Source organism: Paraburkholderia sp. 32 (assembly GCF_050435345.1).
Classification (GTDB): domain Bacteria; phylum Pseudomonadota; class Gammaproteobacteria; order Burkholderiales; family Burkholderiaceae; genus Paraburkholderia; species Paraburkholderia tuberum.
The window spans coordinates 918,776-976,446 of sequence record NZ_JBNDKD010000002.1 but is presented as its reverse complement, the minus strand read 5'-3'; the positions used below and the strand labels follow the sequence as shown (position 1 = coordinate 976,446).

Sequence of the window (57,671 nt, the reverse complement as noted above, 5' to 3'; positions counted from 1 at the left end):
CGTGACGATCACGAACTGGACCTTGTTCGGGTCACCTAACACGGCGGCAGCGGTCGCCCTGCAAAGGTCGACATCCATGCCTTCCATCTTGCCGGTCTTCGTGTTCAGATAGCCGAAGCCCGGCGTTGCATTGTCCGTGCCGCACAACAGCGTGCCGCGTTTGACCACCGTGCTCAGGTGATCTTCATCGGCGTGTGCTGCGGTCATTCCCAAAGTCAACGCACCGCAGCTCAACGCCATGCACGCAAGGAGACGTGCCGCATTAAAGCGAATCTTCATGTTATTTCTCCAGCCCGGAAAGATGACGTCGGCCCGCCTATTCCGAGCAATATCGGCGCGACGCAAGATTGCAACCAACCATTCGAATTCACTTCCCAGTCCTTCCATTCTCGAAGCTCGATCGCATGACAACCTGGGCTGACATGCAATGCTTCGCGCTACTCGACAACCTTACCTAAAGCAGGCGTGTAGTTGTCTCAGCAGCGGGGAGGGACTTGCCGCTAACTATCACCACCCCTGAAAGCGTTGCCATTGGGCTGCGATTTCGCGAGAGCCGGTTCGAATCAACTCGTAGTGGGCGTGCTGGGCGGCCGTCGCGCAAGCGTGATTCGGGAGAATGCGCACAAGCGAGCCGATGGGTAAATGAGGCAGCGACGCCCCACTACCGCTGCGCACGGCGATGATCCCCTGCTCCTGGTTCGCCTGAACCATGATCAGGTCGGGGTAGGGCACGCCGTCGACACTGCACACCACGCCATAACTCTGATCGATTCTCTGCGACGCCGTACCGCGATCGCGCGACATCGCCATCCAGCCTGCATCGACGAGAATCCATCCCTTGGCGGCCTGGTGACCGATGACGGTGGCCAGCACGCTAACAGCGATGTCGTCGACCGTGCACACATCAAGACCTGCCATCACGAGATCGAAAAACACGAACACACCCGCACGCACCTCCGTGACGCCCGTCAGGTCGCCCGCGAAATGGGCCGTCGGCGTCGAGCCCACACTGACGACGGGGGCTGGCAATCCCGCAGCGCGCAACACTGTTGCGCAACCGACTGCCGCTGCGCGTTCGCGTTCGGCAATCGCTACGATCTCTTCGATGCTCCTGCATGCGTACGATTCGCCCGCATGAGTCATGACGCCACGCAATTCCGCACCGCCGTCATGCAGCGTGTTGCCGATTGCCAGAAGATTGACCGTGTCATCGGGCCGCACACCGGCGCGATGACCGTCCGAGTCGATCTCGATCAGCGTTGGAATGCGGTCATTTGTGCGGCGCGACTGCTCGGCAACCGCTCGCGCAGCGTCGACGTTGTCCACCACGACCGACAGGTCGATGCCCTGCCGGCGTAGTGCACTCACGCGGTCGAGTTTGCTGGGCACAACGCCGACACCGTAGAGAATGTCGCGCACGCCGCCGGCGGCGAACTGCTCCGCTTCCTGAAGAGTCGATACCGTCGCCGGTCCGGCCGGACCATCCATCACGCGACGCGCCACTTCGATCGACTTCGGTGTCTTCAGGTGCGGGCGCAACTTGACGCTGCGTTCCGCGAGCCGTCCCCGCAGACGCGCGATGTTGCGCATCATGCGGCTCTCGTCGAGCAACAGCGCAGGGGTGCACAGGGACTCGATTGGCCCAGGCGTTGCGGCGCGCGACTCACCGTGGAACTCAGGCTCACTCGGATCTGTTGTTGTACGTCTCATGCTCGACATAATTCCTCTACCTTGGGACGAGTTGGACTTGCTTACAGCGCGACCACGCCGGTCTTGATCTGCGCAAAACTGCGCAGCCCCTCCGCGCCTTTCTCGCGTCCGTACCCGGAGCGCTTGAAGCCGCCGAACGGCAGTTCAACCCCACCTGAGGCGCCATACGTGTTGACGAAGACCTGCCCGGCCAACACCTCCCGGATCATTCGATGCGCGGTGGTCAGATCGCGCGTCCACACGCCAGCAACCAGTCCATAGTCGGTGCCATTGGCCAGTTGGACCGCTTCCTCGAGGTTGCGGAACCGCGTCACGGCCAGCACCGGCCCGAAGACTTCGTCCTGGCCCATCGGGCTCGCGGGGTCGACATCGTCAATCAATGTTGGTTGCAGGAAGAAGCCCTTACCGAACACGCCGCCGTTCAGCGCGTTGCCGCCGGCAACGATCTTCGCGCCGTTGCCGCGCGCCTGCTCGAGGAACGACATGACGCGACTGCGCTGCGTCTGCGAAATGAGCGGCCCAAGAACGGGGTCAGTCAGAGCAGGACCGATCGTCACGTTGGCAAAGGCCTGCTGGATGCGCTCCACCAGCACGTCGTGCACGCTTTCGTGAACCAGCAGCCGCGAACCGGCTGAGCAGGTTTGCCCTGCATTTTGCAGAATGGCGTTGACGACGCCCGGTACGGCACGTTCGAGGTCCGCATCGGCGAACACGATATTGGGCGACTTGCCGCCCAATTCCATCGTTGCCGGAATTACACGGTTGGCCGCGGCGTGGGCGATGATGCGTCCTACTTCGACTGAGCCGGTGAACGAGATATGGTCGATGTCGCCATGGCTCGTCAACGCTGCACCGGCCGTCTCGCCATAGCCAGTCACTACGTTCAGCGCGCCGGCAGGCAAGCCCGCTTCAAGCGCGAGCAATGCCAGTCTCAACGCGGTCAACGGCGCTTCTTCAGCAGGCTTCAACACGCAGCAATTGCCCATCGCCAGTGCGGGCGCGATGGTGCGCGCGAAGATCTGCATCGGATAATTCCATGGAATCACGTGCGCGGTGACACCATGCGGTTCCCATTGCGTAAAGATCATCGTATCCGCGTTCAACGGAATGGACGACCCATAGTGTGTCTCGAGCGCGCTGGCGTAAAAGTCAAAGTAGCGGCTGGTAATTTCAGCATCGCGCTTCGCTTGCCGCAAAGGCTTCCCCGTTTGCAGCGCTTCGAGCTCCGCCAGTGCATCGCGGTCACGTTCGACCAGTTGAGCGATGCGGCGCAGAATGCGTGCGCGCTCGGCAACCGCCACCTTGCGCCACGGATGCGACGCGCGCCGGGCCGCGCTAACCGCAAGATCGATTTCCGCAGGACCGCAGTCCGGGGTCTGGGCGATCACTTCGCCGCTGGACGGATCCAGCACCGCTACCGTGTCGCGTGTCTCAATCGACTCACCGTTGATGACGGCCGCTTCCTGCTTCATTGCTTGACTCCTCGATCATTCGTGGACGGATCGCCGCCGACAGGTCAGGACCGATCCTTGGAAATTCGCCGGTGCTTGCTGCGCCTTCTGGCGCGCAACCGCATAGGGCGGGACGAAGTATTGCCAGCCAAAATGCCAATAGGGTTAACGCCAACACGACTTCATCATTAATGCGGCAGTTAATAGAGGGGACGCGAAAGATCCACGGTCGTGCGCCACAGGCATGTTCTTTTGGGCATGTGCACGAGTGCGATCGCAGCGCTCCTCGCACTATGCTTCCCTAGAGCCGGGCTTCACGCCGTGATGGCATATCTCGCCTTGGAAACTGCCCAAGACGAGTTATGACGTCATCCGTCTCGTCATACGGGCACAGCGAATTGTCGAGCAACACTGAATGTCGAAGGTTGGCATGGTCCGCCATTTGCGCTTTTTTGGCGCATGGTCGGACGGCGGGGACTGTCAGATTGCTGGCATGTGGACGAAAATGCGGCGGCTATTCCTGGCCTCCGGCTCTCCCTATGCCGGAGCCAGGGCGATCGCCCAGCGCACGCGAGTCGCCCAGCCTCCAGTTACGGCGTGGGGAGAACGGCCGCTTTTGAGCGCGGTGGTGACATTCGGAGAAACTTACTGAGGGGCAGGAACGGGTCGGGTTCGGCCGGTCGCGACAGACAGCAAGCGGCCACAAGCCGCCGGTCGAGCTCGCCATCCAATTTGAATAACCAAGGGCTCATTCGCCCTTCCTCAATGGCCGGTCTCCGGCGAGCGAATTACCCGGTGGCACTGCCTCAACCCGGCCAGCAAGCGTCATTCGCCTCATCCGTCAGACGAAAGTTCAGACGACCTCTCCGCACTGCAAACGGTCACTGGCCTTCGGTTGGTTGGGGGAATTAGTAAGCGTGTGACAACTCCTGCCGCACGACGAACGGGCACAAAAGTTCCACAGGAAGGCGCAAAACGCTGAGATATTGACATGCCCCCGCGATGCTAGCGGCTATTCTTCAGACGCAGCGACTCACGCGTTCTCGGCCGGCTCTGCGGGTCGTCGGCAGCCATTCCGCACACACGCGGAAAGGGGGCTGTATGTCACATCCAGGACTACTTCGGCCCGCGCGACGCGCACTGCGTCGGCAGCAGTCGCGCGGATACATCTGGCTCGCCGTCGGCGTTTCGCTGACTGGACTGTCCCTGACACCCCCGGTGTTCGCGGCGGGTGTCCTTCCACAAGGCGGCACATACGTCGCCGGCGCGGGCACGATAGCCAGCCAGGGGAATGGTCTCTTGATCACGCAACCGGGTTCGACGCGCGGCGTGATTGACTGGAACAGTTTCTCGATCGGCAGGCACAACAGCGTGACGTTCGACAACGGTTCGGGCGCGACCCTGAATCGGGTGACGGGTGGCACACCTTCGGCCATTCTCGGCAGCCTCAGTGCGACGGGAAGCCTCTATGTGATTAATCCGCAGGGCATCGTCGTGGGGTCTTCGGGCGTAATCACAACGGGCGGACGTTTCGTCGCGTCGACCCTCGATGTCTGCAACTGCGCGTTCATGAACAGCAGTAACACGCTCACACTGTCGGGCGACTCGAACGCAAGCGTGATCAATCTGGGCAGGATCAGTTCGAGCGGCGGCGACGTGTTGCTGATTGCGCGACACGCGGTCATCAACGCCGGCACCGTGTCAGCGCCCAACGGCACGGCGGAACTGGCCGTTAGTGGCGACGTGCTGTTGCAGGACTCGACGAGCAGCCGGCAGGTGTTCGTGCAGACGGGCAGTCAGGGCACGGTCGTCAACAAGGGGCGGATAATGGCCGCACAGGTCAGCCTGCAGGCCGCCGACGGCAACGTATATGCGCTTGCAGGCGGCGGCACGCGTATCCGTGCGACGGGCACGGCCAGCCGCGACGGTCATGTGTGGCTGGTCGCCGACAGAGGCCGCGTCGAGCAGATCGGCAAGATCTCCGCGAGCAACGCGGATGGCAGCGGCGGAACGGTCGACACGCAAGCGGCGCAACTCGCATTCGGCAGACATGCAGCGGTTCATGCGGGCCAATGGAATCTGACGACGCCCGGCTTAACGATCGACGACTCCGCCGCCCATGCGTTGCAGCGCAGCCTGAACGCGGGCACCTCGGTCGCGGTTACGACAACGGGCGCCAATGGCGTAACGGGCGATCTGAGCGTTGCGTCGAGCCTCATCTGGCAGGGTGCCGCTTCGCTGACGCTTGCCGCGTATCACAACGTCTCAGTGACGACGGGCACGACGATCGCGAACCACGGGGCGGGCAATCTGGCCGTGCGCGCTGATGCAACGGGCAGCGACAACGGCGGCAGCATCGCGAATAACGGCATCATCGACTGGTCGGCAAGCACCGGCATCGTCAGCGCGCTCTATGACATGAACGGTACCTACAGCCCCGGCACCTTAGTCGGCAATGCATCGTGGTCCGCTCCGGCTTACAGCGGGCTGGTTACGCAGATCACCGGCTATCGACTCGTCAATTCGGTAGCGGACTTTCAGGCGGTCGGCAACGACATGACCGGCAACTACGCACTCGGAAAAGATATCGAAGCGAACAACGCCGCGTTCACCACGCTGGGCACTACCCCGTACACAATTAGCACGTTGTTCACCGGTCAATTCGACGGCATGTGGCATATCGTTTCGAATCTTTCGCCGAGCCTCGACGCCATCTTCGGCGATATCGGGCAACACGGCGTCGTGCGCGATTTGAAAGTCGACGCCCACCCGCTCGCCAACGACACTGGGTTTTACTATGGAATTGGCCTCCTGGCTATTAACAATCACGGCATTGTAGTCAATACGTTCACCTCTGGCGCGAACAGCTGCGATTGCTTCTATGCACCACTGTCAGGGCTCGTTGGGACGAACTTCGGGCTGATCGAGCGCTCGGGAAGCAGCGCTACGGTTCGGACCGGTGGCGTAGCGGCCGGACTGGTTAGCACCAACTATGGAAGCATCGACGAGTCGTATGCGACCGGCTCCGTCACAGGCTTTTTGACGCACGGCGGTGGTGGCGGACTGATCGCGAACAACTACAACTACGCCACCTCCAGCTACGGCGTCATAACGCAATCTTTCGCGACAGGTCGCGTTATCAGCGGCAACGGATTGGGGATGGGCGGCATCTGCGCAGGCTGCTCGGGTGGCCTTGGCGCCGACGTTTACTGGGACGTTCAGACCACCGGGCAACCGTCGGGCGGCGGCAATCTACCTGCATCCAACGGGCTCACCACAGCCCAGATGAGCAACCCCGCCAGCTTCGTCGGCTGGGACTTCGGGCCGAACGGCGCGTGGGTCATGCCGACCGGCGCCACGCATCCAGTGCTGCGGTGGCAAGTGGAACATTAGCGTGGCGCGATGTTGGTGGAACTGTCCGTCACGCAGACGATCGGAGACCGAAGCGAGTCGATCTGGGCTATCGACGCCTTGATGCCCGCGTGCTGGGGAGCGCATCGCTATGTCTGTGCTGGAGTTCAGGCAATGACGTTGAACGTCTGAGAATGGTCTGGTGTGAGACGTATGCAGAATCCCGCCCCCGATGTCTCTGATGGGTCGTCTGCTGTCCTCACGCTGGTGACATTCAAAAAAAAACGCGCAGACGGGCCATGAAACGCGAGCTTCTCCGCGAGATTGCGGCGCGGGTCTTATGCGAACACTGCGCGGTGCCGCGCCGAAGCCGGCGCGAGCTGCGCACCGCCGTTAGCGTCAGCGTCGCCCACCTGAAACGCCGCGGCCGCGCGCTGAAGACTCATCGCCTGCTCCTTCAGCGACTGTGCTGCGGCCGCCGCCTGCTCGACGAGCGCCGCGTTCTGCTGCGTCATGCTGTCCATCTGCGTGACCGCGAGATTCATCTGGTCGATGCCGGCGCTCTGTTCCGCCGCGGCCGCGGCGATTTCCTGCACGACACCGGTCACACGCATGATCGCGTCGCGCGCTTCGTCAATCGTCGAGCCGGTGTTTTCGACCAGCGCTGCACCACTGCCGACGCTGCCCACCGCATGACTGATCAGCTCGCGAATTTCCTTCGCCGCGGCCGCGCTACGCTGCGCGAGGCTGCGCACCTCGCTCGCGACGACTGCGAAGCCGCGGCCTTGCTCGCCCGCGCGTGCTGCCTCAACCGCAGCATTCAGCGCGAGAATGTTGGTCTGAAATGCGATGCCCTCGATCGTCGCGATGATCTCGACCATGCGACCCGATTCGTTCGAGATCCCCTTCATCGCCGCGACGGCCTGCGTGACCATGTCGCCGCCGCGGTTCGCGATTTTCGCGGCGCAGGCCGCAAGCTCGCTGGCAGTGCGCGCGTTGTCTGCAGTCTGGCGGACCATCGCCGTCATCTGCTCCATGCTCGACGCAGTTTCCTGCAACGACGCAGCCTGGCTCTCGGTGCGCGACGACAGGTCCGCGTTGCCGTTCGCGATCTCGTTCGCGCCGCACGCGACGTTGTCGGACGCATCCTTGATCTGGCAGATGGTACCCGTCAGCGCGTCGCGCATCCGCTGCATTACGTGTAGGAGGCTTGACGTGTCGCCGTTGCGCGTGCGGATCGCCACCGTCAGGTCGCCCGATGCGATCGCGTCCGCCACGTTCGCCGCATAGGCCGGATCGCCGCCGACCGTGCGCGCGATGCTGCGGTTCGTCACCGCGACGAGCGTCACGAGGACCGCGGACACGGCCACGAAGATCGCGCCGATCAGCCACAACGACGCCATGAACGCAGCGTCGATGTCGTCAACATAGGCGCCGGTTGCGATGATCCAATCCCACGGCGCATACCGCACCACGTAGCCGATCTTGCCGACCGCCTGTGTCGAAGCTGCGCCCGGATGCGGGAACACGTAGTCGACGAAGCCGCCGTCCGGCGCCTGTGCGGTCGACGCGAACGTCACGTAATGGTGACGGCCGTCGGCATCGGCGCTGTCCGCGAGATCCCTGCCTTCGAGTGCCGGCTTGATCGGATGCATCACCATCTGCGGCTTCGAATTGATCACGAGGAAGTAGCCGTCTTCGCCGTAGCGGACGCCGCGCAGGCGTTCGAGTGCCTGCTTGCGGGCATCCGCCTCCAGCAACGCGCCGCTTTGCGCCAGCGCCGCATACTCCGTCACGATGCTGAGTCCAACGTGCGCGATGTTCGTGAGGTCGTGCTTACGTTCTTCGATGCGCGTCTCGCGCGACTGCCACGCCGCCGATACGGAGACGGCGAGCAACGCGACGAGGCTGATGATCAACGGCAGCCAAAGCTTCTGCGTAAAACTGAGCTTGTGCATCCTGAGTCCTCGTGCAGACGAAAGGAAACCGCCTAGCCCTGCCGCGGAAGTGGCATGTGTATGGGCTGCTCCGGGCGGCGCGGGCGGAATGTCCGGCGGCCATCCAAGAGGTTCCTGCTCGAGTTATCGGCGGATACGAGCGAAAGTTTCATCCTGTGAAACCCTCGGTTACACCGTGCCAAGGCGCATCGGAGTGCCCTGCGCGCCGACTCCCTCGGAGCGTCATCAGGCACCAGCCGGCCAAGTGCAGCCGTTCGCCCTCGTTCTTACTCGGCCGTTCAGAGGGCCGCTCCAGTTATATGAACGGCCCCTCGCGCTGGGACACGGTCGAGCGCCCACGCAAACGCGAACCTGCGATCCATCCCGGACGTCCTGCGCCCAAGCCGCCGCTTGAAGGTCTGATACGCAGCCGTGGGCACGGTCCACGGACAAGCAACGATCTTACAGCTGGTTCTGGATTCGTCAGAAGCCGAATAAATCGTACGTCAATCGCACCGGACGACAACTTGAATCAAACTGTTTGGTTGCATCCGGCCGGGCCCCTGATTGTCGACAAGCGCGGAACAAATATTTTTCCTACCCTTGCATGAGGCAGCCGTCTTCAGGAGACAAACGGTGGGAAGCATTGAAGAGTGGCTGGCATCACTCGGCTTGTCCGAGTATGTCCATAGCTTTGCCGAGAATGGTATCGATCCCTCGGTCCTCCGCGATCTGACGGACCAGGATCTCAAGGATCTTGGCGTCTTGCTTGGCCATCGCCGCAAAATGCTGCGCGCGATTGCCCAACTTGACGACAGCGCCGTTGCAATATCTCCAATCGTGGCCGCGCCCGTGCCACGTGATGACGCGGACCGACGCCAGCTCACCATCATGTTCTGTGATCTCGTCGACTCGACTGCCCTCTCGAAGCGGCTCGATCCGGAAGACATGCGGAAGATCCTCGGCGCCTATTACCGGGGTTGCGCGGATGTAATTACCAAGGCCGGTGGCTTCATTGCCCAGTACATGGGTGATGGTGTGCTGGCGCATTTTGGTTATCCTCAGGCGCATGAGGACGATGCCGAGCGGGCCGTACGTGCGGGGCTGACGCTAGTGGGGGCCATCGGCAAGCTCGATTCCGGGACCGACGAAAGTTTGCGGGTGCGGATCGGGATTGCTACCGGCGTAGTGGTAGTCGGCGATGTGACGGGTGAAGGCGAAGCCCAGGAGCGTGGCGTCGTCGGCGAGACGCCCAATCTCGCTGCCCGGCTGCAGACCTTGGCCGAGGCCGGAACAGTGGTGATTTCTGCGAGCACGCAGCGGCTGACGGCCGGGTTGTTTGACTACCGCGACATGGGCCTCGTGACTGTGAAGGGTTTTGACGAATCGGTGCGGGTTTGGCAAGTACTCGGCCCCAGCGGGGTCGAAAGCCGCTTCGAGGCGCTGCACACGTCCACGTTGACGCCAATCGTCGGGCGCGACGAAGAAATCGGGCTGTTGCTCGGCCGATGGCAGCGGGCGAAGAACGGTAATGGGCAGGTTGTGCTGCTTTCAGGCGAGCCCGGTATCGGAAAATCGCGGCTGACCACCGCCCTTGAAGAGCGGCTTCAATTCGAGCCGCACGCCCGCTTGCGGTATTTCTGCTCGCGCCGTCATCAGGACAGCGCCTTCTATCCGTTCATTTCCCAGCTCGAGCGTGCGGCCGGTTTGCGGCGCGACGATACGGTTGAACAACGCCTCGACAAACTTGAGGCGGTGCTCGCGTTCGCCGCCGACAATCTGGGCGAAGCTGCTCCGCTGGTGGCGGCGTTACTATCGATTTCGACGGAAGGTCGATACCCAGCACTTAACCTCACGCCGCAACAGTACAAGGATAAGACGCTTAGCACGATAATTGCGCAGGTCATGGACCGGGCAAGACGCCAGCCGCTGCTGATATTGTTCGAAGATGTGCATTGGGTCGACCCCAGCTCGCTTGAAGCGCTGGACCATCTTGTCGATCGTATTGCAACCCTGCCTGTCCTGCTGATCGTCACCTTCCGGCCTGAGTTCATATCTCCGTGGATCGGCCGCGCAGAGGTGATGCTCCTTACGCTCAATCGTCTGCAGCCTCGGCAACGAGCCGAAATGATCGGGCGGATAACCGTTGGCAAGGCACTGCCGAAAGAGGTCACAGACCGGATCATCGAGCATACGGATGGAATACCGCTATTTGTCGAAGAACTGACCAAGACAGTGCTGGAGAGCAGCGTACTGCGCGAGCAGAACGGGCGCTACGTCCTCGACGGTCCGCTGCCACCACTGGCGATCCCGATGACGCTGCACGCTTCGCTGATGGCGCGTCTCGATCGCCTGGCGCCGGCGCGGGATGTAGCACAAATCGCCGCTGTAGTCGGCCGGCGATTTTCTTATGAGCTCATCAGCGCGGTCGCGTCGATGCCCAGGGAGCGGCTGGACGACGCATTGGATCATCTCGTCAGTGCGGAGCTGGTTTTCCAGCACGGGGCACCACCGGATGCGGAATACACCTTCAAGCATGCCCTGGTGCAAGACGCCGCATACAGCTCCCTGCTGCGGGAGAGGCGGCAGCAGTTGCATGCCCGCATCGCAATGGAGCTCGAAAATCATTTTTTTGACGTAGCGGAGCAACAACCGGAAATCCTGGCCGAACACTGCGCCCAGGCCGGATTGACGGAGAAGGCGGCCCGGCTGTGGCGGCGTGCCGGTCACAATACGGCAAAACGCGCCGCGCATCGTGAGGCGTCGGCCTTGTTCGAGAAAGCCCTGACTGCCTATGCGGTCCTGCCGTCCTCAACCGAGATACTTGGTGAAATCGTCGACATCCGATGGGATCTTAGCCACTCCCTTCATGCGCTCGGAGAAGTGACACGGAACCGCGCGAATCTGGAGAACGCGAAACATCTTGCCGAAGGGCTTGGTGACGAGGTACGCCTATCGCGTGTTCTATCAAGGCTGGCTTTCACGCTCGGTTCACTAGGCGATTCGGTCGGCGCCGTCGAGGCAGGGGAACGCGCCCTGGCGTTGACGGAGCGGCGAAGCGACCCCGATGCGAAGGCTTGGGCGACCATGATGCTGGCACGATCACGGTATGGCTGCGGAAACTATGAGCGCGCGATGGTGCATGCTCGGCAGGCGCTGGCTCTCCTCCATGAAGGCCATGGCCACGGCCTCGGACCCGATGAGACTTACGTGAAATACACGCGCGTCAACGCTCGTATCTGGCTGGTGCTGTGTCTTGCCGAACTTGGCCGGTTCGACGAGGCTGCTGTCCTTGGACAGGAGGCGATGGACATGGCCCGAGTGATAAATGAGCCAGAGCAACTGATCTTTGCTGGCCACGGTGTCGGACGGATGCACCTTGTTCAAGGCAATTTCGACGTTGCTGTCGAGACACTTGAGCCCGCACTTGCCATGTGCAAGGCTGAGTTTCCATACTACGTTCCCCGAATAGCCTCCTGTCTGGGGGCGGCGTATGCCTCGCTGGGCCGGACCAAGGAGGCCTTGGTTCTTCTGGAAGAGGCAGTTCGCCAGGCGGCGGCGAGTAATTTAACGTTCGGACAGTCGCTAGTGCTCTCAATTTTCGGTCGAGTGTGCCAGCTCGCTGGTCGACAGGATGAAGCCCTCGCTCATGCACATCATGCCATTGACCTGGCTCGAGCCTCCGGCGAACGAGGCAACGAGGCCTGGGCCGGGTGCTTGTTGGGAGATCTTGTCTCGGATGGCAACGCTACCGAACCTCGGATTGACGAAGCTCACAATTACCACCGCATGGCCTTGATGATCGCGCACGACCTCGGAATGCGGCCTTTGCAAGCACAGTGCCTATATGGCCTGTCTCGGCTGCAAAAGATGGGCGGAGATAAAGCATTGGGCGAGAGAAGTGCAGCAGACGCCACATCGCTTTGCCGGGAAATGGGCATCAAACCATTGACTGGCTGAACATCGTCTCGCCTCGCCCCCAGTTTGCCGAGAGCCGCTTGCGCGCCGGTCTGTATCAGATCTCGATAACCCCAGTCGCGTTACTTACCCAGCGACCGGTTTGCCTTTTCGGCTGCCGCATTCAATGCCGCGGCGGGTTGAGCCTGTCCCAGGTAGACGGACTGCATGGCATCCGACACGACTTTCGCGGTGTCTTCCCACCCAGTGACAGTCGGTGCGAACCGTGCGTTCGGCAACAATGCGATGAACGCCTTGGTGTCTGGGCCATTGAGCGCCGGATCGCTTGCTTCGGCCTTCGTCGTGGGCAGGAAGCCTTCCGTCTTCGAGAATTCGACGCGCGGGCTCTTTGTGAAGAGGAAGTCGAGAAACTTCCAGGCGCTCTTCTTGACCCTGGAGTTCTTGAACATCATGATTGAATCTGTTACCGCATAAGTGGCCTGCGTCGTTCCCATCGGAATGGGATCAATGCCGTACTTGAGATTCGGCGCCTCCTTCGCGATCTGTTTCGACAGGAAAGGCAAGGAGATAACCATCGCCACGCGGCCCTGCTTGAACAGGTTCTGAACGCCTTCACGGTTATAGCCGGTGACTCCCGGTTCGGTCAGACCGTCGTCTATCATCGTTTTGTACAGCGTTGCGGCTTTCACACCAGCCTGCGAATTGAAAGCAGCCTTGCCGTCCTTGCCGATCACGTCTCCGCCGTAACTCCAGAGTCCATAATAGAAATAGACATCTGTCTCGATCTCTTTGCCTTGAAGACCAAAGCCGGCAATATGCATCGCTTTCAGCTTCTTCGACGCATCGATTACGTCGTTCCAGGTCTTCGGGCCATTCGGATAGCCAGCTTTCGCGAGCAGGTGCTTGTTGTAGTACAGCGCGCGTGTTGAAGCAGCGAGCGGCAAGCCATACACCTTGCCTTTGATTTCGCCCGGCGCCAGGATCTGGCCAATGAAGCGGTCCCTGAAGCTGGCGTCCATGTAGCCATCAAGGGGCTCGGCGACGTCGTCGTGAACGAAATCCAGCAACCAACGGGTAGCGACAATCGCGAGGTCCGAGTTCGCGCCGCCCATGATGTCGGTCTGGAGCTTCTGTTGCAGCACGTCCCAGTTTACTTCTTCGATCTTGATTGTCGTACCAGGGGTAGCTTTCTCGAACTCGTGAGCCATCTTGTTGAAGTATGGGCCAGTCGCGTCACTGTAGTGCGAGACGGTAATCCGGACCGTGTCGGCGTGTGCCGTTACTGCAATACCTGCAAACGCAAACCCTACGATGATCGTGCGTAGCGCGAAAGACACAAGGACTTGCTTACGCCGGAGATTCAGCCTGCTCATGGATTCGCTCCCGCTCGCGCGCCCTTTGCCCGACAGGCGGGAGCGCTTCCTCCATAGAATAGGCCGAGCCAGCACGCGGCGTTCGCCATTTTCCCGCGTGGGACAAAACGGCACGGAACACCGGCAGACGTGCAACACATCGCCGCTTTGATCGCGCGGGGTCGGACAATAGCAAGGGGAGCAGAACATGACACGTTCGCCACATACTCTCTTGTGCGAACCTGCGTTGACCGGCTCGGGCGATGGTCAACACACCATTGCAGACGAAATGGAACAGGTTAGGATCAAAGGAGCGCACCGTGTCAAGATTCGCGACGCGAAGGGGCATCCGATGACAGTGACCCTTGAGGTCCGCTACCAGCGAATGACAGTGTTGCCGCCCATCGGCAAGCAGAATCGTTATCCGGCGCTGCAACTCACGGTGGTTCATGCGCATGAGCGTGATGTGCCGCCCGGGCGCTCCAGCATCGAATGGAAGCTGCTGACTAATCTCCCAGTCCAATCACGTGCCGAGGCAATCGAGAAGCTCAACTGGTACGCCATGCGCTGGAAGATTGAAACCTTCCACAAGATTCTGAAGTCCGGGTGCAAGGCCGAAGACTCGAAGCTGCACACCGCAAAACGACTTGCGAACCTGATCTCAGTGTTTTGTATCCTGAGTTGGCGCATATTCTGGCTCACCATGATCAGTCGATGCGCACCACAGGCCCCTCTCGACACGGCGTCCACACCTGCAGAAATTGAATTGCTTGAACGTGTAGTTTCCGGCTTACCGCTTACTGCCCAGGCACCGCCCCTCGTTCGTAACTTGATCAAGGTCGCCCGACTTGGAGGCTATCTGGCTCGCGCCAGCGACCCGCCTCCAGGTAATGCCGTTATGTGGCGCGGCATGCAGCGCCTTACCGACATTCAACTGGGATATGAACTCGCACTGAACCGAAGTGGGTAACTGCAAGCGCGGCGAGCCGCTTACGCTGGCTCTGGAGAATCGAATTGGCCCGCGAAGCGCGAACGGAGCGGGATATCGGAGACGGCCTTACCCGGCTTCACATGAATTCCCCGAAGAAAGCGAGGGAGAGGTGGGACGCGCTGCCCAGTACCCGTCGTGACTCGAAATGCCTTCGAACATCATGCGGCGCGCGAGTTGTACGCCTACACTGAGTATTCATCGGCCCGGTTGAGTGCGAAGCTGGGGCCGATTGCGGCGAGCGGTGCGCCCGATTTTCGTCTGACGTTTGCGAATCGCATCGCGTCGCGCCGGCGCCAAACCGGTGTGGCAAGCTCGCGTGTGCCGGCTGGCATCGAATGCAGGCGACGAATATGGACATCGCGCAATGGCTGCAGCGTCTCGGACTCGAGCAGTACGCGCTCGCATTCGCGGCGAACGATATCGACGCAAGAAGTGACGCATATGCATATCATCCTGATCGCACCGACAGGTTTGTTCCGCGAGGGCGTTGCACGCCTGGTCAGCGACTTCGAAGAGTGTATCGAGGTGAGATGTGCGGACTATCGGATCACCGCTTTCGAAGACTGGACCCGCGCAGACCTGCTGATACTGGATGGCGACCAACAAAGCGAAGCACTCGATGTGCTGAGCGCATTGCGGCGCGTCTTCCCGCATTTGCCAGCGCTCGCATTGCTGAGCGAGATCGATCAGCAGACTATCGACTCCTTCATGGCTGCCGGTGTGGCGCGCTGCCTGAACAAGTCGCAATCCGCGCAAGCGTTGCGCGACGCGCTACAGGTGGTACTGGCTGGCGCGGCATACCTGCCGGCAACGTTCTCTGCAATAGCGCACACACAAGCTTTGCGTGGCGCAACCACGGATTCGCGCGTGGTTCCCGACCCTGCGATGAACAACCGCATGCTGACGCCACGCCAGACCGAAGTACTGGCCCTCGCGGCGCGCGGCGAGTCGAACAAGTCGATCGCGAGGCAACTCAATATCGCGGAAGGGACAGTAAAAGTGCATCTCTATACGGTGTATAAAGCGCTCAAGGTCGAGAGTCGCAGGCAGGCCAGCATCGCGGCCGCGCGGCTCGATCAGGTCGGCGATGCACAGCTTCACCAGGCGCTCGATGCGCAGCTCACCATCAAGCGGCTCCTCTCCGATTTGCCTCCCCGTCGCTTCAAACGCGGAGACGTGCTGTTTCGCAAGGATGCGCCAAGCGACGCGCTCTACTATGTGTTGCGCGGGACGGTCAGCCTTCAGGAGATCGGCGTCGATGTGGGCGCTGGCACGATCCTCGGAGAGATCGGACTTTTCTCGCCTGACCATCGACGCACCTGGACGGCCTGTTGCAAGAGCGAATGCGAGTTGCTGACGGTTTCCGCGGCCGATGCAATGCGGATGTACTATCAGGATCCCGAGTTTGCGACTTACCTGATCCATCTGGTCACGCGCAGACTGGAGGCCGACAAACTACGCTCGAAGCAGGACAATGCGCGACGCTCCCTTGATTGATTTTCACGCGAGATTCGCCGTTCCGGGTTGGTCTTGAACTTCACCTCGCGAACTCTTCATAAATCGTACGCAGTGGCCTCCCGGATTCAGATCAGATACGCCGGCGTGACAGACGCGTTTCATGCGTGGGCGGCGCGGCAACGGTGCCACCTGCCGCTGCATTCCGAGCTTGGACGCCAGGCTCGCGAAGAGCACCAATGCCACGTTGAACCACAATGCGGCAGCAGCCGCGAAGCGGACTGCGTCCGGCTGGCCCGTGATCAGGAAGCGCATCGAGATGAGGCCATCGGTGGTTTTTAGCGCGGTGAAGATTGCGGCCGAAATGGCTATACCAAGCGCGGTGCGGAGCGCCGACGCCATTTTGTAGACATCTGATGCCTCGCCTGCCTGGGCGTCCGGTACACCGAACAACGCGTCGTCCGTAGAAGGCGTCGCATAGAAGCCCAGACCAATGCCAACTAGCGTGAATCCGACAAAGGCAGCGATCGTGTAATCTGTCGCGGACAAATACGTGAAGGTCGTGATGAGGACACCGCTGCCAGTCACCGCGCAGCCTGTCAGCATCGGGCGGTGCCGTGCGCCCCAGCGCTGCTGCAACTTCTCGCCGACACGGATCGTCGACAGGATCGCGACGAGGTAGCCGGCCGTCATCAAGCCCGACTGATGCGACGACAGATGATCGACCTCCTGAAAAAGCTGCGAGACGATCAGCAGCGAACCCGCGACCCCATTCGGAAGAAAGTTCGATAGCGTTGCGTCAAGATAGGTCGCATTCCTGAATAGCCGGTCAATGAGCGGATGGCTGCAACGCTGCTCCGTCCAGATGAACATGCTCAGCGAGGCGGCGAACGTGCCCACGAGCGATAGCACCAAGAGTTGAACCAGCCGAGAATCGAGCCTTGTTCCACGATCACGTTGAAAGCAACCATTGCGATCGTGAGTGCGGTGAAGCCCGTTCAGTCAAAAGTCCGGGCGACGCCTTGGCGATCGGCCCGGCTTTCAGGCGTTCCGCGACTCAGTAACCAGCTCGCCAGCGCGACTGCGATCGACATCCAGAAGCTCGATCGCCATCCCAACGGCGCATCGACGAGGCCGCCGAGCAGTGCGCACAGACCGCCCCCGCCCGACGATCCGAGCGACCAGAAGCTGAGCGCCCGTCGTTGCGCGGCGCCGTTGTAATACGCTTCGATCAGCGCGAGCGTCGCCGGCATGATGCACGCTGCGGGGACGCCTTGAATGACGCGTCCGCTGATGACGAAGGTCGCCGTGTCTCGAGGCGAGGCGGCGATCAGCAGCGAACCGGCGATGCTCATTGCAAGCCCGGCATAAGTGATTTTCACGCGGCCGACCCTGTTCGCCAGCCCGCCTGCGACGACGATGAAAACGCTAGAAAAGAGGGCGGTGATGCTGACGGCGATGTCACTGAGGCCATCGTCAATTTGCAGATCCGCCCGCATGGACGGCAGCACGTTCAAGGTCGTCTGGGCGAACAGCCAGAACGTGACAACGGCGAGCACGATGCCGGCAATCAGCTTCTCCCCGCCGTTGTACTCGGAGAGAATCGACGGTTCGTCGAAAGACGCCATTTTGGTTCTCCCTCCTTTCTCCGGAGCCGCAGGTTGCCCGCTCCAGGCAGGCTCACTTGCCACTACCTTTGAAGAGTTCCTGCAACCGCGCTGCCTCGCCGTTCTGCTGCGAGCGCACGAGGTCTTGATAGACTTCGGCTCGGGTCTTTCCGTCACCCACGCTATGTCCGCCGGACATCGAGCTTCCTGAAGGGTCGGGACCTTCCGAATTCACCGCGTCAGGCTGTGCTGCGGTCGTTGGATTTGCGCTGGTGTTTTGCGCGCTGGCGTGCCAGGCGCACGCGCACAATAGCCCACCGGCGACGAGTAACACTGTTTTCATGAGAGTCTCCTTTAAAAAAGAATGTGGACGCAACGCGGCGTCACGACGTGCAGAGACAAGCGCCGGCGCTGCCCCTTGCGGGGGCTACCGGCCGCACTTGCTTGCAAGCTGGAAAAACATCGGAAACTGCGCAGCGAGTTCGTGTGTGCGGCAGGTCGGAGCCAGTATGATTTCCGAGCCTCGCTGCCGCTATATCACTTTGGTAATAGGCGGCAATGGAGAAACGGACGCGGTGGTGCGCGAGTGTGTCGCAACTGCTCTCATCAAAGCCAGTCGGACACTGCTGCCGCCCTACGCGAGCCTTGGCAACTCGACCCGGCAGCTGCTTTGCGGTACGAAATACGCTGTCGGGCGGTCCGGAGTTTCTACCATCGGCTGTGATGTCGGCGATGCATCCATAGTCACCCGACGCACGCCCCTAGGCGCCCGCTGAAGGACCGGCGATTGCCGGCGTGAAAGGCTCTCCCGCGATCACCGTTCTGCCGTTGCGATTACTGTCGTGCTCGAAGCCCACGCGATCGGATCGCGTTCTCGCGATTTGTGGTCACGTATGCGACGCCTACGGCTGGGTTGATCGGGAACTCGTCCCACTGTCGGTCACCGGTGATGATGCACGCGCAAACCCGGCGATACCGCGGGCAGTTGCACCCCGGAAGCAGTCATTGATGTTGCGCCAATCCGAACCGCAGTTGTGGATGTGCGCCGTGAAAAGGCGGCGCTTTCCAGCGGGTGAGAGCCCCGCCCGGCGATTGCTCCAGCCGGAAGCAACCTATAAGGAGCAGCTATGGAGGTAACGAAGTGGCTGAAGCCTCTGGTGAAGCGTCTCACGAATTGGTGACAGCGCGAGTGTGCGGGCCGTAACGCGAGTAAACGCCGAGCAATCCTCGAGAATGCCGATGCGCAGGCCGACCCGAACACCCTATCGGGGAAGGCTTCTATGAGCAGCAAGTTGTCAAGGCGTTTCGCGCGAAACTGACTGCAAATCACACATCGATGCACATCGGGCGTGCTCCATAAAGAAGTGCCGTAGCGGGGTCAAGGGCAGGTGAAGCCTGAGCGCAGCGACCCTTGACGCTGCGAAGGCACAATAGCCTGACCCGGGCTGGCGAGCGCAGGTGATTGCGTTCGCCAGCCTGCAGGGCGAATTTCGGCCCCTCCATTGCTGCGATCAATTCGATATTCCGTCTGGTCCGAAGCCAAATCGCCGCGCGCGTGGGACCTGACGTCCCACCGACTTCTATCCGCTGGCACTGGGGCCAGCCTCATCCGATGCGCGTTGTGCCGACCTCGTGAGCGGGAACATGCCCCATCTGACAAATCGGTTGCGTGAGCAACCCGCCTTCCCCACGGGCATGTTCGCTTCAGACCATATGCACCTCCCATGACTCCTCGTCCAGCGGATTTCCATGACCCGACGCGAAGGCCGAAGCGGAGCTCAGGTGGACTTCAACTGGGCTCCCGCAGGGATGACGCCGTCCCTCAGGTAGCGCCACAGGGCAATCGCGAGGCGCCGTGCCACCGCCACGATTGCGATGCGCCGCGCGCGGCGGTTCGGTCCCGTGCCCTGCGTGCGCTGGTTGAACCACTGTGTCAGTGCACTGCCGGGCTGGTGGCGCAGCCAGCACCACGCCATCTCGACCAGCAGGGCACGCACGCGCCGGTTGCCCTGCCGGCTGATGCCCTGGTCGGTCTGGCTCTCGCCGCTGTCCCAGGGCTGCGGCACCAGCCCGACGCACGCGCCCACCTGGCGCGGGTTGCTGAACTCCCGCCAGAACAGTTCGAGCGTGAGGCGCGACGCGCCCACTTCGCCAATGCCCTTCAGGCGTGCCAGGGCATCGCTGCGCTGGCGCACGGGCGCCGGCACGCTCGCCTGTCGCGTCTTCTCCAGCGCGGCGAGTTGCTGCTGCGCCAGCGCCAGCCGTTCGCATTCGCGCAGTAGGCGCTCACGCAGTTCGGGCGGCAGCGGCGTGCCGTCATGACAGCGCACCTCGTCACGGGCGAGCCGGCCCGCGAAGGCCCTGTGGTCGACCTCATCCCAGCAGCCGAGTGTGGCCAGCAGTTTGCGCATCCGGTCGAAGTGCTGGTTCACTTCCTTGTGCAGTTGGCCGCGATCACGCATCAGCTGGCGCGATGCTTCATCCTGGGCGGAGGGCACGTGCACCACATGCATGCGGTCGCGTTCGCCGCGCAGCCACGCACGCAGGTTGATCACCAGCTTGATGGCATCGAGCCGGTCGGTCTTCGCGCGCCGCCTGTGGCGCTCGACCGGAATGCTGGCGGGATCGACGACGTAACATTCAATGCCGCGCGTTTGCAGCGCGCGACAGATCCAGAACGCGTCCTGGCCGGCCTCGTAGCTCACGACGATGCGCACGCCGGCCGGCAGCGACCACTTCAGCTTCTGTTGTTCGATGACGTCAAGCACGGCCTGCAGGCGGTCAGCGGCCAGCGGCTGCGCGACCGTGTGGACGGCGGGCTTCTCGCGCCGGCCATCGTGCAGCGCGACCTTCCACTTGCCGGCGGCCAGCTCGAGCGAGACCGCGAGCACGAGCTCCTCATTACTACCGGTCGTGAACGTCTGATCGGTGCGCATGATGCCTCTCCTCGTAGCAAGGTTCGATCAACTGATTTTATGACTCGGTTCGGTTTACCCGCAGGTGTCCCGATACATAGGATCTGATGCGGCTGGGTGAATGAGCAGGCAGGACGCCCGGTCGCTGCGCCGGGGTAGTGGCGACAGCATGTGTACACAAGGAAAGCGTACGCAACACGGGAAGCCCCCTGGCGTGGTCAGGGGTGTGCGCGTCCAGCTAAGGCTGGCATGTTCAGCAGGTTCACTTTCGGACGAGAGAAGGTGTACCGACGCATTGCCCGCCCTCAATTAATCGTTGCAAAGGGTCACAGCTTACGGGCGACCATTCCGGCACTGCGATCTCAAAAAACAATCAAGGGATTTTACTTCGACAGATGCAGCTTCTTCGATAGCACGATACCCCGCTGCGGGCTCACCAGCCAGATGGCGTGAATGTTCGTGTACAGCGTCGAGGTTCTTGTTGTGATGTCTGTGGGCTCGACGTCGCTGGGATCGCTATGTTCGCGTCGATCGGTCAGGTAAGGCGGCGCCATGATACACATCAGCACAATCGCGAAGTCTCCATTCGCTTCGTCGAACGCCGCCTGCGAGAGTGTCACGCGTCCGTGAACCCTGGATTTGCTCCGTTTGCCGGACTTGAGTTCAATCAGATCGATGTGTTGGATGTACCCCTTGGCCTTCGCCTCAGGCGCCACCACAAGCCCTCGACCGCGTGGTCCGGTTATGGTCTTCTTGAGCAGGATCATGAGCTTGCCCGTAAAAAATGGATCCCTTGCTGAGTGTGTAAAACTCACGCGAGGAGGAAGGAAAGATGGGTAATCCGAGAGCACGGTACACGCAGGAATTCATGATAGAAGCCGTGCGCATGGTCCGCAGCGGCCAGAGCATGGCGGCGGTGGCAAAGATACTAGCCATTAGCCCGAAGACGCTGCACAACTGGGTTAAGGCCGATGCCGCTGGCAAGCTGAACGGCGCAGGCAAGCAGGTTTCTCCCGAACAGATGGAGATTGCCCGGCTGCGCGCGGAGTTGGCACGCGTGAAGATGGAGCGCGACATATTGGAAAAAGCCACGGCGTACTTCGCAAAGGTGTCGGATTGAAGTACGCCTGGATTGAACTTCACAGCCGACAATGGCCGGTTTCCCTGACCTGCCAGGTGCTGGGTGTCAGCCCCAGCGGTTACCACGCCCGCAAGGCCCGGGACGTCGATACGGAGCGTCCGCGCCGACGCATCAGCAACGACGCCCTGCTGGTCCACATCAAGGCCGTGCACGCTGAATCCAAAGGCGAGTACGGCTGGCCGCGGGTGTGGAAGAAGCTGCTTGCCCAGGGCATTCGCGTCAGCAAGGATCGTGTCCAGCGGCTCATGAAGCTGCATGGCATCAAGGCGAAGACCAAACGCCGCTTCAAGGCCACCACCGACAGCAACCACAACCTGCCGGTCGCGCCGAACCTGCTGCAACGCGATTTCTCGCCTGCTCGCCCCGATCAGGCCTGGAGTACGGACATCAGTGTGCCGCAGCAAGCGGCGTAAGAGATGAGGGTATGGCCCCTCGCAATCGGCTTGCAGGAGCGGGTTGCAAACCACCATAAGCGGCGTTGGTCAAAAGCCAGGGTCGTGAGCGTTATGGAAAAGGTGCCACAAGGCATCAGGTATGGATCAGGAAGGCGAACAACCGTGAACTGCCGTTCAAGTGTCGAAAGTACTCAGATGACATCAAAACTGGGGAGTGATGTTGCCCCACGATTAGTCTGGCCGTTACCTGCTTACGGGCCAGGCGGTGTCCGGCATAGAGGCAGCGTGAGTCTGATCCAGGCTCTTACGTTGAACTGCGGGAACCTTCGGTGGCGATATAAAGCGAAAGGCACAAGCTCGAAAGGCGAGGCCGATAGTAGCGATGCGCCACCAAGGGGCGGAGCAGCTCGTAGTAGTGTTGAAGCCGCTGTAATGGCGGTGGAGCGAAGGGGCTGCGTTATCCAGGCATTGGGTTGTGTCAACCGCGTAGGCGGGAGGAGCACAGCACAATGACCAGGTCGTATGACATTCCTAAGGCGCTTGTCTGGGAAGCATATCAAAGTGTTAAAGCAAACGGAGGATCGGCAGGCATAGATCGCGAGACTCTGGAGAATTTCGAGAGCCGCCTAAGCGACAACCTGTACAGGCTCTGGAACCGGTTGTGTTCTGGAAGCTACTTCCCGCCGCCAGTCAAGGGCGTGCCCATCCCGAAGAAGTCCGGCGGGGTGCGTATGCTAGGTGTACCGACGGTCGCGGACAGGGTGGCGCAGACGGTGGTCAAGCGTCTGCTTGAGCCAGTCATCGACCCGGTGTTTCATGTCAATTCCTATGGTTATCGTCCGGGGCGCTCCGCGCACGATGCGATCGCCATGGTGAGGCGGCGAAGTTGGGAATATGACTGGGTGGTCGAATTCGATATCAAGGGACTCTTGGATCTCTCATAGCAATGCCCCTTGGTTCATGAAGTGCGTTCGAAGAAGTCCGGCTGATCGTTGACGACCTTGATACGTAAGCCTTTGGCTCGTCCACGACGGACCAGTACGGCGTCGAGTTCGCCGCGCTTTACACGCTGCAACACCGTTTGACGGGAAACGCCAAGTCGTCGCGTTGCGACTTGCATGGCGACGTATCCATCAGGAGTACTATCAACAAAGAGGCCACGCAACGCTTCCGTGATGCGGATGCGCCAAGGTGCGCCGGTCGTGGGATGCTCGCCAGCGATGAAGCCGGCGTTGACCCAGCGGTGGAGTGTCGACGGTGCGGTGCACAGTACCCGGGCGGCCTGGCGAATGCTGAGCAGTTCTCCTTCAGGCCGTTCAGCCGGTGGTTCGAAGCAGGGAATCTTCCAGTGACGGCGCAGGTTGCCAACAAGGTTCTGGTTGAAACGAAGGCCCTGTGCGCTCAGACGGCCTTGCGCGTTGAGGATGCCTGCGATGGTCGCATCGGGATAGTGCTGCGCGAGTCGACGTACCAATGCCAGGGTATCTTCGTCGGTGCGAATGGTGGCAGGACGCGAGCGAGGTAGTGCAACATCGCATTCGGTGAGCTTGCCGCCGCGCCAGCGCAGCTTCAGATGAGCCTGATATTGTTCGCGATTGACGGTAATCGAAACCTCCTCGAGTAGCGTGCGCAGCAACTGCTTCCTGTCGCGCACGGCGAGGCTCGGCGCCTCCCATAAGCGCTGGAGATCCTGGCCGAGCGAGAGCAGGTTGTGTCGTTCCTGAGCACTCAATGTTCGCGGACGAAGTTGTTCACGACGGGCAAGCTCCTGCTGTGCCTGCTCGAGTTCGTACAACTGCTTCTCCCATTGCGCTTCGAGCCCGCGTGCGACGAGGCGGTTCTCGGGATCCACGGCACGGTATCGCCGCTCGGCACGCTGTGCTTCATACTGCGCCCGTTCAACGCTCAGGCGCCACTGCGCGAGCGCGGCATCATGATCAGCTTCGAGACGTTCAGCCGCGCGTACGGCAGCCTCAAGGCCTGCGGGTTCAACCGCATGGAGAAAGGCCTGAGTAACTGCCGCGTCGATTTGCAGGCCGCCGACGTTAAGGCAGTAGACGCCGCGACTATTCTCGATCCCTTTGTTCGAGCAGTGGTAACCAGGCGTCTGGTTGGTTCCACGATAGTGAGTTCCAAGTTTGCGGCTGCAGTGGCCACATGTTGCCAGACCTTGCAGCAAGGCGGTACCTTCTCTCACGGCGCCGCCGGCTTCGTGGGGGCGGGGCTTGGTATTGGTAGCCAGACGCATTTGATTGGTCTCGTAGGTTGCCCAATCGATGTAACCTTCATGATGATCGCGGATGAGCACGGACCACTGCGACTGAGGCAGGCGTCGTATCCGTGTCTTGAGCACACCGTGCTCGTCGACATAGCGTTCTTTGCGGCTCTTGCCGTAACAGTAGGCACCAGCATAAACCGGATTGGTGAGCACGTTGTAGATCGCGATGTAGGTCGGTGCGACCCAGCGGATCGCTTCAGGGGTGCTGTAGTTGAGCTGCAGCGGGAACGATAGGTTCTCTGCGCGAAACCATAGCCAGACACGGCGAGCTGTGCCGAACTCGCTAAAGCGGGCGAACACCGCACGCAGCACGCTGATAACGGCTTCGTCCGGATGCAGTCGCACCTCGCCTTCAGCCTCGCCCCAAACCATTCCAGTAGGCAGACCTCGTCGCAGTTCGCCTCGTGCAGCCTTGTTCCGGATGCCACCGTCGAGACGCGCACGCAGGGTATGCAGTTCGGCCTCGCTCATCGTGCCCTTCAGGCCGAGAAGCAGACGATCGTTGAAAAGCGCCGGGTTGTACACGCCGTCGGCGTCGCCGATAAGCGTATCGGTCATGGTGCAAAGGTCGAGCAACCGGTACCAGTCAGAATTGTTGCGCGCCAGACGTGACACTTCGAGCCCGAGAATGATGCCGGCGTGCCCGAGTGCGACTTCGGCAGTCATGCGTGCGAAGCCGCCGCGGCTTGCCGTAGTGGCCCCCGAAAGCCCCAGGTCATCGTCAACTACGCAGACGTGCTGCTCGGGCCAGCCGAGGGCGGTGGCTCGCTGGGCGAGCGCGTACTGGCGTTGCGTCGATTCACGGTTGTTCTCAACCTGGTTGGCGCTGGACTGGCGAATGTAGACGAACGCGGTGCGCTGCAAATGACTGGGACTAATCTTGCTGCTGGCCTCACTCATCATCGTTCTCCCGCTGGCCCTGACGGCTTTGCGTCACGACCCTCGCGATTGCGCGAGCGAGTGCGTCGATCACCGCGTCGCGCGCCGTTTGGTCCAGTTGTTCCCATAGGCTGCCGTCGTCCGACGGCAGGTCCGCTAGGGGCAGGTTCAGTTGCATCGTCGCTCTCCTGTTCCGTCTGGCGCAGTAAAGCGTCAATGATCGCGCGAGCGCGGAGAAGATCGGCGAGTGAACCGATGGCGTCGGCTCGCGAAGCGGCGGCGATGGTGACGCCGTTGGCTGTGGACGCTGGGAAGTCGGTCCAGTCGATGGGAATAAGCCCGCGGGACTCGTCGGGCAGGATCAGCAGAAAGTGTAATCGGCCGGCGCGTTGCCGTCGGCTGATGACCTGTAGGCGCTGGCCTTCGAACGGATGGCCAGCTCGTGTGATGACGACTGATTCAGGAACGTCGTGGGATGGGGTAGTCTGTCGTGGCTTCCTTTGATAACATCGATCACGAGCTGCTTATGCGGGCGCTCAGAAAGCACTGTCAGACGCCATGGGTGTTGCTGTACGTCGAGCGTTGGCTGAAAGCGCCAATGCAAATGGCAGACGGCACGCTTATGGAGAGAACGCGCGGCACGCCGCAAGGCGGCGTCGTGAGTCCTTTGCTGGCCAACTTGTTTTTGCACTACGCCTTTGACCACTGGGTGAGCCGTCATCTTAAGAGCGTGCGTTTCTGTCGCTACGCGGATGACGGTGTTATTCATTGCCGAAGTCTGGCACAAGCCCAGTTTGCGTTGGCAAGAGTTGGTGAGCGCTTCAAGCAGTGTGGGCTCGAACTGCATCCGGAGAAAACGCGGATTGTGTACTGTAAAGACATCAATCGGCAGGGAGACTTCCCGTGTGTGCAATTCACGTTTCTTGGCTATACCTTCCGACCGCGAAAAGCAGTCGACAAGTACGGACGCGTGTATGTGAACTTCGCCCCCGCAGTGAGCCGTGACGCTCTCAAGGCGATGCGGCAGGCCATACGGGGGTGGCACCTTCAGCTGAAATGTGACAAGAGCGTGGCTGATCTATCAGCTATGTTCAATCCGATCCTGCGAGGTTGGCATCAGTATTATGGCCGGTTCTACGAATCGGAGATGTCTACTGTGTGGAAGCACGTGAATGCGTACCTGACTCGTTGGATGATGCGCAAGTACAAACATCTCGCCCGGCACAAACGCCGGGCCGGATACGCTCTCGGGCGGCTTGCGCGGAAGTTTCCAAATGCATTTGTGCACTGGAAGCGGGGATGCTTACCAACGGCTGGATGATGGGAGCCGGATGAATCGAGAGGTTCACGTCCGGTTCTGCGAGGGGCCGTGGGTGCAACTCCCACGGTCTACTCACCCGTACCTCTGGACTGACGAGGGCTGGCTGTACCTTACGGTCATCCTCGACCTGTTCAGCCGTCAGGTGGTGGGTTGGTCGATGCAGCCACACATGCGCACGGAGCTGGTGTCTGACGCGCTGCGTATGGCGTGGTTTCGCCGCCGGCCGGAAGCGGGCCTGATCGTCCATAGCGACAGGGGTAGCCAGTATTGCAGTCATGACTTCCAGGACCTGCTTAAGGGCTACGGCATGCGCAGCTCGATGAGCCGTCGAGGAAATTGTTGGGACAACGCGCCGACCGAAAGCCTGTGGGGATCGCTCAAGCGAGCACGCATCCTTGGCCAGCGCTTTGCAACGCGTCGCGAAGCGATGGACGAGGTAATCGACTGGTTGAGCTTCTACAATCATTCGCGCTTGCACTCGACGTTGGGCTACGTCAGCCCGATGCAATTCGAGCAGGACTGGCACGCCGCCCAGAACCAACGGGTGGCATAATCTCCGCTCAGTTAAGGGATCCGAAATTCGCGGGCAACGTCAGGCATCGAAGCTCTGCTCCGCCAAGGCGTCTCTGATGGCAACCGGGTCGTCGCCCACGAAAGGCCGAGTCGACAGGACATCTGCAGAGGCAGATATTTCAGGCTCGGTCGCATGGGTAACCGTGGCTGAGTCTGCCGACGTCCCAGCGTGCGTCAGCAGCGACATGCAAAACAGGGCGCAAGCGGCGTTCGAACGGACCAACATGGTTCTAAGATCAGCCACGAAAAACCCCTCCAGGATCAAGGTAGTCTATCGCAAAGCCTTGCACGGTCAACTCGGCCGCGCGACAGCGGCCGTAGGCACCGGCTTGATCCGTTCTTCGTCAGCTCAGCAATCCCAACGGCGGCAAAGGCCGAGAACTTCCCGGCCAAGACGGCTGCTCGAATGGCTGTTCCGCCTTTGGAAGCTGCCGCAGCGATCGCGTCGGGTCGAAGGGCAGATGTGGGTCGTCTACGGTCTCCGAACGGTGTTAAGGCGGAACGCCGGAACGGATGTGAAAATCCCTTGCGGGTGCCACGGCGCGTCCGATACTGAAAGTGCTTTGCGGGTGCCCGCTACCGAAGTTAGTGGCAAAGTCATCGGCAAGGTGAACGGACTACGCAATGGAGGCTGACTATGAACCAGTCAAGTTCCGCTCAAAGGCGGGAGAAAATATCCTACGAGGTGTCAGGCGAAAATTCGAAATACACGCTGCTTCACCTGCTGGACGTTGAAGACATACCGGGGCATTCGCTCGCACTCTATGAACTGCATCGCACCTTTCCCAAGGGCGCGTTGATGTTTGCTGGCGTAAGCGTCACGGAGCAATGGATGCGCGGCACCGTTGACACCGTCGATGGCAACGGCACCGTCATCGGCTATGGGTTTTACAACCTGGAAGACGGCGACAAGATTTTCGGCAAGTTTGACGGGATCTCACAGTCTGCAACCGGCCAGTCCGCCGATGTCCGCACCGTCATAGGAAGCACGGTGCTCACTGGCGGCACGGGGAAGCTGCGTGGCATTTGCGGCATCCTTCACTTTGTGACCAACACGGACGTCTCACAGAACCTAAATGAGAGTAAATGCGAGGGCGAGTACTGGATGCAAAAAGGCTAGTCCGGGCCTCACGGTGCCTTGCACGCGGCCCAGCGTAAAGCTCACTGATCAGAAGCCTCCGCTGAAGCTCAAGGAAATCTGGGCGATCTGCGAAAAGCTGAAGGCGGATACGACCTCGCGATGTTCAGTTCAATCTCCGGGGTGGTCACTACCTGAAATACGCCGTTACCACTTTATAACGTGCAACATGGAACCCTGACATAAGCTGAATGGAAAGTGTGAGGCGCATGTCGCCGCGCGAATAACGAGGGAGCATGTCATGAACCCGCTCGATGCAACGTTGCGCGCCGGCAGCGCCGTTGCAGTTCTTGCGTTGTCCGGCGGGCTGTCAGGCTGTTACTACGTACCGTACGGCTACTATCCAGGCTACGGGTATTACCCCTATCCTGCTACCTATTCCACTGCCTATCCGAACGGCTATCCCGCCGTGCCGACGGCGGCCACGCAGCATGGGGTGCCCGTCGCGCCCGGGGACCCGTCGCAGCAGCCTCCGGCGCCAGAGGAATTCAACATGCCCGACGGCACGTCGCCCGACGGGCCGCCATCGACGTACGATTTCGCCCCCGCGCCCGCCTATGGCGCGCCGGCGTACTATCCAATCGCCTATCCACCGGCCTACCCCTACGCGTATCCATACCCGTACTACGGGTACTGGCCGGGCTACTACTGGTGGCCGTCGGTGTCGTTCGCCTTCTGGGGCGGGTGTTGCGGCGGTTACGGCCACTACCACTATGGCCATCACACCTACTGGGCCGCCCACGGCTACTCGGGCCATGGGTACTATGGACACGGCTACTACAGCCACGCTTACTCTGGAAATGGACAGGGTGCGTGGAGCGGCAGTCACGCCAGCTGGGGAGGTGGTAGCTACGGCAGCAGCGCTTCGGGCGCCGGTCACGCGAACTGGGGCGGCGGTGGCGGCTGGGGCGGCGGTGGCGGTGGCGGTGGCGGCTGGGGCGGCGGCCGTTACTGGGGCGGCGGCGGCCACGGCCGATCGCATTGAACCGGGCGTGCGGCGCACCGCGCGACGGGTATCGCGCGCGCGAATGGCCGGAGCTGGGACGACGAACGCAATCCTTCCCCCCCATCGAGTCGGAATTCGCGAGGGCTCAGCACCCTGACCACGAAGACTGGCCTTACCGACCTAGTCATGCTCGTAGCACGGGTTGTTCGGCCCCTGCTTTTCAAGTACTGTTAATCTTCGAGGAGACACCGCCATGCCTAACGACATCCTTCTCGTCAGCGAACGCGGCTACATCGTCTACGCCGACCCTGCTACCGAACAGTTCAATGATTACCTGCTGGCCGAAGACGACAACTATCTCGCGTTCCTTCGCACCCACGCCAACATTTCTAAATCCAACCCGAGGCCGGATAAGCTGCGCAAGGAACATTCGAGTATCGGGTCGTCAAGTGCCTTTCGCGCTCTTGGAACAACGTTTCATCGGTACATCGCGCGCACCGAATCCTTCAGATACTTCAGGTCCGAGCGTTCGTGGCCCACGCACCAGGAGAGATAGTCCACCGGCACGGTGAACATCTTGTCCTGCGAGAGCGGCGGCTCCTCTTTTCACGGCTGAAAACGGCCAGTACTTCCCGGCGCCGCCTCGAAGCGTCAATAGCCTTTCGTATAGAGCGTCAGATGGTTACTCACCGACGTTACACCCGGCACGCCCTTCGCCACTTCCGCGGCCTGCTGGATCTGAGGACCGTCCGACACGCTGCCGGATAATGTCACGACACCGCCGCGCGCCTTGACGAATACGTTCGACACGTTGAAGTTGGGCGCTTTCGACAACGCCTTGCGTACATCCCGAGCCAGCTTCTTGTCCGCTGGCGTCGCCTTGCCTGAACTTGCAGCCGGACTCGAGCCCATCGGCATAGCGTTGCTGGCTTGCGCGTAGACGTTCGACGTCAACGTCACGCATCCTACGACGACGAGCAGATTCACGACGTTCCATGCTTTCATGATTGCCTCTCTCGTTCGGCCTGGCAGATGGTGAGTCAAAGATAGCCAACATTCCGCTTCTAACAAAGCTGCTTGCACGATTAAGGGAAAGCCCGTATCCAGACGCGCGCTCGCTGGCAGGCCGATCATCGGGCGAGTTCGCGAATGAGCAGCCGCAGTATCGCTGGCGAGGCTTCACCGCAAGATCCGAACGCGTGACGCATTGGAAGCCACCTCACCACGTGCACGATCAGCGTGCTGAAAGGTTACGCCTCAACGCGCTGCACGGAGGCGCCCGACTCCAGTACACATGGCAAGGAACGCTGAACGCCTCAACTGGCGCGTGTTTGCGCTCCAGCTAGCGCCCGTACGGTTATGACGCTCGTAGTCTTTGTATCGGACGTTGAAGCTGAGTACTTCGAGGCAGGCCGTCAAGGCTCTCCTTTTGACCGTCGCGCGCGCCTTGTGTGGCGCATAGACATCCGCGTGAACGGCCGCTGTACTTGGCGGATTCAACCGGTCGATGCAATAGTTTGCTGGAACCGTTCGGCAGGCGTTTCGTAGCCCAGTGTCTTTCTCGGACGCTCGTTCAATCGTCTTGCCACGGCATTGAGTTTAGCCTGCGAATACGCTGACAGGTCGGTGCCTTTCGGGAAGTACTGCCTTAACAGCCCGTTTGTATTTTCGTTCGATCCACGTTGCCATGGATGCTGGGGGTCGCAGAAGTAGACCTGGATATCAGTGGCGACGGTGAAGCGTTTGTGCCCGGCCATCTCTGTTCCCCGATCCCATGTCAGCGATCTATAGAGTTCCTGGGGCAACTTGCTGGCATGTTTGATGAGTGCATTGATGACCGTTTCGCTATCCTTGCAGGGGATCCTGACCAGCATGACATAGCGTGTCTGACGCTCGACAAGCGTTGCTATCTGGCTGCTTCCGCTGCCGCACAGCAGATCACCTTCCCAATGCCCGGGTACCGCGCGGTCTTTAACACTCGCGGGGCGTTCGCTGATTGATACGGTGTCCCGAATCCTGCCGTGATCGTCCGTCTTCTGTGTGTGGTGGCGCGACCGGCGCATGGCACGGGTACGCCGTAAATGCACCAGCAACTCCTTCTTCAGGGCACCACGGGCCTGGATGAAGAGACTGCGATAGATCGTCTCGTGAGACACGTGGTGGTCCTCGTCATCTGGATACGCCCGCCTGAGCCATCCGGCAATCTGCTGCGGTGACCACTGTAACTGGAGCTTGCCTGCAACCATCTGCGCCAGCATCCGGTGCTCAACCAGTTTACAGGCTTTGGGACGCTGTGCCCGATCCCATGCAAGCTGATCGGCGTAGGTCGCCCGATAACCGTCTGGTCCGCTGTTACGTTTGATCTCACGACAGATGGTGGAAGGCGCTCGCGAAAGTCGTTTTGCAATTGACTGGATCGAATCGTCAGCCACAAGCCCTCGCGAGATCTCTTCGCGCTCCTCCAGCGTCAACGCCAATCCCGAGCGGTGCCTTTGTGGCGGCTGGATCCCGCCTGTCTCAGCCAGAATCCCCTGAACCGACGAGTGGTTACGATCAAAGAGCTGGGCGATCTTCTGCAGAGATTCGCCGTTGCGCCAACGTTCCCACATCAGCGCTTTCTGCGTCTCACTGTAATAAATCCGGCGTCTCTGCTTCATTTGCAACACTCCTGCTGCTTGCGCAGTCTTCAGTGTGTTGCATCGACCGGTTGAATCCGCCTTTGGAAGTTGCTGTTGCGGTCTTTCCACGTCGAAGGGCAGAAGTGGCTCGCGTGCCGTTGGTCGACGTCGGACAAAGATCGGCCATGAAGCGACATTCGCACGCCACCTACGCTCGGACGTTCAGACGTCGGCTCCGCCCAGCAAACGGCCATTCGAATTCCAAAGGTGAACCGTTGCTTCATCGACCAATGCGGACAGTGAAAAGGTCGACAGCCTGTCCGCGGTAGCCCAATCGCACAGACTCACCAGCCGTGGCGGGGTGCAAAAGCGGCATATTGGCTGGCAGGCCTGCTTCGGCGAAAGTGAAGAATATTTCCTCCGACGTCGTCGATGCGGCTATTGTGAATTTGTAGGGCGGAGGACACTGGTATGCGCATACAACATCACCTGAATGGTCTGCTGATGGTATTTGCTCTGCTGGTGGCCGGATGTCACGGCGGTGGGAGCAACATTGGCACCTCTGCTCCGCCTGCCGGGCTAACCGAACGCGGTTCTTCGGTGGTGCACGCGGAGGGTACCGCAATCATCCCCGATACGCTGAGCAACAGCGGCGGAGCGATAACGCAATGCAGCGTGTCGCCTGCGCTGCCTGCCGGTCTCACCATGAATCCGCAGACCGGCACGATCACCGGCACGCCCGCAGCCGTAACCAATGACACGGTTTACACCGTCACCTGCAATAATGCGGCGGGGAGTGCCTCCACCCGGTTGGACATCGAGGTCAAGGCCACCGCCATCGCACCGGGAAACCTTAGTTACGGGGACAGTTCGGTTGTCTATGTGACCAATCTGCAGATCACGCCCAACACGCCCATCACCGAGGGCGGCGAGATCACGCAATACAGCGTGTCGCCTGCGCTTCCCGCGGGACTTTCCCTCGATCCGCAGACAGGCGTCATTACCGGCACGCCAACGACAGTGACGGCACCAGCTGTCTACACGGTCACCGGCAGCAATAGCGTGGACAGTGTCCAGACCCAGCTCAACATCGAGGTGCAGGCGACGATCGTCGCGCCGACGAGCCTGACCTATTCGGACCCGGCTCCGGTGTATACCGTCAGTGAGCCGATCGTGGATAACACGCGGCAGTCCACCGGTGGTGAAATCTCCCAGTTTTCGATCTCACCACCGCTCCCGGTCGGCCTGAGCATCAATGCGCAGAGCGGGACCATCAGCGGCACACCGTCGGAGGCCCAAGGCCAAACGCTCTTCACGGTCACAGGCCGCAATAGCGCAGGCAGCGTCACGGCAGAGATAGCCATCACGGTGGAGCCTGCCGTGATCGGGGAGTGGCTGCCGGCAGACGCTTTGAACCAGGCGCGTTTTCGGCATACGGCCACGCTGCTGCGCGACGGGAAGGTGCTCGTGGCGGGCGGATACCGGGGAGGCGTCTTGTCCGTCGCAGAACTGTATGATCCGCTCAGCAACACCTGGTCTACGACCGGCAGCCTGGGGGAGGCGCGTCAACTACACACGGCCACGGTGCTGCCCGATGGCAAGGTGCTGGTGGCAGGAGGAACCGGCCCCACAACATTGCGTTCCTCCGCCGAGCTGTTCGACCCCACGACCGGTATCTGGTCACAGACCGGCAGCATGGCCCATGCACGGGACTCGCATACCGCCACAATGCTACCCGACGGCCGCGTGCTGGTGGCCGGCGGCGAGGACGACTCAGGCAACGAGGAATCATCTGCCGAGTTGTACGATCCCGCCAGCGGTACCTGGGCGCCGACCGGCAGCCTGAATCAGGCGCGCCAGTCCCACACTGCAACCCTGCTTGCCGATGGGCGAGTCCTGGTGTCTGGCGGGCTCGGCACCGCTGGGCGTTTATCGTCGTGCGAGTTATACGATCCGTCGACGGGAACCTGGGCCCAGACCGGCAGCATGAGTCAGGCTCGCACCCTTTTCGCCGCGACTCTGCTTGCCAGCGGCAAGGTACTTGTTTCCGGAGGCTATAACGGAGTCGACGCGATGTCAGGGGCCGAACTCTACGACCCGGGTGCTGGTACCTGGATGCAAACCGGCAACCTGATTCAGCCGCGTTTCGCTCACACCGCGACACCCCTGCCAGATGGCAACATCCTCGTCGCGGCCGGTGAGACAGACGCAGCTATTCTGTCGTCGGCGGAACTCTACGATCCGGCGACAGGGACCTGGTCGCAAACCGGCAGCCTGATCCAGGCGCGCGGCCGACATACCGCCACCCTGCTGCAGGACGGAAAAGTGCTCGCGGCAGGTGGAGAGGGCCGAGGCGCCGCCGGCTCGGCCGAGCTTTTTCACTAGATGAGGGGAGCACAAACTGAGGGTATCAACCGACTCGGCACGATGTACAGACCCAAAATAGTGGGCCTGGAATGGCCGCTTCACGAGGTCAGAAGTCCCAATTCGCGCGCCGGCAGCCCGGTCGGGGTGCTCGCTACAACATAGCGCTGTTCTACTGTTCAGAACGCACTTGGCTGATCAATGCTCGGCCTGTCATGCCAGGCAGTTCGGCGGCTACGCCGTTGCAGGGCGGCGTTAAGTGCTCTGCAGCCAGAGACCGCGTTGGCCGACAAGCGGCAGGCTACCCGGCGTGAGCGAATGACGGTTGGACTTTGAGAACGGCCGTTCCCCGCGCAGAGCCTCGAATGACGGCAAGGGGTCGACTTGCGACGATCATCCGCTGCGGGCCGGCAAGCGGTTCTCAATTCAGCTATCGGTCCGGGTTCGGCCAATTTCTGCCGCTCGCCCGACACATCGTGCGGTCACTCGAACGGCTGTTCCACTTCGGAACCGGCCGGATGTTCAATGCGAGCATCTCGGCCATTACCGTCATTCAGATGTCGACGTTGGTCAGGCGTCCTAGGGTTGCTTTCTCGATGTTCGCACAGGGGGCAGCGCGAAACTTTGTTCCCACTGCATGTGTATGCGAAGCTTCGACCCTCTGCCGCCATTCGAACCTGCGCGACCTCAACGGCAGTTTTCTGATACCCAGCGGCCATCGGGGACGACATACTGGCCAGCAAGTGCGGAGCAGCACCAGCCGGGCTGCGCTGATCCAACCTCCGTCGTGCGCCAGCGTCCGCGTTGCTTCGACGCGGGCGGCAGTCATCGGACTATGCGTGGCTACCTCGGATCCATCGCGCCTCGAACTCCCTGACCTCCGGCATACACTTGTGCTTTGTGTCTTCAAGGTCGTTTTTTCTAGCATTTAGTCGAGTTAATGCACCACTCGCCGAAGACGAATTTCCAGGAAGGCCACTCCTTGCGTCTCGGCGAGCAGCAATCCACCTCCTGCATCGTTCGAATACACCTGCTACGGATTTGACATCCCTGTCGATTCGGAGAGAATAGCAGGGTCTCTCGCTGCCGACCGCTGCAATGAGAACTTGAGGCGTCCGTGAGTCGATGGCGAATCTTCTTCACAACCCCACGTCGCCACGCGAGCGGGAGAGCGTCCATGCAAAAAACGAGTGAGGCAAGTCTCCCGTACCTGCTCGCCGACCAGCGGGCCCGCCAGCAGGAGGTTTCGAAGTCCATCCTGCGGGTGCATGGAAGTTACGTCCAGTACCTTCGCTCGCTGGAGCTCATCGATATCGTCCGGGCAAACGATCCTCTGCTGGCACGTTTTTTCGATCTGTACGAACGCATCTTCACGTTGGAGGAGGAGCGCGAACCGATCGAAGGATTTCAGACCGTGCTCGATTTCAATGAGGACGCCCTCGTTCAAAAGGAGTTCGGACCACTCAGCGAACGCATCACTATCGCTGTCGAACCCGACTCTCGTTCAGTTGTAGGCGCGACCAACTATGTGTTCTACGGCTATCCTGGTCCCGCTGACGATCGAGAAAACTTCGGCGCGTCCTGCCAGCTCAACTTCATTTGCGTCGACGAGGGCCATCGCGGCCTCGGAATCGCCGGTGGACTTTTGGAAGATCTGGAGAAAAAACTCACGAGGTTCGCTGGCTCTCTGAATCGACCGGGGCGGGTTAAAGCATTTACTACTTGTGAACAGAATAACCCACTTCGCATGACCGCCGAGCAGCTCGCAGAAGATATGCGATCGGCACTGATTGATCCGGAGGAACGCCTAGGCTGGTGGTATAGGCGCGGCTTTCGCAAACTGCAATTCGAGTATACGCAACCCCCTCTCAGTCCCGAGGTCCCACCCTGTGAGTACCTGGACTATTACATCCGCTTTGTATTACAGGACCGCGAGCCCGATCCGGCATCGTTACCATCCAGACTGCTTCTGGAACACCTGCGGCGCTTCTTTTTCGTCAGCGTCGGAAAATTCGCGATCGACATGAGCGACAATTCCGAGTGGAAGAGCCTGCAAGCTGCGATATCCCAAACCGCTGATGTCCCGATTTCCGATTGAATAGCGCTCCGTGAGTTCGACCGCACGCGTGATCGATGTCTTCGCCCGAAGTCATTGGTATCTGCGGCGTCGGCGTTCCCTCAACGGTCAACGGGAGGCCGTCCGGTATTTTCAACAACATTGCAAGCTGCGCCACCATCGCGCGGCTAAGGTCGCCCCAAAGAGGACTTGGGAGTGTCATTAGCAGGGGAGACTGCGTTCTTCGGGAAAATCCATCACTCACCATTGCTGCGCCCCGAACCGTTCATCGACGCTGAACTCGCTGAGCTGCTCGGCGGATACGGCACCAGATTTCAAATCAATTTCTCGTGAACACTTAAATATGCAAGATCGACAGGGCCAACTCGAAAACCTTATGAAAGCTAGGGAAACGCTGATTAATGGAGCTCGGCGGTCATCGCTCACGTAGCCGAGGACGTTATAGAAGGCAGCTCACAGAACGGACTCACGAGGATGAAGAGGCAGATCGGCTTCGCGGAAGCGGAAATTGCAGGCAAGAAGCGCGTGACGAGGCGCCAACGCTTCCTGGCGGAGATGGGGCAGATTGTGCCGTGGCAGCGTTTGCTGTCTGCAATCGAACCGCATTACCCGAAGGGCACGCGAGGCCGTCCGCCGATTGGCTTGGAGCGAATGCTGCGGATCTATTTCCTGCAACAGTGGTACGGGCTGTCGGACGAAGGGCTGGAAGACGCGCTGTATGACAGCATTGCGCTGCGCGCCTTCGCCGGCATCGATCTGGCAGTCGAGAACGTTCCGGATGCGACCACGCTGCTGAAATTCCGGCGCCTGTTGATCGAGCACGAACTGACACGGAAGCTGTTCGACGAGATCGGTATCTCGCTGTGTGAGCGTGGACTGATGATGAAGGAAGGCACGCTGGTTGATGCGACGATCATCGAAGCGCCACCGTCGACCAAGAACGCCGGGAAGAGCCGTGACCCGGAGATGCATCAAACGAAGAAGGGCAACGAATGGCACTTTGGGATGAAAGCCCACGTTGGCGTGGATGCCGATTCGGGTCTGATCCACAGTGTGGTTGGCACGGCGGCGAACGTGTCGGATGTGTCGCAGGCGCATGCTCTGCTGCACGGGCATGAAGAAGAGGCGTTCGCCGACGCGGGCTACATTGGCGTAGACAAGCGCGAGAAAATTACGGGCAAGACGGTGAAGTGGCACGTCGCGGCCAAGCGCGGAAAGATCAAAGCGATGCAGGAAGGGCCGCTGAAGGACCTGGTGGTCGCGGTCGAACGAACCAAGGCGCAGATCCGTTCGCGCGTTGAGCATCCGTTCCATATCGTCAAGAACCTGTTTCACCATCGCAAAACCCGATACAAGGGCTTGGCCAAGAACACGGCGCAACTGTTCAGCTTGTTCGCTCTGGCGAATCTGGTGACTGCGCGAAATCTGTTGCGATCGGTTCATGGGAGCAATCCGTCATGCGTATGAAAAATGAGAGAAGAGGGGCTCGTTTGCGAGCCAAATTCACCGAAATGAGCGTCGATTCGATTCGTTATCCAGAAAATTTGACGCGTCTTGATCTGCAAGCCGATCCGACAGTTCATTAATCAGCGTTTCCCTAGCGGCACGATGCTCGTTTGCCATAATCTGCGATGAACTAATTGCCCATCTCCGACTCCTGCATAAGCAAAGCCTTCAAATGAGTCGCGGCGACCGCCTGCTGCTCACCAGACGGAAAGTTAGCGGTATGAAAGGAAGTGTGAGCGGGTGACAGGCGTAAGCGAAAGCTATGAACGTGCGACTCCGGCGCGGCGACATGCTGGCCCGAGTTACCGCGGTATCTCGCGCAAAAAATCTGTTGCCGCAAAATTGCGAGTCATTGGATACTGCCGTTACTCGCTCTCACCGCTACGCTTCATGACGGATCCCGACCATGAACGACAGGACGCTTACGACATCCGTAGCCAATCATCCTGATACAGCGAAGGGATCCAACATACCGCGAATGTCACAGCGCGCGCGCCGATTGCTCGCCGTCTATGACGGATCTATGCTGCCGCGCATCGCCAGCAGCGCACCGCGCGTGGCAGTGATTGGCGCTGGGCTTGCTGGCTTGTGTGCCGCTCATGTGCTTGCCCGAGCGGGCTTGGCCCCGGCGGTCTTCGAGGCTGCTCCCCGAGTGGGCGGACGCGTGCGTACCGATCATGGCAGGCAGGAGCCAGGCCTCCTGTCCGAGCAAGGTGGCGAATTCATCGACACGACACACTGGGACATGCTGGCCCTTGCGAGCTATTTCAGCTTGCCTCTCATCGACACCGGAGCCGAGTCGGAGCACTCGTTGGAGACGGCTTACTATTTCGGCGATCGTCAATACAACGAAGCTGATGTGTTGGCCGCTTACGCAGACGTGGCGCCGCGCATTGCGCGAGATGTCGCGCAACTTAGTCGTCGCGTTTCGCGCCGAAGTCACACCGAGGCGGACCGCCGCTTCGATTTCCTTTCGATCAGCGACTACCTCGCGTCGCTTGATATGGCTGAGTGGCTCAGGAATCTGATTGAGGTGGCATTCGTCACGGAATATGGTGGCGACGCCAGCGAGCAGTCGAGCATCAACCTGCTTTCGCTGATCGGCACTGATTTGTCAGACGGATTTTCGATCTTTGGGGGCAGTGATGAGCGCTACAAGATTCGCGACGGCGCGGATCGCATCACCGAGGGACTTGCGCAAGGGTTGAGAGACGGTGTCTATCTCGAGCACCGTCTGCTGCGCCTGCGCAAACAAGGTCAGACCTTTCGGCTAGCGTTGCAGACACCGTCGCGCGTCGCTGAGATCGATGCCGACGCGGTAGTGCTCGCGCTGCCATTCACGCTGCTGCGCCAGGTCGAACTGGACGACACGTTGCCTGACTTCAAGCGCAAGGCAATGCAGGAGTTGGGCTACGGCACCAATAGCAAGTTGCTTCTCGGCATGCAACGTAGGTGCTGGCGCGAACTAGGCTACGACGGCGGTGTGTATACCGATCTGAGCTTTCAGACCGCCTGGGACAGCAGCCGCCAGCGGGCAGGCGAGCGGGGAATCTTTACCTGTTTCCTGGGCGGACGCGAAGGTCTCCATATTGCCCAATCCGGTGCGCAGTTACAGGCACGCCGTTTTGCGGAACTCGCGGAAAAAGTGTTCCCGGGTTTTGAAGCACAGTTCGACGGCAGCGCAGAGCTAGTTCACTGGCCGACCGAGCCGTATGCGCAAGGGTCCTACACTTGCTACCGGCCGGGGCAGTGGACCAGCATCGCCGGGGACGAGGTCACGCGCGTAGGACAGCTCTACTTCGCCGGCGAGCATTGTGCGACAGATTCGCAAGGCTACATGAACGGCGCTGCGGAGACGGGTCGTCAAGCGGCACAGGCAATCATCAGGCGACTGGCTTGACTGTGCGCGCCGCGACGTGACCTGCCGAAGAAGTGGCGTCACGAACCGCCATGCAATGCTCTACGTATGTTCGTCGGTTAAAGAGGCCACATACCTCGCAGGATGGTGAAATCATGACACTTGCAACCAATCAGTTCATCATATTTTTAAGCGGCGTCAGCAAAGAATTCCACGAGTGGCGAACCTATCTGAAAGCGCATCTCGAGAGCCGCGGCGCACGCGTTTTTAGCCAGAACGAGAATCCTTGCGACGTCAAGGATGCTGCAGGCATCCACGACAGGCAATTGGTGAAATCGCATCTGGTGATATGCATGATTGGCATTCAAGAAGGAGAGGTCATCGATGAAGCCGTGATGCATGACATGCGCGAGAAAGGATTAATACCGGAGCAGGCACCGGAGAAAATGACTTGGACGCAATGGGAATACTTTTGCGCGAGGCGGCACCTCAAGCAGTGCACCGATGCCGGACAACCCGTGTGGCTGATGACGGTGTTCTGCAACATGAACGATCCGCGAAAAGACCCCGAGGTCGTGAGTCGTCTGCCGGAAGGTCAGAGGCGGTATGTCAGTCAACTTGTCGAAGAAGCCAGGACATCGTTGTCTCCGCTCTGGTCTGCCAACATCCATGGCGCGGAGGGAATCCTCGACCTCGTCGCTTCCGCCGCCCGTGACAAGTCGGGTGGCCTGTTTGAACCGTTTCAAGCTGCCTTGTGGCGGCGGTTGCAGACGGACTATCGGGCGGCCGTCAGGACGAAGTGGCTGGACGACTATGGTGAAGACATGCCTTTCGAGGATACGGGGAATTCCACCGACAATTTCCGTCAGTTTGTCAGTGACCAGCAGATGCAGCGGTTGGAGCAACCCTGTCCGCATCTGAGAAAGGCGCTTTCCCCGGAGGCCTTCCTCGCAGGGCACGACACCGAGCGCGAGATCGCGGCTCACGATACCGGGACTTGGCATGCTTGCGAACGACAGGCAATCATTCGGCTGCTGACCTGTGAAAGTGATACAGGGCAACGTGAACAGTTCCGGCCGCAGATCCCGACAGGCGACAAGGCGTGGGCGCCACGCGTGTGCATTGTTTCAGCGGGCGGCGTCGGCAAGACCACGTGCACTCGCCGACTCGTTCATGAACTCTCGATCGAACGCCCTGACGAAGACGGTCTGCTCGCGATACGCATCCTCGCGTTCGAACTCCGCGGTATGCAGGGAACCTCCACGTCGGATGTGGCGGCAGTCATGAGCCGCACCATGATCGCTGTCCTGGATCATGACGCCCTAAAAGGGCTAGTGGCGTTTGAACCCGAAGGGCCCGAGGGTGATGCGCAACACCATCTGCTCGACTTCGTGAAAGGCCGGCTCGAGCAAGATCTGGTTGCAGGGCGCCTGGTCATCGTGATCGATGAGCTGGATCACGAGCCTCAGACGAATCTGCGCTTTCTGGTCGCGGCTCAGCGCCGTTCTGACTGGTGGCGATGCCCGATCGTGGTGGCGTGCAGACCGCATGCGCTCCTAAGTTGGGAACAAAGGGTATCGGGCGAGCAGCAGAGAGTCGACATGTTGTGCTGGTGTTTCGTGGAGCTATGCGAATTCACTGAACCGCAAAGCCGCCGGATGCTGGGCATGGTCAAGGAGTCGGATGGTCATGCCGTCGCTCGCTATGACCTTCTTCGGAGCAACATGCGTGGCAAGATCCACACCCCGCGGGTACTGGCTTACATCCTCAAGACAGGCTTTACGATGGAGGAGTTGCGAAAACTTCGAACTGCGGCCGACGTTTACTGGCGTGCCGTCAAAGAGATCCTTAAGCAATCCATTGATCAGATTCATTCGGCTGATCAAACGTCGCAGAGCGATGAGCAAAGCGTCGAGCGACAACAGCATCTGCTCGGCATTTTGTCGGCGTTGGGATATCTGAGTCTAATGGGCGGAATCGACAACGAAGGACGCAACCGTGTTGACTGGGACAAGTTGAAGGGGATGCTGTTAGACGCCAAGCGCGAGCAAAGGGGCAATGGCAAACTGACCGGCTATCAGGCAAGTGAGATGCAACTAAACGATGATCGCCGGTTTCTTGGTAAATTATCGGCCATCGTCGACAACGGATTTCTCGAATCGATGGCGGTCGGTGCTCACGACCCGAAACTCGGCTCTCTGATCCGGTGGGACAATCTCACCATCAGGGATTTTCTGGCTGCCTATTGGCTCGCTCAGCACGGACCGTTGCGACCGAAAGGCGGCCCGCCAACGCTGCCTCCGCACCTCGTGTACTTTCCCGATGCGAAAAAGGGCGACGAACGCGACAGCGCCTACGACCTCAACTGCTTCCTGGCGGATATGCCGCTGGGAGCGGTCTACCCTGGGAGCTGGGTTGCTGCAGCACGGGCCTGGTACGAGCCGAATTTGATGCGATTGGGCGAGCGCCGCCGTGCCACCGAGATGCTGTTTCGATCATGGTCGAAAATGCACCTGTTTGCCGGATACCAGGTGGATGACTGGTGGGACGTCCCTTACTCGCTCATCGCCGACAACTCCGCCGCCGACCAGCGCATCGAGGCCATTCGCAAGTTGAAGTGGGATCCGCCGCATCCGAACTGCGAGTCCAACCCCGCACTTGAGTCTGCATGTAGTGCGGCGAGGGCCTGCATCACGAGCTATCGCGACGAGTTTTCAGCGCTGCTTTCGAGCGGTTCCGCGCCAGTCAGGCACTTCGCTTTCGAAGGCTGGAAGGAAGTACCCGCCGGCTCATTCAAGATGGGCTCACACCTGGAGACGCAGGGATTGCCGGACAAGACCCGCGCATATTGGCGCGAAGTGCTTGCCCGGGTCGCCCGCGGTGGCCCGGATGACGATCCGTATAAACTGGCTGAACGGTGTACCCCCGAGGAATGGTTTTCTGGCGCGGTCGGCAAGCGCGACCGCGCCGACGATATCGCCTCGATGCATAAAGTTTTCGCTGATTACCTGGCGAAGCTGAACCAACGGGGGTTTGATACCGCCATCGCAGAAGCTGAAGCTCTCGATGAGATCACTAATATGTGGCGGACCAAAGATGAGACCCCAGAGAAAGGAGAGGACGACCAGCCCGTTGCTAGTTTCACGATGAATGAGCTTCCCGTGCAACTGAGTGTATATCAGGTGTTCGCCGGCGGTCAGGTGGAACTCATCAAGCGAAATCTGCGTGGCTACGGGGCACCGGACGATTACCCCGTGGAACGGCCGGTGATCTTTGTCAGCTGGTACGACTCCTGGGCTTTTTGTGAATGGGCGAACTGGAGCGAGGGCGGCGTGCGGTACCAGTGCCGGCTGCCCCACGAGCCCGAATGGGAGTTCGCCTGCCGTCACGGCGAGGGCGGCGAGCTGATTCCCTTTGCCCAGCGTTACTGGTGGTCAGACACGTTTTACGACCACGAGCGTACAGGCGAGAAAGAGCCGCTTTCCAAACTCGAAGCGCACGCGGATGGTTCGCCAGGAGCCACGCGCGATCCGTCAGTGGCCGCCCCGAACGGACTCGGTTTTCGCGACATGCTTGGCAACGTCTGGGAATGGTGTGCCAACCACTATGATCCGCGCTGGTTGGAGACCGAGGTCCGGCATGGTGAAGCTGCTCCGGCCTACTCGAGATATCGGCCGGCCTCGCGGCCGCCGGACAATGCAGTGCGATCGTTGCGCGGAGGGCTTTGGTACTACGTCGACCACCTGTCGACCTGTGCGAATCGTTACCGCCAGGTCTGCGAAGACGCCGACTACAAAAAGGGCTTTCGAGTCGTACGTGAGGTTGTCGTGAAGACGACGACCGCGAACGATCCTACAGCAAAAGCATGAGGACGTTGAAGACTTCGATCCGTCGCCAGCGGTTGCCTTTTCGAACAAGACAATTCATTTTGCGGGGACTCTAGATGAAGATACCACGCGAGGTGCCATTGGTCAGTGGAACCGTGGGCGACTCGATACTGGTCCTGACTCGTCCGGATATTCGGAGCGCAGAAGAGCTGACCGCGCCTGCCCGATATCAGACAGCAGACGGCGTCGTTCATGGCCGTCCGGGTGACATCGCTATGATGGGGTATGGCGGTGAACAGTGGCCGATTAAGCGCACGGTGTTCCTGGGTACTTACAAGGTTCTCGGACGAGTCGGACAGTATTTTATCGGCGAGCGCCTCTTGCATGTCCGGCGCGCGTGGCCGGTTACCTCCGAGTCGGCAGTGTTCGACTACGGATCCGATCGCGGCAAGGTGCCGGTCGCACGTGGCGGTTGGATATACCAGTCCGACGACAATGACTACGGCACGGTCAACCGTGAGGTTAAACACGTCGGGCACCTCGAAATCGACGACGAAGACCGGATTGTCTCCGGCACGTGGGCCGATCGATACGACAGATGGACACTCGCGCTTACGGCACTCCCTCCGATCCTGTCGTTCCTGGCATTGCTGGCCTTTGCCGCAGCGGCAGAGCAGATGAGGTACTGGATTTCTCCCGTCCTTATCGCGGTGGAGACGGTCTTGCTGATCATGGGAGCGACCTTGGTATGGTGGATCCGAAAAGATCGCTGGCTGTTAAAAGCGTGCATTGCAATGGGTCAGGATCTATGCGTGCGCTACCAGGTCGCCGTCGAGCTGCTGGGCAACGCACCCTCGACCGATTTTCCTGGCATGTCACTGTGGAGGTGCGCGCAGTCGCAGGTCTTGGACGGAAAAGACGCGAAAGTTGAGCCCAAGCAGGCGGATAACGAGCCCGCGCCTGCGTCTACAGCGGAGCGCGACGCGCGCCTGAAAGAAGAAATCGGCGCGACGCTCGAGCAACTGACGAACAAGATCGAAAGCTGCCACAAGCGGGAACGCCTCTCTTCCTGGGCGACGAACGCTGCGTTTTTCGTAATCTTGCTCGTCAACGTCTATCTGCTGGGAGTGGCTGATCAACCCTACGTCGAGCTTGCCGGTATTTGGCTGCCCGCGCTGATCTCGGCAACGCATTCGTTTAATTTCAGGCGACGAACCACAGACCGCATCGGCGCCATGACAGAATTCCGCCTGCAATTGCGCTTCGTGCAAACGCGCCTTTTCGACATGAGTCCTGGAGAGGGTACGAGTGGCTCCGCAGCAGACCGCGCGGCGACGCTACGCCTCCTCTGTTCGATTGTCGCCCAACACAGCCAGCGTGAGTTTTTATTCGCGCTGTCGAATGAAGCCGACTTCCCAGTTTGAATGGAAGACCAACGCCGCAGGAGGCCGATGATCTGTCGCCTGCTGCCGAACTGCGAGTGGCCGTTGCTATCTGGAAAGCGACCATTGAAATGGTCTTGGCTCCAACGGCGGCTCGGGGTCGTCATGAGTCAGACGAAGGCAGACTGATCAAAGTCGGGAAAGTTAAAGGTGAGCGATGGGACCCGGGCGGACGCACGATCGGGTGAGGGCAGGCGGGCGCAGTGGCTGCGCTGCGGCGAGACAGCCGGGTTGGATAGTGTGTGTATGCTCGCTACGGTAACGTGTCTGACCAGCAGGAAACACTCCGGCAGCCGGGATCCCGGCGCGCTGGCTGCGGTGCGTGATCGCAACTGCGGGTCCCGCGTCGAGCCGATCCGGGCCGCCCTGGTGGGCAACTATCTTCCCGAACACGTCTTCGCGCTGCAACCGGCCCTGGCATTCAATGACTTCTACCAGGCGCGCGTTGACGAATGCGATGCCTGGATCGAGTGCACATTGGCCATGCTTTCCGCCTGTAAGGCCGTGCCGCAATAGCCATTGGGAAAGATGCGCAGTCGGATCCAGCAGCCCAACGCGCTGAGCTTCGCCGTGCGTACCCTCATGCACCAGCTTGCTGGCGTCGACCTCACCCAGATTCATTGAATCGGCTCCTGCCGGGCTGTGCGTCTCGTCGCCGTATGCGGCACCGATCTCGACCCATGGCGGACCGCCAGGCATTTCAGCTCCTGGCTGACCCTGTCGCCAGGGTGCAAGGCGAGCGGCGGAACAGTCCTGTTCCCGACCGAAGCGATCGGTATAGTTCAGGACCGCCGTGTGCGTCTGCGCTCCGATCGGTGAATGGCTCGTTGGCGCGTACATGGCACGGCCTCATCTGGCCGTGATCCCGACGTCTAACTTGCAAACATGAACGGCCGGAAAGCCGCACCAGAACTGGCCTGTTTCCACGGCAAAAAGTTAGACAGAAGAGCGCAAGCCATTGAATTGACGGTGAAATGTGGGTAATGAGCGTGCAGGGATTCGGTCGTTCAAATCCTCTCGCCCTCACCAATACCAGCAAGGGTTTGCGGCATTTAGAGTAAACCATGTCTAATAATCGCCGCAGGTACGCTACCCCGGCGGACCTGCGGCGGTCGGCGCACCGCCTGTCCAGGCGGGGAGGTTCGGCGACGGAATTTACAACTCGCATATCAATCACGCGGCTGAAGTCAGCACGATGTGGAGCCACCGTGCGCATCGCACCACGCAACCTCCAGGGTGAACGGAGTCAGGGCTTGATACAAAGGACTACAGATAAATGTGTTTCAGCGATGGTGGGACGGCGCGGCAGGGTGGAGCAGCGCAGAAGCGGTGATCCAGCCGCCGCCGTCCCGGTGGCCGACAGTCATTGCACTCGGAGGTGAACTATGAGCAAGAGCAACGGTGGGCAGACAACAGGCGGGCAGTCCCCGGCAGCGGGCTCGAAGACTGGTAGCCCTGGACGCGGCCGAGCGCCGAACGGTTTCTACGGCGGAAACTGGCCGGGCACTACTGGTGGCACATCTGGCGGCAACCGCGCCACCTTCTGGCGGCAAGAGGTAACTACAAGGCTTTGACGAAAATTGGCCCGAGGGGCGAGCGGGCGCTGTGATGAAGTGCGGCCGACGTTAGCAACGTAGACGCTCCTAACCGGTCCTGCGCGATACCGCATCGTCTCGCTTGCTGGATACCGGCATGCGCGGAAGTACGGACGGAGCGGTGAGTGACGTCGCCAACAAGGATATTGCCGGCCGACATGCTCGATATTGACGCGTCCCTACGCTGGCTTTTCAGTGCGGCTCAAGCGCGTCGAGCCGAGCCCGCGCAATTTCATCGGGATGCGTGCAGTGATATGCGTCGAACAGGCGCGAGCACACCTCTGCGAGGTCCGCCAGGTTCAGAGCCTGGTCTGGATGGTCGACCTCTTTCGCGGTAAGTATGTCGTCGAGTACCGGCGCTAGTCGACGAAGTTGCCGAAATGTCTCCAAATCTAGTTCCATATCAATTCCCTTTGCAGCGTGAACTGAGGCCTTGTGGCTGCCAGACCGTACGGCGTGGTCGGAGTCGCGTGGCGAACGTTGTACGCCTGTGAAAAGACCGACCGGCGAATCCACCACGCTAACACTTTCATATGTCTCACGCAGAGGACGGTCTCTCGGCCTCAGCCGATAAGACTGCGTTAAACCTCGGAAGTTTTTGCGCGACGCACAAATTTCTTAAGAAGTTGCCTCAGCATTCCCGGGCTGAGGCTTGTCTCGCACCCCAGCGGCCGGCGCGCGCGTGCGCTGGAAATTGAGGCGGTTTCAAGATTCGAGCTTGACATTACTGAGCCGGACTTGTGCGTCGCACAACAACTGAATTGTTAAATTCAAAAGAAACGGGTATACGCTTACGCAACTTCCCTACCGGAGGCTTGTTCGTGTCGACTTTGCTTCAGCAGGACGGACTCGTTGCTACATGGTGCCGGATTAACTCTGGCGCCGAAACGGGCGCCTTGGAATGTTCTGAGCTCGACGCATGCGGCGAAATCGTGCCGCATCCGCATCCTTCAGGTCGACGACAGATTGTCATGACTGACGTGTACTGCCAGATTGCCGAGACGATAGGCCACGTCGCGGCGATGTCGGTTGCGGTGGCGACCCGCTCCTTTGGGATCCGTGTACCTGACGTGGTGTGGATGCCCCCGGAGAGGTGGGAATCAATCGACCGGGAACTCCCTGTTCCGTTTGTTCCGGACCTGTGCGTGGAAGTGCTTCTGGACCGACGGATGCCGCAAGATATTGGGCACAGAGTCCGGGCCTACCTGGAGGATGGTGCCCGCGAGGTCATCGTCGTCGGCCAACGCGGCGAACTGCAGTTCTACGGCGCTCATGGGCAACTTCAAGCATCAGCGTTTGGCATATCTTTGTCGCTCGAGCCAATGTACTTCGACGCATAGCGCCGTCGTCCACTGAATCCGTTGGCCGAAACTCAGCTAGCGCTTTATCTGGGTGGGAAATCGCACGTACGCTGCTTGCGGCGCTCCAGGCGTCAGTTGCAGTTCGTGCTTGCCATGCCGCCGCCGAGGTTCGTGGTCGTACAATGGATGGGGGCGCCAGTCAGATGCACTGTCTGCGGCTGCCGCGCGTTGACCGCGTGCATGTAGTTCGCCCACGCGGACATGCTGTTTGCGAACTGCTGATTTGCAATCTGCTCGGCCTGGAGCTGTCGCTCCTGGTTTTCAACGAGGCGAGCTTCCCGGTACTGTCGGGCCGCGTCGACGGCGGCTTTCCCTATTGCATACCGGCGCTGCGCGACCTCGCCGTAGGTGACCAGGCGGTCAAAGTCCGGCACTGGCCATGTATGTCCGTAGTGGGTCGACATGAGCCTATCGCGGGACGCGGCGCGCGGCCAGAAGTGGCCGGTGTCTAGTCTATGTCGACTGACAGTTCGCCGCCGAGGCTCATCCTGACCGGGGCGGGTTCGACCAGGGTGAACTCGATGTTGAACGGCGCGACTTTCCGGGCCACCGCCTCGACGCAGCCTTCGCCCCCCTCCACTCGTTGATGTGGTAGGGGCTGAAATTCGGATAGGCAGTCGGTCCGCCTGCCGCCTTGATCGCGGGTTGCTCAACGGCCGGCTGAACATACCTTGCCTGCGAAGGTCCAATTTATTCTGGTCTTCGACACGTTTCCGCCATGTCTCGCGCTTCGTTTGTCCACGCACACGCTGCCCACGCCGATTGGCGGGTGGCCCTGGCCGAGTGCCAGAGGCAAGTGCAAACTCAAATTTCGACGCGTGCGGCACAGGAAAATGAACCCGGACCGTTCACGCTCGGTTGGTGCTACCTGAGCGACTATTACGCACCCGCGTCCGAGGCAATCCTCAGTGAGTTGCACCGGGGTCTGCCCGGCGTCGCTTGGGTCGGTACGGCCGGTGTCGGCGTGGCCGCTAGCGGCATCGAATACTTCGACGAACCGGCCCTAGTGTTGATGGTCGCGCCGCTGCCACGGGAATCGTTCCGGCTATTCTCCGGCCTGCAGCCAATGCCTGCGACGTCCTCTGGGTTCGTGGCCCATACCGCGCTGGTACATGCCGAGGGCGGCACACCCGACGTGCAAGAATTGCTGCACGAGTTGAGCGCACGCACAACCACTGGATATCTCTTCGGCGGGCTATCCTCGGCGCGAAACCGTCCGCTACACATGGCTGACGGCGTGTTCACCGGCGGTCTGTCCGGAGTGCTCTTCGGCCCCGAGGTCGGTCTGATCTCACGTGTGACGCAGGGCTGCCAGCCGATCGGGCCGCTGCGCACCATCACGCAGGCCGAACACAATCTGGTGGTCACGCTGGACCGCAAGCCTGCACTCGATTGCGTGTTGCAAGATCTTGGACTCGACCTGGATCTGCCAATCGATGCGTTTTCTGAGGCGCTGTCCGCCACCCTGGTGGGCTTGAGCATCGGCGCGGAGGACGTGCCGAAGTGGGCTGGAAGGTTCGGCGCGGATACACTCGTGCGGCACCTGCTGGGCGTGGATCTGGAGCACCGGGTCTTGGCGATTGCGGATCTGGTCGAGCCCGGCATGCATCTCGCCTTTTGCACGCGCAACCCCGAAGCCGCCCGGGTCGATCTGGTGCGCATTGCAACGGAAATCCGCGCGGAACTCGAAAGCGGCACGGCGGGGCACATGTCGGGCGCCCTGTATGTCAGTTGCTCCGGACGGGGCGGCCCGCATTTCGGTGCGCGGCATGCGGAATTGCAGACGGTGCGAAAGGCGCTAGGTGACGTGCCGCTGGTGGGATTCTTCGCCGGCGGCGAGATCGCAAGGGATCACCTTTACGGCTACACGGGGATATTGACGGTCTTTACGAGCCGGGACTGATGCCCTGAACTGTTCTGATCGGCGCTCCGGCCCTGTACGCCAACAGCCATTCGCATGCCGCGCTGACAACTCCATGCATGCCCTTTTCGAACCACGCCTTGTTAATGACGCGTTTGGCGACCCGGGTCTATAGACAGTCGCGAGCATCGTCGCGCTGTGTCGATCACCGCCCCGTCAGCATCCGCAGGATTTTTTGCACGATGCGCTCATGCAGCTCCAGCGCCTCATCGAGCGTCCATGTTCCGTAGCTCTTGTTCTCTCGCGCTTGCATTCCGGCGATGCGCGTCACAAACAGCAAGGGCTCCCCAGTCCTGGCTTCGGACACACCTCGGAAGCGGGTCGTGACCGTTACCCCGGATTCTTCCAGCAGCGTGCGGCGGAAGATCAGTTCGTTCTCAGCCATCCAGCGCGACCACTCGCCGCGGTCGAACACCTCGACGGGCCTGTTCTTCGCATCGAGGACATAGACGCTTTCCCGCCTGGGCGGGACGGAGCGGGTCTTCATATTTCAATTGGGAGGCGCGAGCAGGAAGCCGATCGCCTCCCGCCACCAGGTTTCGTCGACATAGCCAATCCAATCGTTATGTTCAGCCTCCTTCACGATCCTCAGTTGCCTCGGTTCGTGCTGCAGCGCAACCCGGCTCCGTACCTATAATCGATTTGCTGGCCAGGCGTTTGTTGGCCTGATGCAATGATTCGTGGCCAGTGCAGGAGCAGTGGAGGCGGCTATGCACTTCGACGCATTTTCTTTTGGTTCTATCCGCATAGATGGCGTTACTTATCAGCATGATGTGGTGATCGACCGCGGGCAGGTTCGCAAACGCAAAAAGAAGCCATCGAAGGCGTTTCGCGAAGCGTTCGGGCATACACCGCTATCGATGGCCGAGGCCATTCCCTGGAGTTGCCAGCGCCTCGTGATCGGCACGGGCACCGGAGCGTTGCCGGTGATGGAAGAGGTGAAGCAAGAGGCCGCGCGCCGGAAGGTCCGACTGCTTATCGTGCCGACGGAGGAAGCCATCGCCACCCTCAAGGAGCGCGCTCATGGAACAAACGCGATTCTGCACGTCACGTGCTAGGCGGTGCATCTGGCGCGGCACTTCGTGGGACAGATTGATCTCGAGTCGCGTCCCACCAGCGGCAAGGGCTGCGGTCTCGGTCTCGACATCGCCTACCGGATCGTCGTCAACCGGCATGACGGCGCGATCACCGTAGCGTCGCAGTCGGGCGCGACGACGTTCCAGGTGCGGCTGCCGCTCGGCGCGCAGGCCGCGGGCGGCGACGAGAATCCTCGACTTGACGGAGACAGAGAATGACTCCAGGCGGCGCGGTACCAGGCGAACCCATCAAGGTCGGTCAATTGAGCATTCGATACCTGATTGATGGAACCGCTACTGGCGGCATGGGTGTATTCGAATTGACTGTGCCACCCGGCTCACACGTTCCACCGCCGCATCGACACACCCATAACGAGGAGTGCGTCTATGCGCTCGAGGGCATACTGCGGTACTCGGTCGATGGCGTAGAGCGGGACCTGTCGCCAGGAGACTGGATGTTCACCCCACGCGGAGCGGCCCATCACTTCAGCAACCCGCACAGCAACTCGGCCCGCGCCTTGATCGTCATTGCGCCCGACATTGGCGCTCAGTATTTCCGTGATGTTGGAGCAATCGTCAATGCTGGCGGTCCACCCGACCGCGCGAAGCTTCTCGCCGTGATGGCCGAGTACGGGCTGGTGCCAGCACTACGCATTGAATAGCAGTTGCCGAACCATCGCGTCCCGAGAATGCCCCCGCATCTCGGGAGCGGCAATTTGCATCGGCTCGTGCTCCGGACAGCCGCACGTGCGGGTATTCTTGGTCTGAGGTGAACATGGACCCGCTAAAGCATGCGCTGCTTGAATATCACGAACGCAGCAAGCACCGCGTCAACTCCTACGCTCCCGGCCCCGGGAGGCTGGATTGGGCAACCCAGCCGGATCCGTTCCGTGTGTTTCACGGCACGGCGCGCGTTGGTCTGCCGTTAGCCGCGGACACACTCGCGACTCGCTACAACGATCTACGCCGCGGCACCCTGCCGCTCGCGCACGGATTCGATCTATCCAATCTGGCAATCCTGTTCGAACTTTCGCTCGGCCTGTCGGCGTGGAAATCCTATGGCGCCCAGCGGTGGGCACTACGTTGCAACCCATCGAGCGGAAATCTGCATCCGACCGAGGGCTATCTGCTGTGTCCGGCACTGCCCGACTTGCCCGGAGGCGTGTATCACTATCTGAGCCGGAGTCATGCGCTTGAACATCGCGCCGCAGTGGAGGATCCGCAATGGACCGAGGCGTTTTCAGAGAGCGGCGTCCTGCTCGGCGTAAGCTCGATCTACTGGCGCGAGGCGTGGAAATACGGTATGCGCGCTTGGCGATACTGCCAGCACGATTGCGGCCATGTCGTCGCCGCAGTGAGCTACTCGGCGGCAGCGCTAGGCTGGCAGACGCGGCTGCTTGAGGAGACCGCCGATGACGCAGTGGCCGACTTGCTTGGATTGGACCGCAGGGAAGACTTCGGAGTGGCCGAAAGAGAGGCGCCGGATGTTTTGCTCTGGATCGGCAATCCTGCATTGCGGCCTGATCTCGAGCGCATGCGGACCGCGCTGGACAAGGCTCAGTGGCACGGGCGCGCGAATCAGCTGAGCTCGGGACACGTGACGTGGGCGGATATCGATTCGATTCATCGCGTCACGCATAAGCCCCCGACTCGCGCACCGACCTCGTCGACTCCGCGACAGCGCCCGCCGCCCGCGACGCCGGCCCTCGATCTCAACTTTGCCCGGATCGCCCGACAGCGTCGCAGTGCGGTGAATTTTGACGGTACGACGTGCATCACCACGGGGGCGTTTTTCAGCATGCTGGCGTGCCTGTTGCCACGTCGCGACACGCCGCCGTGGAATGCACTGATGTCTGCTCCCGCAGTGCACGCGGCACTATTCGTGCACCGCGTGGACGGCCTGGAGCCGGGCCTGTATATGCTCGTGAGAAATACGGGCGTGCTGCAGGATCTCAAACAGTCCATGCGTCCGGAATGGCTGTGGCAAAAGACCGGACCAGACTGTCTGCCGCTCTATTTTCTGCTGCCTTACGACCTGCGCGCCGCGGCAAAGTTGATCTGCTGCGACCAGGATATCGGCGCTGATTCCTGCTTTGCGCTGGGGATGCTCGCGAGTTTCGAAATCGCCTTGAAAGAGCCGTGGCGATATCGCCACCTTTTCTGGGAATGCGGCATGCTCGGTCAGGCGCTCTATCTCGAAGCCGAAGCCGCCGGAGTGCGCGCCACGGGGATCGGCTGCTTTTTCGACGATGAAATGCACGCGCTGCTCGGCCTGAAAGATCACGCCTGGCAGAGCCTGTATCACTTCACCGTCGGTGGCGCATTGGACGATCAACACCTGTGCGCCCTCCCGCCCTATGAGGTTCAGCCCTGAAACGAGAGTCCCGTGTCTCGACGCGGGCGAGGCGGTTTTCTCCGGCACGACAGAGGCCGCTACATCGGAAATCCGTTGGCAAAGCTATCGCGGAGATAGCTGACGAACAGGCTGACTGCACGCTAAATGGCTTGAACCGTCCGCATCGGGCAGGAGCCGGCCCAGATTGTGTCAAAACGCATTTTGGAGCGCTAAAATTTGCCATCCGATAGCGAAGGATGAGCAAGATGAAACGGTTCGTTCAAGGCGACAATCGTACGCAAAGCTTTCTCCTCCCTGAAGCCCTCGATGACTACGTGACGGACACCAATCCCGTGCGCGTAGTTGATGTCTTTGTCGATGAGCTTGATCTGCATAAGCTTGGGTTTGAAGGCGTCGAACCAGCATTGACCGGTCGGCCGTCGTATCACCCCGAGGTGATGCTCAAGATCTATATCTACGGTTACCTGAACCGTATTCAGTCGAGCCGCCGCCTTGAACGCGAGGCCCAGCGCAACGTCGAGCTGATGTGGCTTACAGGCCGCCTTGCACCGGACTTCAAGACCATTGCGCGGTTCCGTAAAGACAACGGCAAAGCGATCCGTAGCGTCTGCCGTCAGTTCGTCATGCTATGCCAGCGTCTGGACCTCTTCGCCGAAGCGATCGTTGCGATTGACGGCAGCAAGTTCAAGGCGGTGAACCACCGTGACCGTAACTTCACGAGCGCGAAGCTTGAACGACGCATGCGCGACATCGAGTCAAGTATTGCTCGCTATCTTGAGGCGATGGACACAGCGGATCGTCAGGAGCCTGCAATCGCGAAGGTCAGGACGGAGCGACTGCAAGACAAGATTGCGGCCTTGAAGGAGCAGATGCGAGGCCTCAAGGAGATCGAGGTCCAACTCAACGCAGCACCCGACAAACAGGTATCGCTCACGGATCCAGATGCCCGTTCGATGAAGACTCGAGGTACGGGGGTTGTTGGTTACAACGTGCAGACTGCAGTTGACGCAAAGCACCACCTGATCGTCGCGCACGTCGTTATCAATGATGGGATCGATCGTGATCAGTTGACGTCAATGGCGAAGCTTGCCCGTACAGAGATGGCCGTGGACAAGCTCACTGCAGTTGCGGACCGGGGCTACTACAAGAGCGAGGAAATACTCGCATGCCATGAGGCTGGAATAAGCGTGCTCGTTCCGAAACCGGTGACATCGAGCGCAACGGCTAATGGCCGCTTCGGCAAGGATGACTTCATTTACAACGCACAGACGGACGAATATCGGTGCCCGGCGGGCCAGCGGCTAATCTGGCGATTCTCAACTGTTGAGATTGCACTCCAGGCCCTCAACGTCGCGTGGCACGCTGGGAACACGAAGATGTTCTCGATGAGATGCAGGCGCGACTTGATCATGCGCCTGAGATGATGCGCATCCGGCGACAGACTGTCGAGCATCCGTTCGGGACGATCAAGGCATGGATGGGCGCCACTCATTTCCTGACACGGACCATCGAGCGCGTGAGCACAGAAATGAGCTTGCACGTGCTTGCGTACAACATGAAGCGCGTGATCAAGCTACTCGGTTCAGAAGCGTTGATGACAGCGATGCGGGCGTGAGCCCTGTTGGGAGGTGCTGCGCCTTCGCAATACTTCCGCTGTGATTTGACGCTCGGATCGCCGCAATCGAAAAGTCGAGACCTGCGTCAAGCCAGGTTTCGTTAATTCCCAGTCGCTGCCCGTTTTGACACGCTCTGGGCCAGGAGCCGACATTCGCGTGCGCCGTCGCTCGGACGTTCAGGCGTCGGTTCTATCCAGGAAACGGCCGTTCAATTCGCGACATCGAACGTTGCTTCATCGGCCAATGCCAAGTCGCCGATCGGAAGGTGTGAGGCTGCTATTGATTGCTGTGTCGATGTTTGCTAACTGGCATCATCAGACAACAAGCGGCCGTCTGAGGGTTCTCATTTTCAACGGGATCATGATGCTGAAGTTGAAGTCCATGAGCTAGCGTCACCCGAGCAGAACGCCAACGAGAGCAGCTAAACCACAAGCGGACGCGTCGGGCGTGACTGGCCTGGTGACTATCAGGTATTCACGGACGTTTACTTGACCTCAAGATGCGCTTTGCGAATCTCCATCAATTGGGATCATTTGGCCGGAAATGGAACGTCCGGCATCGGATGCCAGGAAGACAGCGAGCGCCCCGATCTCCGCCGGATCCACGAAATGTTTGACGGACTGATTGGCGAGGGCGGCCGCCTCTTCCTGCGCGACGGAGCGGCCGCTGGCTGATGCTCGGCCCGCCAGCACTTGCTGAATACGTGGCCCTTCCACGGCGCCTGGCAAGATCGCGTTGACGCGTATGTCAAACTTCCCCAACTCACGCGACAAGGTCTTGGTGAATCCAATGAGGCCCCACTTGGTCGTTGCGTAGGGGCTGCGGTTTGGGTAGCCGAAGCGGCCAGCCAGCGACGACATGATCAGAATGACGCCCGCGCGCGATTGCTTCAAGTGAGCGATGGCTTGTTGCGTGACCGTGAACGTACCGGTGAGATTCAAACGCAGTACTGCTTCCCAGGCATCCGGATCCATGTCCGCAACACTCGCTGTCGGTCCCGCAATGCCTGCGTTGTTGATCAGGACATCCAAACCGCCCAAGGCGGACGCGGCCTCCGCGACCATGCGCGAAGCCGCCGCGCGATCTGCGATGTCGCACACCGAAGCCGTCACGCGCGGCAATTGCGCCTGGATCTGTTCAAGCGCGGCTTCGTCGATGTCGCAGACGTGAACGGTAGCGCCTGCCGCTACGAAGGCTTCCGTGATCGCGCGCCCGATACCCCCGGCGCCAGCGGTCACCAGCACGCGCCGGCCTTTCGATGTGGTCATGCAACCCTCCTTTCTGACTTGATCATGCTCGCCGCTCAGGCGCACGCGGCACGTATGAATTCAGGGACACCGACGGCCTTCAGACGTCCGTCGTCCTGCTTGACACACAAAGCACGCGTCGCGTTACCCTCACAGATCAGGGTATCGTCGCGCATGATGCGATGGCTTTGGATAAACACTTTGCCTCGCCATTCCTCAGTGCGGGTATGCAACTCGAGACTTTCACCGTAAGTCGCCGAGGTGTGAAAACGAGTGTGGATCTCTAACAGCGGCGCGCCGATGCAGTTGGGCAGCGCTTGCATTTCCCGCCACGGCGGCAGGCCGCACTGTATAAAATAATCGTGCGATGCGGCGTCCATCCAGCGCGAAAAGTTCGGAAAAAAAACGATTCCGGCCGGGTCGCAATCGCCGAATTGCACGTCGATACGATAGACAGTTTCTTTACTCACGGGTATATGCTCCTGCTTTCAGTTCAACCATTGTGCGTGCATTGCCCGCGCGACACTGTCAGCGCGGCGACATTTCGCATCGGCTGCCGTGCGCGCCGCCCGGAGGGACGGCAATGACGAGGCAAAAGCGGATCGCCACGGTGTCGCTGACGCTCGACGAACTGCTCGCCCAATCGCCGTGGTTCGCGAGGCTCGACGAACCCACGAAGTCCCGCGTGCGCGCCGATGCGTCGGAGCGCGCCGTCGCAACCGGTCAGGCGCTAGGGCATCACGGCGAACGACAACACGCCTGGTTCGGCATGCTCGAAGGCCTCATCAAGTGGTCGATCACTGCGCGCGACGGCCAAACGGTGACCTTGGGCGGACAGTCGGTCGGCAGTTGGTTCGGCGAAGGCACGCTGATTCGCAACGCGCCGCGCGAATCGGATCTGATCGCGTTGCGCGACAGCCGAGTCGCGCAGATTCCGCGCGCAACCTTCAATTGGCTTCGCGAGCACCAACCCTCGTTCAACGAATTTTTGCTGCTCCAGGTCAACGAGCGTCTGCACTGGTTCATGGGCGCCGTCGCCGCGCACGGACTGCTCGACACCGACAGTCTCGTCGCCAGAGCGCTGGTGGGTATGGTGCTACCGCTGTCCAATCCGAGCGGCGCGGGACATCTGCCGCTGTCCCAGGAAGAGCTCGCCAACCTCGCCGCTGTGTCGCGTCAGACGTGCAACAAGGCAATGACTCGCTTCAAGAACGCGGGGCTCGTGCGCACCGAGTACGGCGGCATCGTCGTGCTGGATTTGCCCCGGCTCCACGCGTTGGCCAGATAGCGGCGTCTGCCTTTCTTCGTCGTTGCGGCATCCGCATCCCCGGATGGCCAGGTGTTTACGCTGACCCCAACTGTCGCGCCATCGACAGTCGCGGGAAGGGTCGCCCGAAATAATGCGTGTCATACAAGACCCGGAGACACGCAATGAATCGCGCCCATTCC

42 protein-coding genes and 5 pseudogenes (2 of these 47 running past the window's edge) are annotated in these 57,671 nt (G+C 60.5%); 28 read left to right on the top strand and 19 right to left on the bottom strand.

The features are described from left to right. The 3 genes from OKW26_RS19780 to OKW26_RS19770 form a co-directional block, all read right to left on the bottom strand. Positions 1–279, bottom strand: partial view of a transporter substrate-binding domain-containing protein gene (locus tag OKW26_RS19780; RefSeq protein ID WP_429354857.1) — the start only. Its footprint begins 783 nt before the window's first position; only the first 279 of its 1,062 coding nucleotides appear in the window; the start codon lies at positions 277–279; its stop codon lies off the left edge, out of view. A gap of 228 nt (positions 280–507) precedes the next feature. After that, positions 508–1,593 (bottom strand): alanine racemase, encoded by a 1,086-nt coding sequence (locus OKW26_RS19775; protein WP_429354856.1) that lies wholly within the window; start codon positions 1,591–1,593, stop codon positions 508–510. 158 nt (positions 1,594–1,751) lie between these two features. Beyond that, positions 1,752–3,182, bottom strand: a complete 1,431-nt coding sequence (locus OKW26_RS19770) for an aldehyde dehydrogenase family protein (RefSeq protein WP_187637422.1) — start codon at positions 3,180–3,182, stop codon at positions 1,752–1,754. 1,080 nt (positions 3,183–4,262) lie between these two features. Between OKW26_RS19770 and OKW26_RS19765 the strand changes: the two genes are divergently transcribed. Continuing rightward, positions 4,263–6,554, top strand: coding sequence for a filamentous hemagglutinin N-terminal domain-containing protein (locus OKW26_RS19765; protein WP_429354855.1), 2,292 nt, complete (start codon positions 4,263–4,265; stop codon positions 6,552–6,554). Between the two features lie 296 nt (positions 6,555–6,850). On the opposite strand, the gene OKW26_RS19760 is transcribed toward OKW26_RS19765, so the two are convergent. Then, positions 6,851–8,470 carry a methyl-accepting chemotaxis protein gene (locus OKW26_RS19760; protein WP_429354854.1) on the bottom strand — a complete coding sequence of 540 codons (1,620 nt, stop codon included), beginning with the start codon at positions 8,468–8,470 and terminating at the stop codon, positions 6,851–6,853. A 615-nt stretch (positions 8,471–9,085) separates the two neighbouring features. Here OKW26_RS19760 and OKW26_RS19755 point away from each other — a divergent pair. After that, entirely contained in the window at positions 9,086–12,409 is a 3,324-nt protein-coding gene (locus OKW26_RS19755) for an adenylate/guanylate cyclase domain-containing protein (RefSeq protein ID WP_429354853.1), read from the top strand. A gap of 80 nt (positions 12,410–12,489) precedes the next feature. Here the strand turns inward: OKW26_RS19755 and OKW26_RS19750 are convergent, their stop codons facing one another. Beyond that, entirely contained in the window at positions 12,490–13,740 is a 1,251-nt protein-coding gene (locus tag OKW26_RS19750) for an ABC transporter substrate-binding protein (RefSeq protein ID WP_429354852.1), read from the bottom strand. A gap of 187 nt (positions 13,741–13,927) precedes the next feature. Between OKW26_RS19750 and OKW26_RS19745 the strand changes: the two genes are divergently transcribed. Next, on the top strand, positions 13,928–14,689 hold the full coding sequence (locus OKW26_RS19745; protein ID WP_429354851.1) for an IS4 family transposase: 762 nt from the start codon (positions 13,928–13,930) through the stop codon (positions 14,687–14,689). Positions 14,690–15,151: 462 nt separating this feature from the next. Then, positions 15,152–16,207: a LuxR C-terminal-related transcriptional regulator gene (locus tag OKW26_RS19740; RefSeq protein ID WP_429354850.1), complete on the top strand. Its 1,056-nt coding sequence runs from the start codon at positions 15,152–15,154 to the stop codon at positions 16,205–16,207. 3 nt (positions 16,208–16,210) lie between these two features. Here OKW26_RS19740 and OKW26_RS19735 read toward each other — a convergent pair whose 3' ends face one another. From OKW26_RS19735 to OKW26_RS19715, 5 genes and pseudogenes are all read right to left on the bottom strand, one after another. Further along, positions 16,211–17,065 carry an MFS transporter gene (locus OKW26_RS19735; protein ID WP_429354849.1) on the bottom strand — a complete coding sequence of 285 codons (855 nt, stop codon included), beginning with the start codon at positions 17,063–17,065 and terminating at the stop codon, positions 16,211–16,213. Between the two features lie 98 nt (positions 17,066–17,163). Beyond that, positions 17,164–17,793, bottom strand: a complete 630-nt coding sequence (locus tag OKW26_RS19730; protein WP_429354848.1) for an MFS transporter — start codon at positions 17,791–17,793, stop codon at positions 17,164–17,166. Positions 17,794–17,845: 52 nt separating this feature from the next. Next, positions 17,846–18,115 (bottom strand): hypothetical protein, encoded by a 270-nt coding sequence (locus OKW26_RS19725; RefSeq protein WP_429354847.1) that lies wholly within the window; start codon positions 18,113–18,115, stop codon positions 17,846–17,848. A 1,435-nt stretch (positions 18,116–19,550) separates the two neighbouring features. Next, positions 19,551–20,708, bottom strand: a complete 1,158-nt coding sequence (locus OKW26_RS19720) for an IS110 family transposase (protein WP_429354846.1) — start codon at positions 20,706–20,708, stop codon at positions 19,551–19,553. A gap of 362 nt (positions 20,709–21,070) precedes the next feature. Next, positions 21,071–21,451: pseudogene (locus OKW26_RS19715) on the bottom strand (hypothetical protein); the annotation flags it as partial. Positions 21,452–21,519: 68 nt separating this feature from the next. On the opposite strand from OKW26_RS19715, the pseudogene OKW26_RS19710 reads away from it, so the two are divergent. Together OKW26_RS19710 and OKW26_RS19705 are read left to right on the top strand one after the other, a co-directional pair. Continuing rightward, positions 21,520–22,220 (top strand): annotated as a pseudogene (locus tag OKW26_RS19710) (IS3 family transposase); the annotation flags it as partial. 512 nt (positions 22,221–22,732) lie between these two features. Continuing rightward, positions 22,733–23,167 carry a reverse transcriptase domain-containing protein gene (locus OKW26_RS19705; RefSeq protein ID WP_429354845.1) on the top strand — a complete coding sequence of 145 codons (435 nt, stop codon included), beginning with the start codon at positions 22,733–22,735 and terminating at the stop codon, positions 23,165–23,167. Positions 23,168–23,181: 14 nt separating this feature from the next. Here OKW26_RS19705 and OKW26_RS19700 read toward each other — a convergent pair whose 3' ends face one another. From OKW26_RS19700 to OKW26_RS19690, 3 genes and pseudogenes are all read right to left on the bottom strand, one after another. Continuing rightward, positions 23,182–25,401 carry a recombinase family protein gene (locus OKW26_RS19700; RefSeq protein WP_429354536.1) on the bottom strand — a complete coding sequence of 740 codons (2,220 nt, stop codon included), beginning with the start codon at positions 25,399–25,401 and terminating at the stop codon, positions 23,182–23,184. Further along, complete coding sequence (locus tag OKW26_RS19695) at positions 25,394–25,558, bottom strand: hypothetical protein (RefSeq protein ID WP_244144848.1); 165 nt, start codon at positions 25,556–25,558, stop codon at positions 25,394–25,396. The genes OKW26_RS19700 and OKW26_RS19695 overlap by 8 nt, the downstream gene beginning before the upstream one ends. Before the next feature lie 43 nt (positions 25,559–25,601). Next, positions 25,602–25,829, bottom strand: a pseudogene (locus OKW26_RS19690) (DUF5372 family protein); the annotation flags it as partial. 41 nt (positions 25,830–25,870) lie between these two features. Here OKW26_RS19690 and OKW26_RS19685 point away from each other — a divergent pair. From OKW26_RS19685 to OKW26_RS19665, 5 genes and pseudogenes are all read left to right on the top strand, one after another. After that, positions 25,871–26,701 (top strand): reverse transcriptase domain-containing protein, encoded by an 831-nt coding sequence (locus tag OKW26_RS19685; RefSeq protein ID WP_429354844.1) that lies wholly within the window; start codon positions 25,871–25,873, stop codon positions 26,699–26,701. Between the two features lie 79 nt (positions 26,702–26,780). Beyond that, positions 26,781–27,254, top strand: a pseudogene (locus OKW26_RS19680) (IS3 family transposase); the annotation flags it as partial. Between the two features lie 657 nt (positions 27,255–27,911). After that, positions 27,912–28,394: a hypothetical protein gene (locus OKW26_RS19675; protein WP_184070388.1), complete on the top strand. Its 483-nt coding sequence runs from the start codon at positions 27,912–27,914 to the stop codon at positions 28,392–28,394. A gap of 259 nt (positions 28,395–28,653) precedes the next feature. Further along, positions 28,654–29,397, top strand: coding sequence for a hypothetical protein (locus tag OKW26_RS19670; protein ID WP_429354843.1), 744 nt, complete (start codon positions 28,654–28,656; stop codon positions 29,395–29,397). Positions 29,398–29,611: 214 nt separating this feature from the next. Continuing rightward, positions 29,612–29,914: a hypothetical protein gene (locus tag OKW26_RS19665; protein WP_429354842.1), complete on the top strand. Its 303-nt coding sequence runs from the start codon at positions 29,612–29,614 to the stop codon at positions 29,912–29,914. Between the two features lie 95 nt (positions 29,915–30,009). Here the strand turns inward: OKW26_RS19665 and OKW26_RS19660 are convergent, their stop codons facing one another. After that, positions 30,010–30,363, bottom strand: a complete 354-nt coding sequence (locus OKW26_RS19660) for a BON domain-containing protein (RefSeq protein WP_184070392.1) — start codon at positions 30,361–30,363, stop codon at positions 30,010–30,012. A 491-nt stretch (positions 30,364–30,854) separates the two neighbouring features. Next, positions 30,855–32,015: an IS30 family transposase gene (locus OKW26_RS19655; protein WP_429353579.1), complete on the bottom strand. Its 1,161-nt coding sequence runs from the start codon at positions 32,013–32,015 to the stop codon at positions 30,855–30,857. A gap of 432 nt (positions 32,016–32,447) precedes the next feature. On the opposite strand from OKW26_RS19655, the gene OKW26_RS19650 reads away from it, so the two are divergent. From OKW26_RS19650 to OKW26_RS19610, 9 genes are all read left to right on the top strand, one after another. Further along, positions 32,448–34,361 (top strand): kelch repeat-containing protein, encoded by a 1,914-nt coding sequence (locus OKW26_RS19650; RefSeq protein ID WP_429354841.1) that lies wholly within the window; start codon positions 32,448–32,450, stop codon positions 34,359–34,361. Between the two features lie 1,156 nt (positions 34,362–35,517). Continuing rightward, positions 35,518–36,438 carry a hypothetical protein gene (locus OKW26_RS19645; protein WP_429354840.1) on the top strand — a complete coding sequence of 307 codons (921 nt, stop codon included), beginning with the start codon at positions 35,518–35,520 and terminating at the stop codon, positions 36,436–36,438. A 453-nt stretch (positions 36,439–36,891) separates the two neighbouring features. Continuing rightward, positions 36,892–37,884, top strand: coding sequence for an IS5 family transposase (locus OKW26_RS19640; protein ID WP_429354839.1), 993 nt, complete (start codon positions 36,892–36,894; stop codon positions 37,882–37,884). 445 nt (positions 37,885–38,329) lie between these two features. Beyond that, complete coding sequence (locus OKW26_RS19635; protein ID WP_429354838.1) at positions 38,330–39,823, top strand: flavin monoamine oxidase family protein; 1,494 nt, start codon at positions 38,330–38,332, stop codon at positions 39,821–39,823. 113 nt (positions 39,824–39,936) lie between these two features. Next, positions 39,937–43,650 (top strand): SUMF1/EgtB/PvdO family nonheme iron enzyme, encoded by a 3,714-nt coding sequence (locus OKW26_RS19630; RefSeq protein ID WP_429354837.1) that lies wholly within the window; start codon positions 39,937–39,939, stop codon positions 43,648–43,650. A gap of 74 nt (positions 43,651–43,724) precedes the next feature. Next, positions 43,725–45,032 carry a hypothetical protein gene (locus tag OKW26_RS19625; protein WP_429354836.1) on the top strand — a complete coding sequence of 436 codons (1,308 nt, stop codon included), beginning with the start codon at positions 43,725–43,727 and terminating at the stop codon, positions 45,030–45,032. Positions 45,033–45,296: 264 nt separating this feature from the next. Beyond that, positions 45,297–45,566 (top strand): hypothetical protein, encoded by a 270-nt coding sequence (locus OKW26_RS19620; protein WP_429354827.1) that lies wholly within the window; start codon positions 45,297–45,299, stop codon positions 45,564–45,566. Between the two features lie 108 nt (positions 45,567–45,674). Beyond that, positions 45,675–45,869 (top strand): transposase, encoded by a 195-nt coding sequence (locus OKW26_RS19615; RefSeq protein WP_429355256.1) that lies wholly within the window; start codon positions 45,675–45,677, stop codon positions 45,867–45,869. Positions 45,870–47,466: 1,597 nt separating this feature from the next. Beyond that, positions 47,467–47,985, top strand: coding sequence for a Uma2 family endonuclease (locus tag OKW26_RS19610; RefSeq protein ID WP_187639387.1), 519 nt, complete (start codon positions 47,467–47,469; stop codon positions 47,983–47,985). Positions 47,986–48,077: 92 nt separating this feature from the next. Here the strand turns inward: OKW26_RS19610 and OKW26_RS19605 are convergent, their stop codons facing one another. Continuing rightward, positions 48,078–48,410: a hypothetical protein gene (locus OKW26_RS19605; protein WP_429354835.1), complete on the bottom strand. Its 333-nt coding sequence runs from the start codon at positions 48,408–48,410 to the stop codon at positions 48,078–48,080. A gap of 314 nt (positions 48,411–48,724) precedes the next feature. Here OKW26_RS19605 and OKW26_RS19600 point away from each other — a divergent pair, with 314 nt between their 5' ends. Further along, positions 48,725–49,909, top strand: a complete 1,185-nt coding sequence (locus OKW26_RS19600) for an FIST signal transduction protein (protein ID WP_429354834.1) — start codon at positions 48,725–48,727, stop codon at positions 49,907–49,909. Between the two features lie 163 nt (positions 49,910–50,072). Here the strand turns inward: OKW26_RS19600 and OKW26_RS19595 are convergent, their stop codons facing one another. After that, positions 50,073–50,414, bottom strand: a complete 342-nt coding sequence (locus OKW26_RS19595; protein WP_429354833.1) for a hypothetical protein — start codon at positions 50,412–50,414, stop codon at positions 50,073–50,075. Between the two features lie 223 nt (positions 50,415–50,637). Here OKW26_RS19595 and OKW26_RS19590 point away from each other — a divergent pair, with 223 nt between their 5' ends. The 5 genes and pseudogenes from OKW26_RS19590 to OKW26_RS19570 all read left to right on the top strand — a co-directional run bounded on the left by OKW26_RS19590 (position 50,638) and on the right by OKW26_RS19570 (position 54,974). Then, positions 50,638–50,985: an MTH938/NDUFAF3 family protein gene (locus tag OKW26_RS19590; RefSeq protein WP_187639383.1), complete on the top strand. Its 348-nt coding sequence runs from the start codon at positions 50,638–50,640 to the stop codon at positions 50,983–50,985. A 24-nt stretch (positions 50,986–51,009) separates the two neighbouring features. Then, positions 51,010–51,222: an ATP-binding protein gene (locus OKW26_RS19585; protein ID WP_429354832.1), complete on the top strand. Its 213-nt coding sequence runs from the start codon at positions 51,010–51,012 to the stop codon at positions 51,220–51,222. After that, positions 51,219–51,665, top strand: a complete 447-nt coding sequence (locus OKW26_RS19580) for a cupin domain-containing protein (protein ID WP_187639381.1) — start codon at positions 51,219–51,221, stop codon at positions 51,663–51,665. The genes OKW26_RS19585 and OKW26_RS19580 overlap by 4 nt, the downstream gene beginning before the upstream one ends. 113 nt (positions 51,666–51,778) lie before the next feature. Then, the gene (locus OKW26_RS19575) at positions 51,779–53,377 is read left to right on the top strand and encodes a SagB/ThcOx family dehydrogenase (protein WP_429354831.1); all 1,599 of its coding nucleotides are present in this window, start codon (positions 51,779–51,781) and stop codon (positions 53,375–53,377) included. A gap of 227 nt (positions 53,378–53,604) precedes the next feature. Continuing rightward, positions 53,605–54,974: pseudogene (locus tag OKW26_RS19570) on the top strand (IS1182 family transposase). Between the two features lie 495 nt (positions 54,975–55,469). Here OKW26_RS19570 and OKW26_RS19565 read toward each other — a convergent pair. Both OKW26_RS19565 and OKW26_RS19560 read right to left on the bottom strand, forming a co-directional pair. Continuing rightward, on the bottom strand, positions 55,470–56,243 hold the full coding sequence (locus tag OKW26_RS19565; protein ID WP_429354830.1) for an SDR family oxidoreductase: 774 nt from the start codon (positions 56,241–56,243) through the stop codon (positions 55,470–55,472). Between the two features lie 35 nt (positions 56,244–56,278). After that, complete coding sequence (locus OKW26_RS19560; protein WP_187630047.1) at positions 56,279–56,692, bottom strand: acyl-CoA thioesterase; 414 nt, start codon at positions 56,690–56,692, stop codon at positions 56,279–56,281. A gap of 113 nt (positions 56,693–56,805) precedes the next feature. Between OKW26_RS19560 and OKW26_RS19555 the strand changes: the two genes are divergently transcribed. Together OKW26_RS19555 and OKW26_RS19550 are read left to right on the top strand one after the other, a co-directional pair. Further along, complete coding sequence (locus OKW26_RS19555) at positions 56,806–57,510, top strand: Crp/Fnr family transcriptional regulator (protein WP_429354829.1); 705 nt, start codon at positions 56,806–56,808, stop codon at positions 57,508–57,510. 143 nt (positions 57,511–57,653) lie between these two features. After that, positions 57,654–57,671, top strand: the 5' end (the start) of a protein-coding gene (locus OKW26_RS19550; RefSeq protein WP_429354828.1) for an MFS transporter. The gene runs 1,350 nt beyond the window's last position; 18 of the gene's 1,368 nt are visible here — the first part of the coding sequence; the start codon lies at positions 57,654–57,656; its stop codon lies off the right edge, out of view.

What these genes read in the sequence shown, in the direction of transcription:
- OKW26_RS19605 (WP_429354835.1), bottom strand. Translation starts at nt 48,410, where the DNA reads ATGTCGACCCACTACGGACATACATGGCCAGTGCCGGACTTTGACCGC.
- OKW26_RS19665 (WP_429354842.1), top strand. Translation starts at nt 29,612, where the DNA reads ATGCCTAACGACATCCTTCTCGTCAGCGAACGCGGCTACATCGTCTAC.
- OKW26_RS19650 (WP_429354841.1), top strand. Translation starts at nt 32,448, where the DNA reads ATGCGCATACAACATCACCTGAATGGTCTGCTGATGGTATTTGCTCTG.
- OKW26_RS19695 (WP_244144848.1), bottom strand. Translation starts at nt 25,558, where the DNA reads ATGCAACTGAACCTGCCCCTAGCGGACCTGCCGTCGGACGACGGCAGC.
- OKW26_RS19720 (WP_429354846.1), bottom strand. Translation starts at nt 20,708, where the DNA reads ATGCGCACCGATCAGACGTTCACGACCGGTAGTAATGAGGAGCTCGTG.
- OKW26_RS19645 (WP_429354840.1), top strand. Translation starts at nt 35,518, where the DNA reads ATGCAAAAAACGAGTGAGGCAAGTCTCCCGTACCTGCTCGCCGACCAG.
- OKW26_RS19760 (WP_429354854.1), bottom strand. Translation starts at nt 8,470, where the DNA reads ATGCACAAGCTCAGTTTTACGCAGAAGCTTTGGCTGCCGTTGATCATC.
- OKW26_RS19630 (WP_429354837.1), top strand. Translation starts at nt 39,937, where the DNA reads ATGACACTTGCAACCAATCAGTTCATCATATTTTTAAGCGGCGTCAGC.
- OKW26_RS19740 (WP_429354850.1), top strand. Translation starts at nt 15,152, where the DNA reads ATGCATATCATCCTGATCGCACCGACAGGTTTGTTCCGCGAGGGCGTT.
- OKW26_RS19575 (WP_429354831.1), top strand. Translation starts at nt 51,779, where the DNA reads ATGGACCCGCTAAAGCATGCGCTGCTTGAATATCACGAACGCAGCAAG.
- OKW26_RS19700 (WP_429354536.1), bottom strand. Translation starts at nt 25,401, where the DNA reads ATGAGTGAGGCCAGCAGCAAGATTAGTCCCAGTCATTTGCAGCGCACC.
- OKW26_RS19725 (WP_429354847.1), bottom strand. Translation starts at nt 18,115, where the DNA reads ATGAAAACAGTGTTACTCGTCGCCGGTGGGCTATTGTGCGCGTGCGCC.
- OKW26_RS19655 (WP_429353579.1), bottom strand. Translation starts at nt 32,015, where the DNA reads ATGAAGCAGAGACGCCGGATTTATTACAGTGAGACGCAGAAAGCGCTG.
- OKW26_RS19635 (WP_429354838.1), top strand. Translation starts at nt 38,330, where the DNA reads ATGAACGACAGGACGCTTACGACATCCGTAGCCAATCATCCTGATACA.
- OKW26_RS19765 (WP_429354855.1), top strand. Translation starts at nt 4,263, where the DNA reads ATGTCACATCCAGGACTACTTCGGCCCGCGCGACGCGCACTGCGTCGG.
- OKW26_RS19625 (WP_429354836.1), top strand. Translation starts at nt 43,725, where the DNA reads ATGAAGATACCACGCGAGGTGCCATTGGTCAGTGGAACCGTGGGCGAC.
- OKW26_RS19730 (WP_429354848.1), bottom strand. Translation starts at nt 17,793, where the DNA reads ATGGCGTCTTTCGACGAACCGTCGATTCTCTCCGAGTACAACGGCGGG.
- OKW26_RS19580 (WP_187639381.1), top strand. Translation starts at nt 51,219, where the DNA reads ATGACTCCAGGCGGCGCGGTACCAGGCGAACCCATCAAGGTCGGTCAA.
- OKW26_RS19705 (WP_429354845.1), top strand. Translation starts at nt 22,733, where the DNA reads ATGACCAGGTCGTATGACATTCCTAAGGCGCTTGTCTGGGAAGCATAT.
- OKW26_RS19675 (WP_184070388.1), top strand. Translation starts at nt 27,912, where the DNA reads ATGAACCAGTCAAGTTCCGCTCAAAGGCGGGAGAAAATATCCTACGAG.
- OKW26_RS19555 (WP_429354829.1), top strand. Translation starts at nt 56,806, where the DNA reads ATGACGAGGCAAAAGCGGATCGCCACGGTGTCGCTGACGCTCGACGAA.
- OKW26_RS19750 (WP_429354852.1), bottom strand. Translation starts at nt 13,740, where the DNA reads ATGAGCAGGCTGAATCTCCGGCGTAAGCAAGTCCTTGTGTCTTTCGCG.
- OKW26_RS19600 (WP_429354834.1), top strand. Translation starts at nt 48,725, where the DNA reads ATGTCTCGCGCTTCGTTTGTCCACGCACACGCTGCCCACGCCGATTGG.
- OKW26_RS19770 (WP_187637422.1), bottom strand. Translation starts at nt 3,182, where the DNA reads ATGAAGCAGGAAGCGGCCGTCATCAACGGTGAGTCGATTGAGACACGC.
- OKW26_RS19670 (WP_429354843.1), top strand. Translation starts at nt 28,654, where the DNA reads ATGAACCCGCTCGATGCAACGTTGCGCGCCGGCAGCGCCGTTGCAGTT.
- OKW26_RS19775 (WP_429354856.1), bottom strand. Translation starts at nt 1,593, where the DNA reads ATGATGCGCAACATCGCGCGTCTGCGGGGACGGCTCGCGGAACGCAGC.
- OKW26_RS19595 (WP_429354833.1), bottom strand. Translation starts at nt 50,414, where the DNA reads ATGAAGACCCGCTCCGTCCCGCCCAGGCGGGAAAGCGTCTATGTCCTC.
- OKW26_RS19620 (WP_429354827.1), top strand. Translation starts at nt 45,297, where the DNA reads ATGCTCGCTACGGTAACGTGTCTGACCAGCAGGAAACACTCCGGCAGC.
- OKW26_RS19745 (WP_429354851.1), top strand. Translation starts at nt 13,928, where the DNA reads ATGACACGTTCGCCACATACTCTCTTGTGCGAACCTGCGTTGACCGGC.
- OKW26_RS19565 (WP_429354830.1), bottom strand. Translation starts at nt 56,243, where the DNA reads ATGACCACATCGAAAGGCCGGCGCGTGCTGGTGACCGCTGGCGCCGGG.
- OKW26_RS19660 (WP_184070392.1), bottom strand. Translation starts at nt 30,363, where the DNA reads ATGAAAGCATGGAACGTCGTGAATCTGCTCGTCGTCGTAGGATGCGTG.
- OKW26_RS19640 (WP_429354839.1), top strand. Translation starts at nt 36,892, where the DNA reads ATGAAGAGGCAGATCGGCTTCGCGGAAGCGGAAATTGCAGGCAAGAAG.
- OKW26_RS19590 (WP_187639383.1), top strand. Translation starts at nt 50,638, where the DNA reads ATGCACTTCGACGCATTTTCTTTTGGTTCTATCCGCATAGATGGCGTT.